This window comes from Nocardioides pollutisoli (assembly GCF_040045055.1).
Lineage (GTDB): Bacteria > Actinomycetota > Actinomycetes > Propionibacteriales > Nocardioidaceae > Nocardioides > Nocardioides tweenelious.
In genome coordinates, this window is record NZ_JBDZDU010000001.1 from 903,440 (window position 1) to 957,891 (window position 54,452).

Annotated in this window: 62 protein-coding genes and 2 tRNA genes (2 of these 64 running past the window's edge); 39 read left to right on the forward strand and 25 right to left on the reverse strand. The window is 68.7% G+C overall.

The genetic code is table 11. From position 1 onward, the window contains the following. The 6 genes from ABLE68_RS04335 to ABLE68_RS04360 form a co-directional block, all read left to right on the forward strand. Positions 1-361: the end of a type II secretion system F family protein gene (locus ABLE68_RS04335; protein ID WP_348870020.1), read on the forward strand. 539 nt of this gene lie to the left of the window's left edge; 361 of the gene's 900 nt are visible here — the last part of the coding sequence; its start codon lies off the left edge, out of view; its stop codon occupies positions 359-361. Between the two features lie 31 nt (positions 362-392). After that, positions 393-587 (forward strand): hypothetical protein, encoded by a 195-nt coding sequence (locus ABLE68_RS04340; RefSeq protein ID WP_136562053.1) that lies wholly within the window; start codon positions 393-395, stop codon positions 585-587. Further along, complete coding sequence (locus ABLE68_RS04345) at positions 556-972, forward strand: TadE family protein (RefSeq protein ID WP_348870021.1); 417 nt, start codon at positions 556-558, stop codon at positions 970-972. The genes ABLE68_RS04340 and ABLE68_RS04345 overlap by 32 nt, the downstream gene beginning before the upstream one ends. Beyond that, on the forward strand, positions 969-1,391 hold the full coding sequence (locus tag ABLE68_RS04350; protein WP_348870023.1) for a TadE/TadG family type IV pilus assembly protein: 423 nt from the start codon (positions 969-971) through the stop codon (positions 1,389-1,391). The genes ABLE68_RS04345 and ABLE68_RS04350 overlap by 4 nt, the downstream gene beginning before the upstream one ends. Continuing rightward, complete coding sequence (locus ABLE68_RS04355) at positions 1,388-1,807, forward strand: TadE/TadG family type IV pilus assembly protein (RefSeq protein ID WP_348870024.1); 420 nt, start codon at positions 1,388-1,390, stop codon at positions 1,805-1,807. The genes ABLE68_RS04350 and ABLE68_RS04355 overlap by 4 nt, the downstream gene beginning before the upstream one ends. 74 nt (positions 1,808-1,881) lie before the next feature. Beyond that, positions 1,882-4,818: a LysM peptidoglycan-binding domain-containing protein gene (locus ABLE68_RS04360; RefSeq protein WP_348870026.1), complete on the forward strand. Its 2,937-nt coding sequence runs from the start codon at positions 1,882-1,884 to the stop codon at positions 4,816-4,818. A gap of 72 nt (positions 4,819-4,890) precedes the next feature. Here the strand turns inward: ABLE68_RS04360 and ABLE68_RS04365 are convergent, their stop codons facing one another. Further along, a complete protein-coding gene (locus tag ABLE68_RS04365; RefSeq protein ID WP_348870028.1) occupies positions 4,891-5,547 on the reverse strand; it encodes a hypothetical protein in 657 nt (218 codons plus the stop codon). Positions 5,548-5,751: 204 nt separating this feature from the next. Between ABLE68_RS04365 and ABLE68_RS04370 the strand changes: the two genes are divergently transcribed. Genes ABLE68_RS04370 through ABLE68_RS04395 form a run of 6 tightly spaced genes read left to right on the forward strand, consistent with a single transcriptional unit; the run spans position 5,752 to position 10,653 of the window. After that, positions 5,752-6,660 (forward strand): bifunctional DNA primase/polymerase, encoded by a 909-nt coding sequence (locus ABLE68_RS04370; RefSeq protein ID WP_348870029.1) that lies wholly within the window; start codon positions 5,752-5,754, stop codon positions 6,658-6,660. Continuing rightward, complete coding sequence (locus ABLE68_RS04375; RefSeq protein WP_348870030.1) at positions 6,657-7,001, forward strand: hypothetical protein; 345 nt, start codon at positions 6,657-6,659, stop codon at positions 6,999-7,001. The genes ABLE68_RS04370 and ABLE68_RS04375 overlap by 4 nt, the downstream gene beginning before the upstream one ends. After that, positions 6,998-7,846 carry a serine/arginine repetitive matrix protein 2 gene (locus ABLE68_RS04380; RefSeq protein ID WP_348870031.1) on the forward strand — a complete coding sequence of 283 codons (849 nt, stop codon included), beginning with the start codon at positions 6,998-7,000 and terminating at the stop codon, positions 7,844-7,846. The genes ABLE68_RS04375 and ABLE68_RS04380 overlap by 4 nt, the downstream gene beginning before the upstream one ends. Then, positions 7,839-8,816, forward strand: coding sequence for a ParB N-terminal domain-containing protein (locus ABLE68_RS04385; protein ID WP_348870033.1), 978 nt, complete (start codon positions 7,839-7,841; stop codon positions 8,814-8,816). The genes ABLE68_RS04380 and ABLE68_RS04385 overlap by 8 nt, the downstream gene beginning before the upstream one ends. Before the next feature lie 45 nt (positions 8,817-8,861). After that, positions 8,862-9,527: a hypothetical protein gene (locus tag ABLE68_RS04390; protein ID WP_348870034.1), complete on the forward strand. Its 666-nt coding sequence runs from the start codon at positions 8,862-8,864 to the stop codon at positions 9,525-9,527. A gap of 7 nt (positions 9,528-9,534) precedes the next feature. Then, the gene (locus ABLE68_RS04395; protein ID WP_348870036.1) at positions 9,535-10,653 is read left to right on the forward strand and encodes a C40 family peptidase; all 1,119 of its coding nucleotides are present in this window, start codon (positions 9,535-9,537) and stop codon (positions 10,651-10,653) included. Between the two features lie 93 nt (positions 10,654-10,746). Here the strand turns inward: ABLE68_RS04395 and ABLE68_RS04400 are convergent, their stop codons facing one another. Further along, positions 10,747-13,899 (reverse strand): DEAD/DEAH box helicase, encoded by a 3,153-nt coding sequence (locus ABLE68_RS04400; protein WP_348870037.1) that lies wholly within the window; start codon positions 13,897-13,899, stop codon positions 10,747-10,749. A 474-nt stretch (positions 13,900-14,373) separates the two neighbouring features. Between ABLE68_RS04400 and ABLE68_RS04405 the strand changes: the two genes are divergently transcribed. The 4 genes from ABLE68_RS04405 to ABLE68_RS04420 are packed head-to-tail and all read left to right on the forward strand — an operon-like array spanning position 14,374 to position 17,756. After that, positions 14,374-14,664 (forward strand): DUF6112 family protein, encoded by a 291-nt coding sequence (locus tag ABLE68_RS04405; protein ID WP_348870039.1) that lies wholly within the window; start codon positions 14,374-14,376, stop codon positions 14,662-14,664. Between the two features lie 32 nt (positions 14,665-14,696). Continuing rightward, positions 14,697-15,002 carry a DUF6112 family protein gene (locus tag ABLE68_RS04410; protein ID WP_348870040.1) on the forward strand — a complete coding sequence of 102 codons (306 nt, stop codon included), beginning with the start codon at positions 14,697-14,699 and terminating at the stop codon, positions 15,000-15,002. A gap of 12 nt (positions 15,003-15,014) precedes the next feature. Further along, a complete protein-coding gene (locus tag ABLE68_RS04415) occupies positions 15,015-16,301 on the forward strand; it encodes a TrbL/VirB6 family protein (protein WP_348870042.1) in 1,287 nt (428 codons plus the stop codon). A gap of 6 nt (positions 16,302-16,307) precedes the next feature. Then, positions 16,308-17,756: an SCO6880 family protein gene (locus tag ABLE68_RS04420; protein WP_348870043.1), complete on the forward strand. Its 1,449-nt coding sequence runs from the start codon at positions 16,308-16,310 to the stop codon at positions 17,754-17,756. 11 nt (positions 17,757-17,767) lie between these two features. On the opposite strand, the gene ABLE68_RS04425 is transcribed toward ABLE68_RS04420, so the two are convergent. Continuing rightward, positions 17,768-19,165, reverse strand: coding sequence for a DUF6884 domain-containing protein (locus tag ABLE68_RS04425; RefSeq protein ID WP_348870044.1), 1,398 nt, complete (start codon positions 19,163-19,165; stop codon positions 17,768-17,770). Between the two features lie 309 nt (positions 19,166-19,474). Between ABLE68_RS04425 and ABLE68_RS04430 the strand changes: the two genes are divergently transcribed. The 5 genes from ABLE68_RS04430 to ABLE68_RS04450 all read left to right on the forward strand — a co-directional run bounded on the left by ABLE68_RS04430 (position 19,475) and on the right by ABLE68_RS04450 (position 24,627). Beyond that, complete coding sequence (locus tag ABLE68_RS04430; protein ID WP_348870045.1) at positions 19,475-19,882, forward strand: hypothetical protein; 408 nt, start codon at positions 19,475-19,477, stop codon at positions 19,880-19,882. Between the two features lie 32 nt (positions 19,883-19,914). Beyond that, positions 19,915-21,375, forward strand: coding sequence for an ATP-binding protein (locus tag ABLE68_RS04435; protein WP_425475607.1), 1,461 nt, complete (start codon positions 19,915-19,917; stop codon positions 21,373-21,375). A gap of 83 nt (positions 21,376-21,458) precedes the next feature. Next, positions 21,459-22,451, forward strand: coding sequence for an ArdC-like ssDNA-binding domain-containing protein (locus tag ABLE68_RS04440; RefSeq protein WP_348870046.1), 993 nt, complete (start codon positions 21,459-21,461; stop codon positions 22,449-22,451). Further along, complete coding sequence (locus ABLE68_RS04445) at positions 22,448-22,912, forward strand: hypothetical protein (protein ID WP_348870047.1); 465 nt, start codon at positions 22,448-22,450, stop codon at positions 22,910-22,912. Before ABLE68_RS04440 ends, ABLE68_RS04445 begins: the two co-directional genes overlap by 4 nt. Further along, positions 22,909-24,627, forward strand: a complete 1,719-nt coding sequence (locus tag ABLE68_RS04450) for a type IV secretory system conjugative DNA transfer family protein (protein WP_348870048.1) — start codon at positions 22,909-22,911, stop codon at positions 24,625-24,627. The genes ABLE68_RS04445 and ABLE68_RS04450 overlap by 4 nt, the downstream gene beginning before the upstream one ends. Before the next feature lie 73 nt (positions 24,628-24,700). Here the strand turns inward: ABLE68_RS04450 and ABLE68_RS04455 are convergent, their stop codons facing one another. The 4 genes from ABLE68_RS04455 to ABLE68_RS04470 form a co-directional block, all read right to left on the reverse strand. Beyond that, a complete protein-coding gene (locus ABLE68_RS04455; RefSeq protein ID WP_348870050.1) occupies positions 24,701-25,420 on the reverse strand; it encodes a hypothetical protein in 720 nt (239 codons plus the stop codon). Between the two features lie 133 nt (positions 25,421-25,553). Beyond that, complete coding sequence (locus ABLE68_RS04460; protein ID WP_348870051.1) at positions 25,554-26,066, reverse strand: hypothetical protein; 513 nt, start codon at positions 26,064-26,066, stop codon at positions 25,554-25,556. 86 nt (positions 26,067-26,152) lie between these two features. Beyond that, complete coding sequence (locus tag ABLE68_RS04465; RefSeq protein WP_348870052.1) at positions 26,153-26,734, reverse strand: ImmA/IrrE family metallo-endopeptidase; 582 nt, start codon at positions 26,732-26,734, stop codon at positions 26,153-26,155. After that, entirely contained in the window at positions 26,731-27,108 is a 378-nt protein-coding gene (locus tag ABLE68_RS04470) for a helix-turn-helix domain-containing protein (protein ID WP_348870053.1), read from the reverse strand. The genes ABLE68_RS04465 and ABLE68_RS04470 overlap by 4 nt, the downstream gene beginning before the upstream one ends. 148 nt (positions 27,109-27,256) lie before the next feature. Between ABLE68_RS04470 and ABLE68_RS04475 the strand changes: the two genes are divergently transcribed. The 7 genes from ABLE68_RS04475 (at position 27,257) to ABLE68_RS04500 (ending at position 31,999) form a co-directional block, all read left to right on the forward strand. Beyond that, on the forward strand, positions 27,257-27,517 hold the full coding sequence (locus ABLE68_RS04475; protein ID WP_348870054.1) for a multiubiquitin domain-containing protein: 261 nt from the start codon (positions 27,257-27,259) through the stop codon (positions 27,515-27,517). Beyond that, positions 27,492-28,658 carry a ThiF family adenylyltransferase gene (locus ABLE68_RS04480; RefSeq protein ID WP_348870056.1) on the forward strand — a complete coding sequence of 389 codons (1,167 nt, stop codon included), beginning with the start codon at positions 27,492-27,494 and terminating at the stop codon, positions 28,656-28,658. Before ABLE68_RS04475 ends, ABLE68_RS04480 begins: the two co-directional genes overlap by 26 nt. 20 nt (positions 28,659-28,678) lie before the next feature. Next, entirely contained in the window at positions 28,679-29,053 is a 375-nt protein-coding gene (locus ABLE68_RS22275) for a ubiquitination-like system serine protease family protein (RefSeq protein WP_425475645.1), read from the forward strand. 257 nt (positions 29,054-29,310) lie between these two features. Further along, positions 29,311-29,724, forward strand: coding sequence for a single-stranded DNA-binding protein (locus tag ABLE68_RS04485; RefSeq protein WP_348870057.1), 414 nt, complete (start codon positions 29,311-29,313; stop codon positions 29,722-29,724). Positions 29,725-29,736: 12 nt separating this feature from the next. Continuing rightward, positions 29,737-30,273 (forward strand): hypothetical protein, encoded by a 537-nt coding sequence (locus tag ABLE68_RS04490; protein ID WP_348870058.1) that lies wholly within the window; start codon positions 29,737-29,739, stop codon positions 30,271-30,273. A 119-nt stretch (positions 30,274-30,392) separates the two neighbouring features. Further along, a complete protein-coding gene (locus ABLE68_RS04495; RefSeq protein ID WP_348870060.1) occupies positions 30,393-30,692 on the forward strand; it encodes a hypothetical protein in 300 nt (99 codons plus the stop codon). After that, positions 30,692-31,999, forward strand: coding sequence for a hypothetical protein (locus ABLE68_RS04500; RefSeq protein WP_348870061.1), 1,308 nt, complete (start codon positions 30,692-30,694; stop codon positions 31,997-31,999). The genes ABLE68_RS04495 and ABLE68_RS04500 overlap by 1 nt, the downstream gene beginning before the upstream one ends. A gap of 42 nt (positions 32,000-32,041) precedes the next feature. Here ABLE68_RS04500 and ABLE68_RS04505 read toward each other — a convergent pair whose 3' ends face one another. Then, the gene (locus tag ABLE68_RS04505) at positions 32,042-33,235 is read right to left on the reverse strand and encodes a tyrosine-type recombinase/integrase (RefSeq protein ID WP_348870062.1); all 1,194 of its coding nucleotides are present in this window, start codon (positions 33,233-33,235) and stop codon (positions 32,042-32,044) included. A 6-nt stretch (positions 33,236-33,241) separates the two neighbouring features. Next, positions 33,242-33,472 (reverse strand): helix-turn-helix transcriptional regulator, encoded by a 231-nt coding sequence (locus ABLE68_RS04510; protein WP_348870064.1) that lies wholly within the window; start codon positions 33,470-33,472, stop codon positions 33,242-33,244. 327 nt (positions 33,473-33,799) lie between these two features. Between ABLE68_RS04510 and ABLE68_RS04515 the strand changes: the two genes are divergently transcribed. Next, positions 33,800-34,642: a tyrosine-type recombinase/integrase gene (locus ABLE68_RS04515; protein WP_348870065.1), complete on the forward strand. Its 843-nt coding sequence runs from the start codon at positions 33,800-33,802 to the stop codon at positions 34,640-34,642. Here ABLE68_RS04515 and ABLE68_RS04520 read toward each other — a convergent pair. The 10 genes from ABLE68_RS04520 to ABLE68_RS04565 form a co-directional block, all read right to left on the reverse strand. Further along, positions 34,639-35,751 (reverse strand): site-specific integrase, encoded by a 1,113-nt coding sequence (locus tag ABLE68_RS04520; RefSeq protein WP_348870066.1) that lies wholly within the window; start codon positions 35,749-35,751, stop codon positions 34,639-34,641. The genes ABLE68_RS04515 and ABLE68_RS04520 overlap by 4 nt on opposite strands. A gap of 164 nt (positions 35,752-35,915) precedes the next feature. Continuing rightward, a complete protein-coding gene (locus ABLE68_RS04525) occupies positions 35,916-36,149 on the reverse strand; it encodes a helix-turn-helix transcriptional regulator (protein WP_348870067.1) in 234 nt (77 codons plus the stop codon). Positions 36,150-36,305: 156 nt separating this feature from the next. Beyond that, positions 36,306-36,381: transfer RNA gene (locus ABLE68_RS04530), tRNA-Ala, on the reverse strand. Between the two features lie 77 nt (positions 36,382-36,458). Next, a complete protein-coding gene (locus ABLE68_RS04535) occupies positions 36,459-36,926 on the reverse strand; it encodes an SRPBCC family protein (protein WP_348870068.1) in 468 nt (155 codons plus the stop codon). A 33-nt stretch (positions 36,927-36,959) separates the two neighbouring features. Next, positions 36,960-37,814, reverse strand: a complete 855-nt coding sequence (gene sepX, locus ABLE68_RS04540; protein ID WP_348870070.1) for a divisome protein SepX/GlpR — start codon at positions 37,812-37,814, stop codon at positions 36,960-36,962. Positions 37,815-37,875: 61 nt separating this feature from the next. After that, the gene (locus tag ABLE68_RS04545; protein WP_348870071.1) at positions 37,876-38,487 is read right to left on the reverse strand and encodes a GNAT family N-acetyltransferase; all 612 of its coding nucleotides are present in this window, start codon (positions 38,485-38,487) and stop codon (positions 37,876-37,878) included. Next, positions 38,484-38,954 (reverse strand): MogA/MoaB family molybdenum cofactor biosynthesis protein, encoded by a 471-nt coding sequence (locus tag ABLE68_RS04550; protein WP_348873228.1) that lies wholly within the window; start codon positions 38,952-38,954, stop codon positions 38,484-38,486. Before ABLE68_RS04550 ends, ABLE68_RS04545 begins: the two co-directional genes overlap by 4 nt. Next, on the reverse strand, positions 38,954-39,433 hold the full coding sequence (moaC, locus tag ABLE68_RS04555) for a cyclic pyranopterin monophosphate synthase MoaC (protein ID WP_348870073.1): 480 nt from the start codon (positions 39,431-39,433) through the stop codon (positions 38,954-38,956). Before moaC ends, ABLE68_RS04550 begins: the two co-directional genes overlap by 1 nt. Next, positions 39,433-40,677, reverse strand: a complete 1,245-nt coding sequence (gene glp, locus ABLE68_RS04560; protein WP_348870074.1) for a molybdotransferase-like divisome protein Glp — start codon at positions 40,675-40,677, stop codon at positions 39,433-39,435. Before glp ends, moaC begins: the two co-directional genes overlap by 1 nt. Continuing rightward, complete coding sequence (locus ABLE68_RS04565; RefSeq protein ID WP_348870075.1) at positions 40,670-42,052, reverse strand: UTP--glucose-1-phosphate uridylyltransferase; 1,383 nt, start codon at positions 42,050-42,052, stop codon at positions 40,670-40,672. Before ABLE68_RS04565 ends, glp begins: the two co-directional genes overlap by 8 nt. A gap of 23 nt (positions 42,053-42,075) precedes the next feature. Between ABLE68_RS04565 and ABLE68_RS04570 the strand changes: the two genes are divergently transcribed. Beyond that, a complete protein-coding gene (locus ABLE68_RS04570; RefSeq protein WP_348870077.1) occupies positions 42,076-42,663 on the forward strand; it encodes a 5-formyltetrahydrofolate cyclo-ligase in 588 nt (195 codons plus the stop codon). A gap of 91 nt (positions 42,664-42,754) precedes the next feature. Here the strand turns inward: ABLE68_RS04570 and ABLE68_RS04575 are convergent, their stop codons facing one another. Continuing rightward, positions 42,755-45,346 carry a penicillin acylase family protein gene (locus ABLE68_RS04575; RefSeq protein ID WP_348870078.1) on the reverse strand — a complete coding sequence of 864 codons (2,592 nt, stop codon included), beginning with the start codon at positions 45,344-45,346 and terminating at the stop codon, positions 42,755-42,757. An 85-nt stretch (positions 45,347-45,431) separates the two neighbouring features. Between ABLE68_RS04575 and ABLE68_RS04580 the strand changes: the two genes are divergently transcribed. Genes ABLE68_RS04580 through ABLE68_RS04590 form a run of 3 tightly spaced genes read left to right on the forward strand, consistent with a single transcriptional unit; the run spans position 45,432 to position 46,811 of the window. After that, a complete protein-coding gene (locus tag ABLE68_RS04580) occupies positions 45,432-45,740 on the forward strand; it encodes an FmdB family zinc ribbon protein (protein ID WP_348870079.1) in 309 nt (102 codons plus the stop codon). A 51-nt stretch (positions 45,741-45,791) separates the two neighbouring features. Beyond that, entirely contained in the window at positions 45,792-46,412 is a 621-nt protein-coding gene (locus ABLE68_RS04585; RefSeq protein WP_348870081.1) for an SAF domain-containing protein, read from the forward strand. 9 nt (positions 46,413-46,421) lie between these two features. Next, positions 46,422-46,811 carry an MscL family protein gene (locus tag ABLE68_RS04590; RefSeq protein ID WP_348870082.1) on the forward strand — a complete coding sequence of 130 codons (390 nt, stop codon included), beginning with the start codon at positions 46,422-46,424 and terminating at the stop codon, positions 46,809-46,811. Here the strand turns inward: ABLE68_RS04590 and ABLE68_RS04595 are convergent. Both ABLE68_RS04595 and ABLE68_RS04600 read right to left on the reverse strand, forming a co-directional pair. Further along, a complete protein-coding gene (locus tag ABLE68_RS04595) occupies positions 46,808-46,975 on the reverse strand; it encodes a hypothetical protein (protein WP_348870083.1) in 168 nt (55 codons plus the stop codon). The genes ABLE68_RS04590 and ABLE68_RS04595 overlap by 4 nt on opposite strands. Beyond that, positions 46,972-48,192 carry an LCP family protein gene (locus tag ABLE68_RS04600; protein WP_348870085.1) on the reverse strand — a complete coding sequence of 407 codons (1,221 nt, stop codon included), beginning with the start codon at positions 48,190-48,192 and terminating at the stop codon, positions 46,972-46,974. The genes ABLE68_RS04595 and ABLE68_RS04600 overlap by 4 nt, the downstream gene beginning before the upstream one ends. 162 nt (positions 48,193-48,354) lie before the next feature. Between ABLE68_RS04600 and ABLE68_RS04605 the strand changes: the two genes are divergently transcribed. Beyond that, positions 48,355-48,427, forward strand: a tRNA-Arg gene (locus ABLE68_RS04605). Between the two features lie 87 nt (positions 48,428-48,514). On the opposite strand, the gene ABLE68_RS04610 is transcribed toward ABLE68_RS04605, so the two are convergent. After that, positions 48,515-49,687, reverse strand: a complete 1,173-nt coding sequence (locus ABLE68_RS04610; RefSeq protein WP_348870086.1) for a saccharopine dehydrogenase family protein — start codon at positions 49,685-49,687, stop codon at positions 48,515-48,517. Between the two features lie 54 nt (positions 49,688-49,741). Between ABLE68_RS04610 and ABLE68_RS04615 the strand changes: the two genes are divergently transcribed. Both ABLE68_RS04615 and ABLE68_RS04620 read left to right on the forward strand, forming a co-directional pair. Beyond that, the gene (locus ABLE68_RS04615) at positions 49,742-50,011 is read left to right on the forward strand and encodes a DUF2277 domain-containing protein (protein ID WP_348870088.1); all 270 of its coding nucleotides are present in this window, start codon (positions 49,742-49,744) and stop codon (positions 50,009-50,011) included. Then, entirely contained in the window at positions 50,008-50,802 is a 795-nt protein-coding gene (locus ABLE68_RS04620; RefSeq protein WP_348870089.1) for a Sir2 family NAD-dependent protein deacetylase, read from the forward strand. The genes ABLE68_RS04615 and ABLE68_RS04620 overlap by 4 nt, the downstream gene beginning before the upstream one ends. Before the next feature lie 15 nt (positions 50,803-50,817). On the opposite strand, the gene ABLE68_RS04625 is transcribed toward ABLE68_RS04620, so the two are convergent. Then, positions 50,818-51,147, reverse strand: a complete 330-nt coding sequence (locus tag ABLE68_RS04625) for a hypothetical protein (RefSeq protein ID WP_348870090.1) — start codon at positions 51,145-51,147, stop codon at positions 50,818-50,820. Positions 51,148-51,304: 157 nt separating this feature from the next. After that, complete coding sequence (locus ABLE68_RS04630; protein WP_348870091.1) at positions 51,305-51,991, reverse strand: iron-dependent transcriptional repressor DtxR; 687 nt, start codon at positions 51,989-51,991, stop codon at positions 51,305-51,307. A gap of 47 nt (positions 51,992-52,038) precedes the next feature. Between ABLE68_RS04630 and ABLE68_RS04635 the strand changes: the two genes are divergently transcribed. The 3 genes in view from ABLE68_RS04635 to ABLE68_RS04645 are tightly spaced (at most 5 nt apart) and all read left to right on the forward strand, a layout consistent with a single transcriptional unit that may run on beyond the window. After that, positions 52,039-53,367, forward strand: coding sequence for a cryptochrome/photolyase family protein (locus ABLE68_RS04635; protein WP_348870092.1), 1,329 nt, complete (start codon positions 52,039-52,041; stop codon positions 53,365-53,367). After that, positions 53,364-54,353: a hypothetical protein gene (locus ABLE68_RS04640; RefSeq protein ID WP_348870093.1), complete on the forward strand. Its 990-nt coding sequence runs from the start codon at positions 53,364-53,366 to the stop codon at positions 54,351-54,353. Before ABLE68_RS04635 ends, ABLE68_RS04640 begins: the two co-directional genes overlap by 4 nt. A 5-nt stretch (positions 54,354-54,358) precedes the next feature. Further along, positions 54,359-54,452 carry the start of a hypothetical protein gene (locus tag ABLE68_RS04645; protein WP_348870094.1) on the forward strand. Its footprint extends 620 nt past the window's final position, so the window shows 94 of its 714 coding nt (coding positions 1-94); its start codon is at positions 54,359-54,361; the stop codon falls past the right edge of the window.

Below are 54,452 nucleotides of genomic sequence, written 5' to 3' on the forward strand. Positions count from 1 at the left end.
GGAGGCTGCGGCTGAAGTCGGCGACTCGTGGGTGTTCACGCGGCTGTCCGAGGAGCTCACCCGGTCGCGGTGGTCGGGACTGCCGCCCTGGGACGCGCTGCACACCTTGGCAGAGGAGCTCGGACTGCCCGAGCTCGACGACTTCGCCGACATCATGCGCCTCTCGGGCGAGGAAGGAGCCGGCGTGTACGCCACCCTGCGCGCCCGCTCCGCCGCCATGCGCACGGCGATGCTCAACGACGAACTCGCCCAGGCCAACGCCGTCGGCGAGCGCATGTCGATGCCCGGCTCACTGCTGGGCGTGATCTTCATGGCCCTGCTCGTCGCGCCCTCATTGCTTCGCATGTTCACGAACTCGTGACACGGAAGGACACATTCACAGGAGGAAACCCATGTTGAAGGTTCTGGTCCTGCTGCAGATCGCAGCACTCAGCAAGTACGACGACCTGCGAGCATCCCGCCGCAGTGAACGCGGATCGGTGACAATGGAGCACGTCCTCTGGGCCGTCGCAGTCATCGGCATCGTCGGGATCGTGGTCCTCGCGGTCACGAACTATGTCACCTCAGAAGCGGGCAAGATCAAGTAACCGCCGCCAGCGACGCGGCGAACGGGGCTCGGTCTCGATCGAGCTCGTCGTTCTGCTGCCCGCACTCTTCGCGGTCATGTTCCTGGGCATGCAGGCAGCGCTCTACTACCACGCGAAGACCGTCGCCATCGCTGCTGCGCAACAGGGAGCCCGAGCCGCTGGGGCCGAGCAGGGCCGAGAGTCCGACGGCGTCGGCGCCGCCAACGACTTCCTCGCCGAAGCCGGCGGCGATGACGTCCTCACCTCGACCTCGACGAGCGCGAACCGGACCGCCACCACTGCCACCGTGACAGTCAGCGGCTTCTCCCTGAGCGTCATTCCGGGGTGGAAGGTCCGCATCACACAGAGCGCGAGCGTGCCGGTCGAGAGGGTGTCGGCACCGTGATCCGCCGGGACGAACGCGGTTCAGCAGCACTCGAGGCGGCGCTCGGCGTACCCGCCTTCGCGCTCTTTGTCGGCCTGGTCATCTTCGGAGGCCGTACGGCGAGCACCCATCAGGCGCTTCAGTCCGCCGCCGCTGATGCCGCCCGATCAGCCTCACTCGCACGCAACGCGGATGTCGCTCGAGCCGATGCTCGCGAGGCAGCGACATCGAGCATCGCCAACCAGAAGATCGGCTGCTCGGCCATCGACGTCGCCGTCGACACGAGCGACTTCGGCAAGCAACCGGGCGTTCCTGGCTCGGTGAATGTCACCGTTTCATGCCGACTCGACCTGTCGGATCTCGCTGTTCCGGGAGTCCCTGGATCCCGCGTGATGCGGGCAACCATGTCCAGTCCGCTTGATACGTGGAGGGAACGATGAGCCGCCGGGACGAGCGCGGCTCCGTCACCGTATGGCTGGCTCTGTCCAGCTTCGTGATGATCTTCCTCGTCGGCCTGGCGGTCGACCTCGGAGGTCAGGTTCACGCCCACGAGCGAGCCCACGACGTCGCCACGCAGGCCGCACGGGCCGGTGGCGAGGAGGTCGAAGGAAGCTCCGCAATCCAAGGTCACGACCTCGCGATCTCTCCTGCCGCCGCGCGTGCTGCCGCACAGCGCTACCTCGAAGCGGCCGGAGTCAGCGGAACGGTCGCGATCACCGACGGCACCACGATCACCGTGACCGTGACGGACTCCTACGACCCCCAGTTCCTCGGCCTCATCGGCATCAATCGTCTCGACGTCACCGGCACCGCGACCGCGCGACTCGTCCGCACCCTCGGAGGTAGCGAGCAATGAACAGGACCAACTCCTGGCTGCGCGGCCTGCTGGCCACTCTCACACTCGTCGGCTTCATGGTCGGCGTTCCGGTCGTGCTCATCGTCATCGATGCTCTTCCCGACCCGAGCGCGTTCACGTGGTCCAGGCTGACGGCTCAGGACGACGGCACGCTCGCCCTGCAAGTCATCACCGCTGTCTGCTGGATCGCGTGGGCCGTCTTCACGTGCCAGCTCCTTGCGTCGATCGTGTCGCAGGCTCGCGGAATCCGTACGCCGCGCCTCCCATGTCTCACCGTTCCCCAGGTCGCCGCCGACCGCCTGGTAGCGGCCGCAGCGCTGCTGTTCGTCGCAGTCCCGACCGTGAGCGCCGCGCTCCCCCAACCGCGCGCACAAGCAGCGGTCGCAGCACCCATGCCGCAGGAACCGCAGGCAGCAGTCGACGTCGAGGCGCCCGTGGAGACTCAAGCAGAAGTCCAGGTGCAGGCTGTGCAGCCGGAGACCGAGCGCTACACAGTCAAGCGCGGCGACAGCCTCTGGAAGATTGCCGAGGAACGCCTCGGTGACGGCTCGCGGTACGTCGAGCTCGTCGCCCTCAACGAAGCTGTCCTCGACGGGCGTCCCGACTTCCTCCGGCCCGGAACCGTGCTCAAGGTCCCCCTCGCCTACGATTCTTCCGACGGTTCGTACGTCGTCCGGCCGGGCGACACCCTCTCCGAGATCTCCCAGGACCAACTCGGCGACGCCGACGCGTACCCGTTGATCTTCCGAGCATCGCGCGACACTGTTCAGCCGAACGGCGCCCACCTCTCCGACCCGGACCTCATCCTGCCCGGCTGGGAGCTCACCATCCCGGGAGAGTCCGCTCCGGCGGAGCCGCAGAAGCCGAAGCACGCTCAGGACCCACCGCTCGACCAGACGACTCCTCCGGTCGACGGTGCGACTCCCCCTGCCCCCGACGTGGCTGATCCGGCCCCGGAGCAGGCTGCCCACGAATCTGCCGAGGACGAGACCACTCCGACCTGGCTTCTCCCTGGACTGGCCGGCGCCGGGGCACTCCTGGCTGGGTCGCTCTGGCTCGTGCTCCGGCAGCACCGGCGTACACAGCTGCGCTATCGCCGGCCCGGCAGGATTATCGCGCCGCCGCCAGACGAGTTGCTCGCGGTCGAGAAGTCGGTGCAGGTGTCGGGATCCGTCACCGCCCACCCGATCGAAGAACTCGATGAAGCCCTCCGGGGCCTCGACCCTGCACCTCGCCTGCTCTCCGTCCATCTCTCGACGAGCCGGATCGTCCTGACGCTCGCGGAGCCGGCCGAACTCCCCAAGCCATGGACCGGAGAAGGCGCTGCGTGGCAGCTCTCCGTCGAAGTGGGGAGGCCTCCATCGTCGGATGCACTGTCGCCGTACCCGATGCTGGTCAGCGTCGGCCAGGCAGACGACGGAGCGCTCGTCCTGCTCAACCTCGAAGAGCTTCGTGCACTGGCGATGGGCGGCGACGGCGATCGCAGCGCGGCACTGGCTCGCCATCTCATGGCCGAACTGGTCGCCAATCCGTGGGCCTCACCGGTGCACATCGAAGCGCTGGGAATCGGCGGAGAGCTCGCCGCGATCAACCGCGACTTCGTCCACGTCCACGGCCCCGGAGACGACACGTTCCTCGGGGCCATGGCCGACGACCTCGCGACCGCCAGCCCGGCTGCCGAGCCGGACGAGTTCCGCGCGGCGATCATCGCGGGCGGCGACAGCGGTCCGGATCTGGTGCGTCTGGCTCGCGCTCTCGCCGGCTTCCCGGGACGCGCCGGCGTGGCTCTGGTGACTCTTGGAGGAGAACCGTCCCCGGCGTACGTCGACTTCCACCTGAGCGCCGAAGGCCGTCTGCGGATCCCCTCCCTCAACCTCGACCTCACTGCCTCGGGACTCACGGCCGCCGAGGCACAGGCGTGCGCTGCGCTCATCGACCTCACGACCGAAGCCCAGGTGCTGCCCGTTCCTCGTTCCGTCGGCGAAGGGACAGTGGCGGATTGCGCTGGTGCGCTCGTCGACGAGCTGACCGAACCGAGGCCGACGGAGGAGCCGGCGGGCACCTCATCGCTCCTGCCGTTCGATGCCCACGTGTACGCCGACCGTGCCGCCACGACCGTCGATGACGTCGAGACTCTCGCCCCCAACGCAACCCCGGCAGCCGCGTCAGCCGTGAATGCCGCCGACCCGGACCTGGACGAGGACCTCGCCCGATGGGATTCCCCGGTTCCCGTCGCACCGAAGGTCACCTTGCTAGGTCCGGTCACGGTCAGGACTCTCGGCGACGCGAAAGCGACCGCCCACCGACGGCCCTACTACGTCGAGTTCCTCGCCTACCTCACACTCCACCCGAACGGAGTCACCGCCGAGAAGCTCGCCGAGGACCTCTGCATCCGTCCGCAGAAGGCGCGCTCCGACCTGAGCATCATCCGGAAGTGGCTCGGTCAGAGCCGGGCGGGCAAGCCGTACCTCCCGCGGGCGCAGCAGACCCACCAGGACGGCATCCCGGCGACCTATGCCCTCGACGGCGTCCTCTGCGATCTGGACCTGTTCCGGCGCCTGCGGGCTCGCGGCCAGAGCCGCGGCGCCGAGGGGATGGCCGATCTCGTCTCCGCGTTGCACCTCGTCACCGGCGAACCGTTCACCGACCTGCGCAAGGAGGGCTGGGGATGGCTGCTCGAAGGCGACCGGGTCGACCACATCATGACGGCCGCGATCATCGACGTCGGTCACATCGTCACCACCCATGCTCTGGCCACCGGCGACCTCGGGTTGGCCGACTTCGCGTCGAACGTCGCACTCGCCGCCTCCCCCTACGACGAGGTCGCGAACCTCGACCGCGTCGCCGTCGACCGAGCGATGGGAGACCCGGAAGGAGCCGACGCGCGGATGCGGGACGGCATCTCAAATCGCAGTGATGACGACTACGGCCCGGTCCAGCTGCCTCCTCGGACCGTGGAGGTCGTGGAGGGCACGCGCGCTCCCGCCAGCGGCCGGCGGCGCACGGGCTAAGGGCGAGGCTGAAAGCCGAGCGTCACGTCAGCCCGAACCGAGCACCCGTAGCTGTAAGTGGCCCTTGAGTCGCTAGTCGGCCGGGCGAAGCATATACGTCGAGTCTGCGAGGTCGACATCAGCGTCGCGATGGGCGTGCTGCGACGCGAACGCGACGATGTCGTCGAGGCTGACGGCGTCGAAGACTGAGGTGAGTGGACGCCTCCCAAGGCCCATGATCAAGTGGCCTTCAGGGAGCTTCTTGATGTCCCATGCCTTCTCCTTGCCGTTTTCGTCTACGGCGGTGCTGGCGATGATGTGGGTGTTGTCGAAGTCCGCTTCGACAAGGTGCTCGACACTGTTGCGGGCACGTCGTAGCCCGGCGACTTCGTCAACGGCGGGATCCGCTCGTCGGACCCACTGCTGAGCGAGGTGGGCGCTGATGAGGAGTTGGCAGCCCGCGATCCACATGGCCTGGACCGCGCGCTGGAAGTCGTCCTCAGTGGGGGACCAGTCCTCCATGCGCTCGATGGCCCAGTTCGCCCATGCGGCGTGGCGGGCCGACTGGTAGTAGGCGTGGGCGTCGTCAAGGGTGGTGCGGCACCACATTGCTGCCATGACGTCGGGTTGTCCAAGCCCGCCGATCCCCATCGCGGCGGGGAATCCCTTCGCTGCCGCGCTCGGCAGGACGGGATGCCACCGCTTCCGGCCGTCGAACGGTTCGGTGGGTGGCCAGGGGCGTGTCGGCATAGCGCCATGCTGTCAGGATGCGGTCAGTTCCAGAGGGCCACGGTGCCCGCGTGAGTCGCCCACGAGTGACCGTGGGGCCTGTGTGACGGGTTGGTCGCAACGACTTAGGGATACCTCCTGACCTGCGCAAACGCAGGTATCCCCCTCTCGGTTCCGGCCAGGTATCCCGAAATGGTGGATACCTGACGGCGCATCGTCGAGGGCATGTTCGACCCCACCAACCCAATCCCGACGTGGTCGGTCTCGACGATGCAGCGAGTGGCCCAGGAACCCACGCTCGCGGCCGCGGCTCTTCGCTACGCCAATCTCGGCATCCCGGTGTTCCCATGCGCGCCCGGCGGGAAGCAGCCGTTGACGCCGAACGGTTTCCACGACGCGACCTCTGTCGCCCGTGTTGTCCATGGTTGGTGGCAGCGGACGCCGGACGCGAACATCGGACTCCCCACCGGGGGGTCCACCGGAGTGCTCGTCGTCGACGTCGACGTCCACTCCTCGGCCAACGGCTTCCCGGCCTTCGAGCGAGCACGCAGCGAAGGCTTCGGCGACGCGTGGGCATGGCTCGTGCGTACGCCGTCGGGCGGTCTCCACGCCTACTACCCGAACGTCCGCGGCCAGGAGCAGCGAAGCTGGCAGGTGCCCGCCGCGCACGTCGACTTCCGCGGCGACGGCGGCTACGTCATCGCTCCCCCCTCGCGGATCGCGGTCGATGGAGCAACGCGGTCGTACGAGGTCATCGCGGTCGCCACTCATGCCCCGAAGCTCCTCGATGCGGTCGAGCTCCGTCGATTCCTGGAGCCACCCCGACCAGCGCCGCAGCGGCCGCCCGCCGGCATGTCCGCGACCGGGTGCCGACCCGAGGCCCTGGCCAGAACCGTCGCACTGACCCCGGAGGGCGGCCGCAACCACGCCCTGTTCTGGGCGTCGTGCCGAATGGCCGAGAACGGGCTCAGCCAGGCCGACGCCATGAGTTGGCTCATGCCGGCCGCGCAGTACGCCGGGCTCCCGGACCGCGAGATCGAGACCACCGTCAACTCCGCGTTCCGCATCGCCTCTCGGCTGGGCCCCGGGAGCCGCCCGGGCCCTACCCCAGCGAGTGAAGGGATCCACCTGTGAACACGCACGCCGAGTACCGCCGCCACAGCTACCGCCCGCCGGAGCAGCCCGCCGTCCCGGAGGGCGGCGCGTCCGGCAGCGACGAGCTCGCACGGCATCGCGACCCCTCACTCCAGCCGACCCAGCCGTCACAGGCGCAGACGCAGAAGCGAGTCGCGTGGGTCCGCCCCACCGAGCTGGGTTCGTACCTCGGCCCGATGGTCGGCCGCGGGATCGACCTCCAAGCCGAGCTCGTACGACGAGCACGCCGTACGCCGGCTACGACGACCCGAACGCTTCGCCACCCCGGACCGGAGCGGTCGACGACGCCGCACGTCAGCCAGGAAGGACTGGGACTGTGAGCACCTCGTTCGCCACCCCCGAAGGACTGCGCGCACTCCTCCAACGCCTCCACGACCGAGACAGCGTCGGCTACTGGGCATGGCGCCACGACCCTGAAGCGGAGCGGTTGATGCAGTTCACGATCCGCAAGTACCGATCACTCGCCCGCACTCACAACTGCGAACCGGAGGACTCGGCGTACGCCGCGTTCGAGGCCATGCGCACACGCGCGGTGAGGTGCGCGGACGACCCGTGGGCGGTCATCACTCGTGCCGTCCAGGTCAGCCTCATCGCCGAGGAGCGCGCTGCCGGACTGCTCTGCTCAACCGCTCAGGCGCGCCGCCGCGAGGTCATGCGACACCACGACGCTCGTCGCTTCGGCGAGGACGAGACAGGCTTCCTCGAACTCCTGGCTGAGGGTCGAGGCCCGTCGACGGTGGACCCCGTCCCGCCTGCGCCGCGGGTGAAGCCCGGGCAGACGGCGCCGACGACAGCGTTCGAGGCGCTGAATCTGGTGATCAGCATGTTCGTCGCCCTCGGCTGGCCGAGCAGCAGCGCGACCTGCACCCTCGACTACATCGCCACGCGGCTGATGGAGGCCGGCGACCGCCACGTCGCTCACGCCTACCTCCGGCGTGACCTGGCCGGTCGCGTGGCGCTCGACCTGGACCGCGACTCCTGGGCCACGGTGCTTCGGATCGTGCTCGGCAACCCCGACAAGGCTGCCGCCGCGACCCGAGCCGGCGTCGGCGTACTCGCCATGCTCGTCTGCGACTGGAAGGTCGTCGACCTGCTTGCCGACGACGGGCTCGTCGTGGAGATCCGAGACTCGGCGCCGAAAGTCGCGAGGAGGATCGATGTCTGACAAGGGCCACGTCGAGCTCGAGCGGCGGATCGATTCGATCACGGTCGGCGTACGCCACCGCAAGGACCCTGGCGACCTGAACGCGATGATGAAGTCGATCGAGGAGGTCGGCCTGCTCCAGCCCGTCACCATCACGCCCGACGGCGTCTTGATCTGCGGTTGGCGCCGGCTCGAAGCGCTGCGTCGGCTCGGGCGGCGCACCTTGAACGTGTGGGTCCGCTCTGGCATCTCCGATCAACTGTCGCATCTGCTCGCCCAGCAGGACGAGAACGAGCAGCGCAAGCCACTCTCGCCGGTGGAGACCGCCCGGCTGTACGCCGAGATCAAGATGCTCGAGCAGGAGGATGCGCAGCGCCGCATGGCCGCCACGCAGTTCGGCGGGGCCGGGCGCGATGGCGAAGCCTCCGGCTCCGGCGAATCGCCGGGGCCGTGCGGAGACTCTCGGGCACGCGCTGCGCAACTGGCGACCGGCGGGAACTCTTACCACCGACTGGAGCAGATCAACTGGATCGAGTCGGTCACTGAGGACGAGACACTGAGCGAGTCGGTGCGCGAGTTCGCCTCCAACATGCTCAGTGAGATCGAAGGCGGCGCGCCGGTCTCTCCGGCGTACAAGCGAGTGAAGGCCGCCGTCAAACTGGTCAGCAGCCCGCCTCCCCCATCCCAGGATGAGCAGGACGAGGTCGCCCGGCTCGCTGCCGAGGCGCTGAAGCGCGTCCAGGAGGAGGAGAACGCCAAGCGCCTCCGCGCTCTGCGGAGCAAGGCCAAGCGAGCACCGAAGCACCACAGCCCCCGGTCTTTCGTGCTGATGTGGTCCGAGCTCGACGGATGGACCGAGTTGTACGACGTCAGCGAGCTCGCAGGTGCACTCAAGGACGAGGAGTGGGCGCGCTTCGAGCGGGTCGTCGCCGAGACAACCGAGCTGCGTGACCAGCTCCGCGAAGCACGTACGGCGGCCGCATCGGCCTGATCGGCGTACCTCCCGAGTGTCCGCCACCTCGACCTCGGAGCCTCGATGCGCAACCTCACCCGGCGCCAGATCGCCGTCATCCTCGGCGGTGTCCTCGCCGTCGCGACCTTTGCCGTCGGCATCTACGGACTCGTCCGTGGCCCGGACTCCGCGGCGCCGACACCGGCGCCTCAATCGGGCGGAGCGGCCGAAACGATCCCGGAAGCGGCGGCACCTGTAGTCACGCTCGAGGACCGTGCCCTCCGCCACACCAACGATCCGGTCACCTACGCCCGAGCGGTCGCGACCGCCCTGTTCGACTGGGACACCAGCCTCGGCTTCCTGCCGACCGACTACACCGCCGCGGTGCTGGCCGACGCGGATCCCTCCGGCGAGGAGACGCCCGGCCTGATCTCCGACGTCGCGACCTACCTCCCGACCGTCGAGCAGTGGCTCGACCTCGGAGCCATGGAAGTGCGACAGACCATCGCGATCGAGGACGCCTACGTTCCCGAGACCTGGACGGCCGCCGTCGACCAGGCCCACGGCCATCTGCGTCCGGGCACGACGGCCGTGACCGTCACCGGCACCCGACACCGGACTGGCGTGTGGAACGGCGAGACCGCCGAGTCGTCGTACCCGGTCTCCTTCACCGTCTTCGTCGCCTGCGAGCCGTCATTCGACCGCTGCCACGTCCTGCGGCTGTCACAGCTCGACAAGCCGCTCAGGTGACGCGGCCATGGGCGTCAAGATGCTCGCCGTCGGGGCGGCCACCGCGATCCTCCTCGCACCCGGTGCGGCTGTCCTCGGCGTAGCGACGCTGATCAGCCCGGCCGCCGCAGGTTCCGGCAGCTGCATGTGGGACGGCGAGGCGACCGAGAGCCTCGGCATCAACGGCCCGGTCCCCGAGAGCCTCAGCGCCACCAACACCAACGGCGAGACCGTCACACTCAATCACCGGCAGCTCACCCGCGCCGCCAGCATCATCGCCACCGGCAAGAGCGAGAACATCCCCGCCCGCGGCCAGATGATCGCGATCATGACCGCGCTGACCGAGTCGACTCTGCGCGTGCTTTCCAACACCGGTGCCTACCCGGAGTCAGGCAACCTCCCGAACGACGGCGACGGCAGCGACCACGACTCGGTCGGCCTCTTCCAGCAACGCCCCGCCGCTGGATGGGGCAGCGTCGAGAACCTGATGGACCCGGTCTGGTCATCCCGAGCCTTCTACGGTGGACCCAGCGGCCCGAACCACGGCTCGCCGCGCGGCCTGCTCGACATCGACGGATGGGCATCGATGGATCCCGACGCCGCGGCCCAAGCCGTGCAGGTTTCGGCCTATCCCGACCGGTACGCCGTCAACCAGCCGATCGCAGAGAAGGTCCTCGCGACGCTAAGCGGCGTATCGCTCTCGAGCGAGCTCGCGTGTGCGCAGCCGGAGGGCAAGGTGCCGATGAACCTGCCCCCGGGGTTCGCTGGCGACTTCATCAAGGCCGCCGCATCGCAGCTCGGCAAGCCCTACGTCTGGGGCGGCGGCAGCTTCGAGGGGCCCACCGGCGGCGGCTTCGACTGCTCCGGCCTCGTCCTGTACGCCGCGTACCAAGCCTCCGGCGGACGCTTCCGACTCCCCCACTACTCCGGCGACCAGATCCACGCCGGCACAGGTATCCCCTTCGGCTCGAAGATGCCTGGCGACTTGATCTTCTTCAGTTACCCAGGAGCCGGCGGGCCGCATCACGTCGCGATCTACGTCGGCGGCGATCGAATCCTCCACGCGCCGCGGACTGGTGACGTTGTCCGCTACGGGACGATCGGCGAGTTCTCAGGCGAGGTCATGACGGTCCGCCGGCTCGGATGACGCGACCGGCATAATGCCGAGATCCGGGTTGCCCACGGTGCATATCGGACCACGCAGCAGCGAGTTTCACCTCAGACGTCGGCAAGAGACCAATTAGGCACTGGCCCAGACCCGGAGCGAGCTCTGAAGCGTGTCGCCTAGGAAACGTTCAGTGGCGCCTAGCAGGGCCAGCATGTCGTCGCTGACCTTGGCCTTCGACAATCCGGGCTGGACAACGAGGACTGTGACGCTCAGGTCGCGGTATCGCGCTTCGTTCACGAGAGTCGCCACTGTCGCAAGGTCGCCCTTGACGATGCCATTCTTGCCGTCGGCCTGCCGAGCGCGTTCTCGTCGCAGCAGTCGCTTGACCAGCTGTTCGGGGATCGACTTCGCACGGTTCATCTTCATCGCTTGTCCGCAGACGTCATACAGGTCGTCGATTCGTCCGCCCGGCTTCTCCTCCGAGGAGTACTTGCAGTGCGCGAAGGCCACGTGGAGCTTGTCGTCGCTGCGGCGGATGCAGACCACGTCGGCGAGCTCGCCGTTACCGTCGTCGTCGATGATGAGGTCCCACGCGGCTTCCTTTTCGAGCAATTCGATCGTGCGGAACTGAATGGTCGCTGGGTCGCGTTCTTGCCCCTGCGATTCCCTCTTGAGGTCGATGCCTTGCCAGTCGACGGGCTCGATGTCGTCGTGTGCGTACAGGAGCTTCGCCCGGTCAGGCTTCAGCAGGAAACCTTGTTCGACGAGGACGAGCTCGTCCTCGAAGGTGACCAGGAGACCGTTCGCCGTCATGAAAGCGGCGAGGCTGACCGCGTCGGAGTTCATGAGGATCTGACCGTCATCGCCGACCGGAACGATGGTCGGTGGCTCCTCGGGATGGAAACGGAACTCGTACTCGAGCGACCAGGCCGGGCACACGACTTTGAATTGAAGCGGACCCGAGGAGCTGTGGTCGGACAACTGGAGTTCGGTCTCCAGCAGCGCGAAGCTCTGGCCTTGATGGCTCACCTTGCGCGCCTCGCTCATGGCCGCGATGACTTGGTACGGCCATTCGATGGAGAGCGGTACCGCGTTGGGGCGATCTGTTGCAGGTTGCGGGAGTAGGAACCCGGCCATCACGGACTCCAGTGAGACGCTCAGGTCGGTCACTGCCGGACCTACTTCGCGTACCCACTCGACCCAGTCATGGATGTCACGTGCCTGTTCATGGCTCCAAACCCGTCCTTTGCGTGACGCACCGAAGCTCACCGGGCGGCCGTCGGTGAATCCGTGCGCAAAGATGTTGGTCTTCATCTTGGTCGCGCCTTCGCCTTTCCAGGCTGTCAGGACGTCTTGGCCGACGTGCATTGAGAAGCGCCGGTTGCGGTTGACTGAGTCGAGCAACCCGACGTTGGTTGGGACGCGCCGATGCACCTTGGCGAGAATGCGATACAAGGTGTCGTCCTTGACCAACGTGACGCTCTTGCCGCCGACGGCCTTGGCGATGTCCTCGTGCAGGGATGCGTTGTTGGTGCTGTTGACGTAGACGAAGCCATTGTCTTCGTCGACGTGCACGACGTAGAGGTCGTGCTTGAGCTCGTTGAAGCTGGAGAAGTCCCCCCAGCGCACCGGGACGGCTTCTCGGGAGACCCACCAGGCCACCCTGTCCTTGTTGTTGATGCCGATGCGCGTGGTGAGAAGCCGGTCCTCGAACAGGTCGTAGATCTTCTCGGGCGTCCAGCCAAGGTTCCCGTTCGCCTGGTAGGTGACGGTGCTCATCTTGGGGTGCACGCTGCGCATAGCTACTTCTGAAGGCAGGGATCCAAAGGCCTTCTCGAAGTCGGTGCGTGCCTTCTCCCGGGAAACCCCGTGCTCGGTCAGGTCACGGATGACCTGGTTCCAGTCCGCGTCCTCCCCGTACAGCTTGCGCAGCCGCTCGTCGATGCCGGCTACCTGCAGCGGCACGAAGGCCGATGCGTCGCCGAGTGTCTCGTTTCCCGTCCGGGTGAACCGGCCGATGAACTGCAGCGTCACCGCAAGGCTCTTCTGGGGGTCGTGGACCGCCGCGACCTTGAGCGCGGGCAGGTCGAAGCCTTCACCGAGCATGTTGACGCATACGACGATCTTGCTGTCCCGGCTGAACAGCGCGTCACGTCGCTTCTGACGCGAAGACGGAACTAACCCCGTGTCGATGCGAACCGGATTGAGGTCTGGTGCCTGCTCTTCGTAGATCTTGATGACTTCCTTGGCCCGTTCGACACTCCTAACCCGGGCCATCATGAGGTGGTCGCGGCCAGCGGCGAGGTCTGCCCGCAACTGTTTGATGGCTGCGGTCGCGACGGCTCGGTCTGGGTCCACGAAGTCGACGACTGAGTGGTACTGGATGGGCGCGAAGTACTGGTGCTGCTGGGCGAGGCGGAGCGGGTAGGCGTAAGCAATCCGGCCGCCCATGTGCCGCCCGTCCTCGCGATATGGGGTGGCTGTGAACTGGACAACTTCCTTGCCCGCGAAGGCCTCCACGACGTTTCGCCAGGTGGGCGCCGCTCCGTGGTGCGCCTCATCGACGAACAGCCGGTCGCCGGCGTCGGTGATCACCTTGCGGACAGACGCTGTGCAGGTGGCCAGGACCTGCGCAGTGGCGATCACCACCCCGACGCCGGCGAGGAGCTTTCGTGCCGCGTCAGTCGTCGCCGGCGCGCTCTTGAGGACCAGCACGACAGGACACAGGAAGTCGCCGACGAGTGCCCCAACCTCGGGGAGGATTCCGAGCGTTGCGAACTTCTTCGCTGTTTGCGTACGGAGCGCGTCGGTCGGGACGATGACGAGTGTGCGGGCTGGCGAATGGGCGTAAGTGGCGAGCATGGTCTCGGTCTTGCCGGTACCGGTCGGCATGACGACGGTGATGGGCTCAGGGTCTTCGGTGGAGCGGTAGGCAAGGATCGCGTGGAGCGCTCCGAGCTGCGGTGTCCGCAGACCCTTTGCCGTCTCGGACTCGGCAGCGAAGACGAATGAGCCCGCGAGTGCTTCGTGGGCAAGGTCGGCCTTTTCTGGTCTGGCGCGGTGGGCTCCCGGTCCCCTTTGGCGCCACCAGAGCTCGTTTCCGTCGACCTCGTCGATCGCGATGTCCGGTCCGCCGGCGTCTTGGAGACCGGGGACGGCGGGCGCCCCGCAATCCGTGTCTCCGGGCTCGGGCGCGACGGCGGCGGCGTCCGGTTCTCCCGCGGGAATCAAAGGTTCGATGGCCTCGACCTCGTCGTCGCCACTACCTTCTGCCTGAGGTGTCATCGCGTTTCCGTTCAGCGCACGTGGGGAGTCTTCGCAGCGTACTTAGGTCCTCCGACGTTTCGGATTGAACGAAGCACGTCTCGGCGGACGTGTCTCTGCGTCCTAAATGCACGTCGGCGTGCCAGGTGAAGCGGTCGTGGTCCAACCGCGCGTGCACCGCGCTCGCCGTGCTGTGCCTGATCGCCGTGGCGTCTGTGTAGTCGCGGTTGTCGTAGGCCTTTCGCCAGCCGGTCCTCGTGGCGAGGCCCTTGGGCGCATTGGCCGACTCTGTCGAAAGCCACGACCCACGCCGTGGACACGAGGGTGCTGCGCACGACGATGCGTTCGGTCGGGTCACGGAAGCGTTTGCGCCGTCGTAGTCGAGACGCTCGGCGCCGCGATGGCCGCTTGAGGGCTCATCTCGTGACTTTCTTGACGTCTTCAAACGCTCGGATCTGCCGCTGCCAGGGGGCGTAGCACGAGTACCTAAGAGTCATGGCCCCTCTGTACAGCCCCCACGCCAATGTCGGCCCGGACTTCGGCGCCGTCGGCGGCTCAGGTGAGCTTCGCCTGATCGTCGGCGCGCTTCTGACCTACAGCCTGATCGTCGCCGTGCTCATGCTCGTCGTCTCGGCCACGACCTGGGCGGTCGCGTCGGGCTCGGGCAGTTGGCACACCGCTCAGAAGGCGAAGCTCGGCTGCTTCGTCGCGATCGGCGGAGCGGCGCTCACGGGCGCCGCCCTGACGTGGGCTAACTGGCTCCTGGACATCGGCCCGCACCTCTAAGGCGTCCGCCCGTCCGACGTCAGGAGCCTCCGATGGACCTTCTCACAGCTGTGCTGCTGCTTCCCCTCGACATCGAGATAGATCCCAACTCCAACGGCCTGCCCGGCATCGGTCAGCTCAAGAAGATCGTCGGCGCCTCGATGACGGTTGGCCTGGTGCTCGCCGTACTGGCCCTGATCATCTCGGCCATCGTCTGGGCGCTCGGAGCGAACTCGTCGAATCCGCACCTCGCGGGCCGGGGCAAGCTCGGCGTACTCGTCGCCCTCGGCGCTGCCATTGTCTGCGGCGCCTCGGTGACGCTGGTGAACTTCTTCTGGGACGTCGGCCAGCAGGTCTGAGGCGGGTCCGTCATGGGTGTCTGCGATGTACCGGTGATCCACGAGGTCTGCAACGCTGCGGGCGACGCCGCGGGGGCCGTCGTGACCGCGCCGTTCGACTGGCTCGCTCAGGGCATGGGCGGCGCGGCGGAGTGGATGTTCACCTCCGTCTGGAAGGTCATCGACACCACGACCTTCGTCGACGTGACCAGCGGGGAGTACACGAGGGTCTACAACATCATGTTCGGCGTCGGCGTCTTCGTGATGCTCGGCTTCTTCATGCTCCAGGTCATCGGCGGCATGATCCGCCGCGAGCCCGCGGCGCTATCCAGGGCCGCGCTGGGGCTCGCCAAGTCAATCCTCGGATCTTTCGTCGCCCTCGCGCTCTTGGCGACCGCGCTCGAGATCACCGACCAGCTCTGCATCGGCATCGTCAACGCCGCCGGCACCAACATGAACGAGATGGGCGACAAGGTCGCCGTACTCGCAGCCGGCCTTGGCGCCATCAACCTGAGCGCTCCCGGCGCGGGCGCGATCCTGACAATCTTCCTGGCCAGCCTCGCCATCATCGGCGCGATGGTCGTCTGGATCAGCCTGCTGATACGTAAGGCACTGCTCCTGATCGCGATCGTGTTCGCGCCGATCGCGCTCGCAGGCGCCAGTTGGGACCACACCCGGACGTGGGTGAGCCGCTGGGCGACCCTCGTGATCGCGATGATCCTGTCCAAGGTCGTCCTGGTCGTGATCTTCCTGCTCGCCACCGCCCAGGTGTCCGCCCCCATCGACGCCGACCTGGAGTCCGTCAGCCAGCCGATGGCCGGCGTCGTACTCATGCTCATGGCCGGGTTCGCGCCGTACCTGACCTACAAGGCGATCGCCTTCATGGGCTTCGACATGTACCACGCGATGTCGGCCGAGCAGGAGGCCAAGGCCTCCCTCAACCGGCCGATGCCGATCCCGCTCTCGCGCCGCACTGGGAGCGAGCCGGCCAAGGTCCTGAGCGACGTTGGCGGTGGGAGCGGCGGTACGACGTCCGGCGGCTCGCCCGCAGCGGCGGGACCGTCCACCGGCGGAGCGTCGAGCGGAGCTGGCGGCGGAGGCGCCGGGTCCGGCGGTTCCGCTGGAGGAGCCTCGGCGGCGGGCGGCGCAGTCGCTGCCGGCGTGGTCGCGAAGGAGGCGGCAGCGGCCGGACCCCGGCTCGGCAACTTCGTCGCCGCCCAGGCGACAGGACAGGCAGAGGCGCATGAGTCTGCCGCTCCTTCGGCCGTCCCACCGCCGGTCGCGGACTCGACGCTGGTCGACACCGCCGGGAAGAAGTGATCGGCGGTGGCCACGACGACCGGCGAACCGGAGCTGACCCCTATCAAGTTCTCGCGCCTGACCCAGCGGGGCGTAATGCTCGGACTTTCCGGCCCCCAACTCGCGATGGCGAGCCTGGCGTCGGGCATCTTGATCATCGGTCTGTACGTCGGTGCCGTGGCGATGACCTTTCCGATCATCCTGCTCCTTGTCGGGCTGGCCTTCGTCGGCGTCGGCGGACGCAAGCTGATTGAGTGGGCGCCAATAGGCGGTCGGTGGCTGTGGCGATCCGCTGGCGGGCAACTGCTGTATCGCCGGCGAATTGTGAAGCCGCGGCCGGCCGGCACGCTGGCGCTGCCCGGCGATGCGGCTCGGCTGCGGCAATGGGTCGACCCCGACACCGACGCCGTCATGGTCCACGACCCGCACGCTGCGACGCTGACCGCAATCATCGGCGTCTCCCACCCCGCGTTCGTGCTGCTCGACCCAGCTGAGCAGGAGCGTCGGGTTGTCTCGTGGGGCCGTGTCCTCGCGACGGCATGCCGCTCTGGGCGAATGGCCTCCGTCCAGGTGATGGAGCGGACGCTGCCCGATTCCGGGAAGGGCCTGGCGGACTGGTGGGAGCAACACGGCGACAGGTCAGGCTCCTGGGCCTCGACGACCTACGGCGAACTCGTCGACCGCGCAGGCCCGGCGGGTGAGCGCCATGCGTCAACCGTTTCCATCTCACTGGACATGAAAGTTGCTGGGCGAGCGATCCGAGCTGCCGGCGGAGGCAAGAGAGGGGCGGGCGCCGTGCTCCGGCAAGAGATGGCGACCATGCTCGCAGCCCTCCGGTCCGCCGACCTCTCCCCCGGCGAGTGGCTCACGCCCGGCGACCTAGCGCTGATCCTGCGGTCGGCCTACGACCCCGCAGTCGCGGGTGCGCTCGAGCGCCAAGGCGACATCGGCCGGGATCTCGCCACCGCGGGGCCCGTCGCGGTCACCGAATCGTGGGGATCGCTGCGCAGTGACTCCGCGCACCACTGCGTCCTCTGGATCAGCGAGTGGCCGCGATCACTCGTGTACCCCGGCTTCCTCGCGCCTCTGCTGCTGTCTTCGGGGATTCGGCGAACCTTCACTCTGCTCTACACACCGATGCGTACCGACCGCGCTGCCCGCGACATCCGCAAGAAGAAGACCGAGTACATCTCGGACGCCGCCCAGCGGCACAAGATCGGCCAGATCGAGGACGCCCAGCAGACCGCGGAGTATCAGGACGTCCTTCAGCAGGAGGCCGACCTGACCGCCGGGCACGGCGTGCTTCGAGCGACGGGGTTCGTCGCCGTCAGCGCAAGTGACCCCGACGAACTTGAGCGCGCTGTCGCGGCGGTCGAGCAGGCAGCCATTCAAGCGTCGTGCGAGACGAGGAGGCTGTGGGGCCAGCAAGCGCAGGGCTTCGCAAGCGCTGCGCTCCCCCTGAGCCGTGGCCTGTGACGGTCGATCGATCAGGCGCCCGTGTACTTCTTCCGAAGCCTCGACAGTTCCAGGCGAAGCGGTGTCTTGGGGACCTTTGCCAGATTGAGAGGCGGATCCAACTCGGTGAGTACCGCGGTCTCGAGCTGGTCGAGGGTGTCGACGTCGGTGACAGGCACGAGTACGACACGTAGGTGGGCGTGCATCCATGCCGTCAGTTGTCCCTCGTCGATGACGTCCTGACGGGATGCCTCGGCCAGTACCGAGCCGAGACTGCGGCGAAGGGTTGAGAACTCGTGCTTCTTGCCCAGATGCATTGTGGCTATGCGGCCCCAAAGCGTGTTGGAGGAGATTGATCCTCCACTCCGTGTCGCCCCGGCGAGACCGGCGTAGATGAGACCGGGCTCGACTGGGTGGGCGAGCCCGCGAGCCAGGTCGGCGGCCCCAGCTTCATCGACCCACCAGCTGTACAAGCCGGGAGCGCGCAGACCTACGCCTTGGCTTGCCATCACGTCGTCGAGCGTTCGCGCCGACTGACGGTCCTGCAGTTCCGCGAGGGCATCCGGCCCGGTCGGGCCGCTTCGGACAGCGTGATCGAGGTACCACGACAGCCGACGCCCAAAGGAGAGGCCCTTGAGCTGGTCGATCACTTGGGCACCGCGGCGGTCGAGTGCTCGTTCAACGGATTCGACGTACGCCGCGCCGGCATGGACGTCGAGCACGAGGCCGGACAACGGGCCTCCTGCGGACTCCAACTGCTCAGCTACCTTTTCGCCCCAGGCGAGCCGGTAGTCCCGCGAGGTGTCGGGGAGATATCGCTCGTACGGCTCAAGCCAGTCTTCCGGACCGACGAGCCCATGCTCAGCCGACAAGATGAACCACGGGCGCCCGCTCGCCTCGGCATAGCCGCGCATCTTGGTGAAGTAGTCGGACACGTAGAGGTCCTTAGCCGCAGCGCCCTGCGCGAGCTTCGTCTTCACGCAGCCAACCAGCACGATGTCTGGAGACGGCGGCACGGGCGCCTGCCCTTCGGCGCCCACCGGCTGACGCGCTGGCCGCGTCCGTGGTGGCGACAGCCGCTCATGGCTGCTTCCGGTGCCGATGGCGAATCCGAGGTTGCGCAACCAGCGACGCGAAGCCTGCGACTGAAAGCGGTGGCGCCCCGCGCCGGTGGCGAGCGAAATGACCTGCTTGACCGGCCAACGCATCCCATCGATCTCGACCCAGTACTCCCGGACGTCCTCAGGTGTGTGTCCTTCGAGGCGAGAACGGACGAGCTCGGGGGTCAGCTCGAACTGCTCACCGTCCAGTGTGAAGCGCATGCCCCATTTGATATCGCGGACCACCGACAGTTCGAGCAGTTCGCCGATGTGCGCTTCGACGGCGCCAAGTTCAGCAAAACGCGGACACCCGCACCGCCCGTCGGGCACGCTCTTCGCTAGATCCCGCAGGAGACCCGAGACTCCTGCGGGATCTTCTATTTGGCTGCTCCGTGTCGGGAGCCGCGCGTCACGGCCTCAGTTGCAGGGGGCGCCCTCGCAGCACGGGCGGATGTAGCCGCAACCGTCACAACGTTCGTGGGACGTCTCCCACCGCATCAGCGTGCTGCAGTTCGGACACGGCTCCGTCAGATCGGCCGTGTCACAAGCGTAGGTCGGTCGCCGCGTCGCGTTCCGTCGACACGACGGGGTCTCACGCGCACCTTCCCGATGAGCACCCCAGTGATCGAGGAGGACCCCATGCCGACCTTCAACGACCCCATCGCGGATGCGGACGAACTTCGCGAGGCGGTGCGCGGCCTCGCGCATGCAACGCGCTCGATCGATGACCCCACCTCGGTCTACCCGGTCTTGGGCGCCGTCAGCTCGGCGCTCGCGTCACTGAGCCAGTCGCTGCATCAGTTGGGCGAGTTCCACGATGGACCGACCCGCAAGCAAGCGTGGATGAACGGCGATCCGACCGCGGGCCGCGCTGCGTCGTACAAGGTCTCGTGGGAGCTTCATCGAGCGGCCGAGATGATCCATCAGGTCGCTGAGTGCGTCGACAGGGCTCACGAGATCGAGGCGACCATCGCCTACGACATCGCGGACTACCCATCCCTCGCCCCCATCCCGCGTCCGACACCTGATCGCGGGCTGTCGCTGTGACCGGCTGGCAGGAAGGCCGCCTCCATTCGGCGGTGCTCGTCTCCCCCAGACGCGAGCGCCGCGGGGACCGGAAGCTGCGCAAGGCCGCCGCGCGCGCCCGGATGTCGGAGGACCGCGAGGCTCGACGTACCGAGGCGAAGCGAAAGGCGGACGTCCTCAACGCGGAGAAGCGGTCGACCGTCACGCTCCCGCGGGCCGGCGAGCCTGGGCCGGCTGCGCTCCGCACGCCCGGCATGTTCAGGCTCCCGCGGCACCAGGACACCTCCGCCACCCTTGCCGGCGCCTATCCGTTCCTCGCGGAAGGCGGCCTCGGCAGCGAAGGCGTCTTCGTCGGCCAGGACCTCTACTCCGGCAGCTCCTTCGTCTACGACCCGTGGATCCTCTACGCGCGCGGCCTCATCACCGCACCGAACCTCGTCCTCGCCGGGATCGTCGGCTCCGGCAAGTCCTGTCTCGCCAAGAGCCTCTACACAAGGTCAATTCCCTTCGGCCGCCGCGTCTACGTCCCCGGCGACCCCAAGGGCGAGCACACCGCCGTGGCCGAGGCGGTTGGCGGACGCGCCATTGCGCTGGGCCACGGCATGCCCAACCGACTCAACCCGCTCGACGAGGGACACCGCCCGTCCGGTTACGACGATGCCCAGTGGGCCAGCCAGCTCGCATCTCGCCGCCGTGACCTGGTCGGCGCGCTCGCAGAGACGGTGCTCGAACGACGCCTCACCCCACTCGAACACACTGCGGTCGACATCGCCATCGACCGCACCGTGCGAGGTGCCGACGTACCCGTCCTCCCGATGGTCGTCGACCGGCTTCTCACCCCCGACCCTGCCGATGACCCCGACCAACGGCTCACCGAGGACGGGCGCGTTGTCGGCCACGCCCTGCGGCGCCTCGTAGCCGGCGACCTCGCCGGCCTCTTCGACGGGCCCTCGACGGTGACATTCGACCCGAGCCTCCCGATGATCTCTCTCGACCTGTCCAGAGTCACCGAGAACGCCACCCTTATCTCGGTGCTGATGACCTGCGCCTCGGCGTGGATGGAATCCGCCCTCCTGGACCCGAACGGTGGCCAGCGCTGGGTCGTGTACGACGAGGCCTGGCGACTCATGTCCCATCCCGCGCTGCTTCGGCGGATGGATGCCCATTGGCGTCTTGCGCGGCACTACGGCATCGCGAACATGTTGATCTTCCACAAGCTGACCGACCTCGACAACGTCGGCGACTCCGGCTCCGCCATGCGAGCCCTTGCCTCATCTCTGCTGGCCAACGCCGAGACCCGGATCGTCTACCGCCAGGAAGCGGACCAGCTCGGCGCGACCTCGACGGCCCTCGGACTCACCGGCACCGAGCAGTCGCTCATTCCTACTCTCGGCACCGGCCAGGGCCTGTGGCGGATCAAGAACCGTTCCTTCGTTGTCCAGCAGCAGATGCATCCCGCCGAGCTCGAGCTCTTCGACACCACCGGCCGCATGACGGGAGGCACGGCGTCATGACCACTCAAGTTCGGGGCCGAGCGGCCCGCGAAGCCAAGTTGGAAGCCCTCCAGGAGCAGCTGTCGGAGTCCGTCGCAGCGCTCGTGACCGGTGAGGACTGGAAGCGCGCCCTGACCTTCGCCGCACAGTTCCGAGGGCGCAGCTTTGGCAATTCCATGCTGATAGCGGCGCAGCATTTCGCGGCGTACAACGAGGGTCGGGTGCCCGAGCCGACGCCGACGTACGTCGCCGGCTTCCACCAATGGCTCTCGCTCGGACGGAGCGTTGCGAAGGGCCAGCACGGGTACGGCATCCTCGCCCCGGTGACCCGGCGATTCGCCTCGTTCACCCCGGACGACCGGAACTCCTGGCGCCGCCTGGCCCGCAACGAGAAGCCGCTCACGGGCGAGTACGCCCGCACCCGCATGATCGGCGTCAAGCCGACCTACGTCTGGGACATCTCCCAGACCACCGGCGACGCTGTGCCCGAACTCCCCCGCCCCACACTGCTCCAGGGTCAGGCACCGCCCGGGCTGTGGGACGGACTCGCCGACCAGATCACTGGGGCCGGCTTCGAGCTCCGCCTTGTCTCATCGGCGGCGGCGATCGGCGGCGCCAACGGCCTGACCGACTTCCTCTCCCGCGAGGTCTCGGTCCGAATGGACATGGACGAAGCAGCCCAGGTGAAGACGCTCGCCCACGAACTCGGCCATGTCCTTCTCCATGCGCCACCTGAGAACGCTTTGTCGACCGAGGCCGCCGCCGACGCGACCCTGCACCGTGGGATCGCCGAGGTGGAAGCCGAATCCGTCGCGCTCATGGTCGGTGCGGCGCACGGGCTCGACACCTCCTCCTACACCGTGCCGTACGTGTCGACCTGGGCAGCAAGTATCCCCGGCAAGAACCCCATCGAGGTCGTCCAGTCGACCGCCGAACGCGTCCGCGCGACCGCGCTCGGCATCCTCGTTAAGCTCGACACCCAGCAGGTCGGCGACGGCAACCCTCCTGGGCTCGACCGCGAAGCCCTCAGCCATCGCACCGGGACGGCTCCGGTCGTCACCAACGCCCGCCGCGACGGATCGGTGCTGGGGCTATGAAGGTCCCCGTCGTCCTGAGCGTCGTTCACGTCGTCATCGATGCCGCCGGCGTGATGACAGTCGATGTCGACGGTGTCCCGCGCGCATCAGAGCAGGGCAGAACACGCGGTGACCTTCGGTCTGTCATCGACGAGATCACCTCCGAGCTCGGCGCACCCGTACGCGTCGAGGTACGCGAGGCCGATGGCTCGACGTACGTCGACGTCGCGACTCCCACCGAATCGTCGGGAGCAGCGGCAGCGGAGCCGGCGCGTGCCCCGTCAACGCCGGCGCTCGCTGGCGCCGGGTTCGAGCCAGGTGAGGAGGTGGCGCTGGCGTACGTTGTCGTACGCCAGCACGCCGATGCCGAAGGCAACGCTTCACTCAATCTCCCACCCGCGCTACTCGCCGCAACCCGCGGCGGACTCGTGCTCCTGGGCATGAGCTCGCGGACAGTCACTCCGTTCGAGGCGCCGGCATGAACCCGGCCGCACGCGGGTCGAACGACGAGCTCGTGAACCTGGCACTCATCGGGCTCGCGGCCGCGTTCGCACTGGCGCTGGTGCTCCGCGCCGCTGCAACAGCCGCCGCCGCTGCAACGGGTGCGACCACCCCCGATGGTGGGATCGCAAGCGGATTGCGTGTCCTCACCGATCCGGGCCGACCGGCGCAAGCGTTCGGGGCACCCGGGCTGTCAGCGGTCGCGTACTGGAGCGTGGTGACGCTGTTCCTAGGCGTCCTCGCGACATTCGCGTGGAGCATCTGGAGGCTCGTCGCACGCCTCTGGCACCGGACAGCTCGAGATCCCCACCGCATCAAAGGAACCGCAACCGCGCGAGACATCGACACGACCGCATCGAAGAAGGCCCTCGTAAGCCGCGGCGCGACCCTCCGCCCCTCGCTGCGGCACCCGAGGGCGACCGACGTCGGGTACCTGATCGGGCGCAGCTGTGGCCGGGAGATCTGGGCGTCGGTCGAGGACTCGATCCTCGTCATCGGCCCACCACGCTCGGGCAAGGGACTCCACCTGGTCATCAACGCCATCCTCGACGCGCCTGGTGCCGTCGTCACGACCTCGACACGGCCGGACAACATCGCCGCCACGATCGCCGGCCGGAAGGCCCGTGGGCCGGTCGCTGTCTTCGACCCGCAGCACCTCACCGCGGGGCTGCGCGACGTCGACGGGTGCGGCGTCCGCTGGTCTCCGATCCGCGGCTGCGAACAGCCCCTGACCGCGATGATTCGCGCTTCAGGGCTGGCATCGTCGACCGGACTCTCCTCCGGCGGCACGGAGTCCGGCAGCTTCTGGGAAGGCAAGGCCCGCTCCGCCCTTCAGGCGCTCCTCCACGCGGCCGCCCTCGAGAAGCTTCCGACTCGGGCTCTCCTCGAGTGGTCGTTGTCTGCGTCTGCCGCGACGGACGCTGTCGGAATCCTCGCCAGCCATCCCCAGGCCGCCGCCGGCTGGTCGGACTCCCTCGGCGGGATGATCGACTCCGATCCGCGCACCCGCGATTCGATCTGGATGGCCGTCGCTCAAGCACTCTCGTGCCTCGCCGACCCCGCCGTGCTGGATGCCGTCAGCCCCGAGCCCGGCGAGGAGTTCGAGCCGGGCAACTTCCTCACCCAGAACGGCACGCTCTACCTGCTCGCCACCGGTGCAGGCGCAGGTGCCTCGTGGCCGCTCGTCGCGGCCTTCATGGAAGACCTCACGGAGGTCGCCCGCCACCTCGCCGCCACATCACCGGGCGCGCGCTTGGACCCTCCCGTACTCATGGCGCTCGACGAGATCGGCAACCTCGCGCCACTCCCCTCGCTTCCGGTGCTGATGGCGGAGGGAGGTGGGACTGGGATCACGACGATGCCCGTTCTGCAGTCGCTGGCCCAGGCGCGCAGCAAGTGGGGCGACCATGCGGCCAGCACGATTTGGGACGCGAGCATCGTCAAGGTCATCCTTGGCGGCGCGTCGACCTCGAAAGACCTTCAGGAGCTCTCGGTCCTCATCGGCGAACGCGACGAGCGGACCGACACCGTGAGCATCGGCGACTACGGGCAACGCTCGCTCCAGCGGTCGAGCCGGCGGGTTGCGGTCATGCCACCAGAGCGGATCCGCACCCTTCCGTTCGGCACCGGTCTCGTCCTTCTCCGCAGCGCTCCACCGATCGTGACCACGCTCCGCCAGTGGACGAGTCGGCATTGAGTGCACATCCCCGCACCGACCAGCCGATTTTGACGCGGCGGCGCGGCCTCCAGTTTCTCACTCAGTGGTCCGCTCAGGTGAACCCCTCGGTGCGCGGAGGAGCCGGCTTTGCAGCGTCGAGCGGCAGGCTCGCCGCGAGAAGTCGCCCCACGAGGTCCTGCTGCCATGCGAGGGTCGCCGCGTCGCCGTCTTCGATGTGCGCACTAGCGATCGCCTGCCAAAGCATCTGCTGGGCATCTTCGCGGACGAGCCACGTCATGAAGAGTTCCTGGAACTGCTCGTTGGTCACGGTGATCGTCGGCTGGCTCGGGACGAGGGCCACTTTCTGGGGGATTGCAGCGTCCTGCTCTCCCGACTCGGATGCGTCGGCTCGCAGCGCCTGCGTGGCCTTGCGCTCTTGCCGCTTCTGCCGGAGCGCTTCACGCTTGGCCTTCAGCGCAGGGACGACACGAACCCTGACCCAGTCGGCGACTACGGGCTTCAGGACCTCGTACAGGTCCTCGATGACCCGGTTCAGGAGGTCCGCCGTGGCCTGTTCAGATGGGGTGAGTTCGCGTCGCGGTGACTCTGCATACTCAGTGACGTAGACGACTTCCGGCTCCTGATCAAGGTCCGCGGCGGCAGTGTCCTTCAGGCGGATTTCGACGTGGCCAGGGCCCTTGTCGGCGGACTTGGGCGTGAAGCCACGGCTCCAACCCTCCGTCTTTCGAGAGTCTGCGAGTCGCTCGCCCTTCGGGATGCGAACCAGGGCGTCGACCTCGTCGTACTCCTCGTCAGCCACGTATCCCTCCACCGGCGTCGGCTCCTCCCATGCGCACGATCGGCCAGGAGGTCTCCTCTGAGAGGAGACTCGCTGTAACCGTAGCTGCGTCGTCCGACGGCTGCGGCGGTTTGGATGAGCAGCGCCACCTTATGGCTCGGCTACGTCAGAACAACGGGTCGTTACCCTGAGCGGCGCGGATCTCGTTGCACGTCGCTCGAACCGAGTCGGAAACCTCGGATTTGAGCATGAGGTAGGCATCCCCGCTGGCACCCAGCGTGCCTGAGCCCTTCTCGCGGTAGTGCTCACCGCAGAGGCTTGCCCCGCCGCGTCGATCGCCGATCGTGATCACAGCGTCGTAGCGGGCCGGCTCGTGGCAGAAGTCGCACTCGGGAAGTTCGGAGACCACTCCCACGGTGCCGAGACGCGGATTGACCAGGAGGTCATCCTCGTCGGCGAGATCATTCGCGTGCGCGAGCTCGTGCAGGACGTGCGCGTCCGGAGGCGGCATCAGATTGCCGTCCGCATCGGCGGCAGGCCATGCCATCGCATGAAAGTTCACGTGGTCTAGAGCCTGAGTCAGGACCGCCTCCAGCCGCTCCTCTTCACTTAGGCCGGGCGGAACAGCGACCTGCTCGTCAGGGAGTCGTAGTAGCGGATCAGGGACGTCGGCAGGCATGAGGCCAGTAGGCCACGGCAACGGGTCGGTGTCTACGAGGTGGAGCTATCGGCGCGATTTTGCCGCCCGCCTGGACCGTCTCCAGCTCAGGTACCCGACGCCCGGCGAAGGTTGGCAGCCCGCTCGGCGATGATGCGCGCACCCGTGGCGTTCATGCGCCAGCGGGCCAGCTCCGGGCTGACACCGAAGCGCAGTGCCACCTCGTCGTCCGTTGCCTTCCGGCGAGCGAGCCGCTTGGCAGCCTCGAAGGGAATAAGCAGCTCCCCCGAAATCTCCGCGGCCTCGTCCTCCTGCAGCTTGTCGGCCGTACGGCAGCCACGCTCATTCACCAGGCTCGTGTGGAACTTGTGCTCGCTCACGACATGCGCCATCTCGTGGCCCATGGTCGAGCGCCGCCTCGCCATCGGGTGCGCGTCGTTCTCGATGATGACCGCGCCCGTGCGATGCGGCAGCAGCGCGCCGGAGAACACCTCGGGACGGACATTGTGGAAGTGGTCCCGGACAGCGTGATCGAGAGGCAGCTGACCGAGCGCCAGCACTCGCACGCCGTAGAGCTCAGCCAGCTGCCACGGGTCCAGCGCCTCCATGGGCTCGAGTCCGAGTTCAGCGCGCACCTCACCGGCCAGCCTCTTGCAGGCGGCCTTATTGATGGTGCGCTTCCCGGTCATGCCATGTCCTCCCGGGTGGCATGCATGTGCTTGACGGTCGCTCGTATGACCTCTTCAAGGTAGGCGACGTCCTTGTCCTCCAGGTCCTGCCGCGCTCTAAGCAGCGGAGCCAGCTGGGTAACCAGATCCGGCTCTGACTGACTCACCGATGTGGCGTCGGCGTCGATCATGAATGTCTCCGCCGGCATCTTCAGCCAGCGCACCAGCGTGGCGAAGCCGTCAGCATCAGGCCGCTGGTCGTTGCCCAGTCGCGAGAGCAAGGACGGGCTGGTGCCGATCTCCTTCGCCATTTGTCGCCACGACCATCCCCGCGCGGTCCGCTCAGCATCGAGCGCGGCGTAGAGCCCCGCGGTGTCGATCTTCGTCTTGGCCATCCCGGCCTCTCATAAGAAGTGTCGGTGGTGCCTGCCAGTGTTGCACTGTCGACGCACTGCTTGTAAGTCGACGCGCACTGTTTTAGACTCAGGGCAGTGTTTCAGATGCGAGACAGTGGGCCGGTTCGCCGGAGAACGGAGTAGCACCATGAGTGCAACAGATGCAGCCGACGCCAAGACGAGGGTCGTCACGATCACCGTCAACACCAGGCAGCACGAGTGGACCGAGAAGAAGATCAGCTTCGAGCAGGTCGTCGAGCTCGCCTTCCCCGGCCAGCCCTACGATCCGGCGGGCACCCTCGTCGAGTACAGCCGCGGCCACGGGCCGGACCACGCATTGCGTCCCGGCAAGGACGTCCAGGTGAAGGACGGGATGGTCTTCGATGTCGAGCCTGCCAATCGCTCCTGACGAGCAGATCTCCCGGCTCGTAGATGACGGCTACGAAATGGTGCTCGAAGCTGGGCACCTCGTCGTACGCCGGCTGCCCTACGTCGGGCCGTCGGGGCTGCGGACTGACGGACGACTGGTCCTCCCTGTGACCTACACGGACGGCGTGGTCACCGATTCCACCGACCACCGGATTTGGTTCGCCGGCGAGGAGCCGCGAGGCGAAAGCGGAGCAGCTCTTGGAAGCGGTGGCCAGGCTCACGGATTCGGGACCAACGAGACGGCCGACTACATGCTGTCGTTCAAGCCTCCGAGCGGCGCCTACGGCAGTTTGTCCGACAAGATCCGCCAGTACGCCCGCATCCTGCTCAGCGCTGCGCGGCACATCGACCCCTCCGCGACGGATACGCCGGGCGGGTCCTTTCAGGTCGTGCCCGATGACCTGCCGCTCGTCTATCCCGACACGAACACGACTCGAGCTGGGTTGACGACGCTCAACAACCTCTTTCGAGGTCACACCGTCGCCATCGTTGGCGTCGGCGGTACTGGCAGCTTCATCCTCGACCACGTCGCCAAGACCTGGGTCGACCGCATCATCCTCATCGACGGTGACCACTTCGACACTCACAATGCCTACCGCGCGCCTGGCGCGGCAGCGGACGAGACCGTCCGCTCCAAGCCCAAAAAGGCCGAATACTTCGCCCGCGAGTACTCACGGATGCACACGGGAATCACCGCCCACCCTGTCTCGCTCACCGCCGAGAACCTGCATCTGCTCGAAGGCGCCACCTTCGTCTTTCTCGCGGCCGCTGACGCCGAGTCCAGGCCTGAGATCATGCGCTGGTTGCAAGACCAGGGCGTGCCGTTCATCGACGTGGGCATGAGCTTTCGCGAAGGCCAGGGCGGTGGACTCACCGGTATGGCCAAGGTGACGGCCTTCCGACCGGGCGACGAGATCGCGTTGCCGACAGCGCCTGCCGTCCCGCCAGGCCAGGACGACTACAGCAGCAACGTCCAGGTCGCCGAGCTGAACGCGCTCAACGCCGCGCTCGCCGTCATCCGGTGGAAGCGCTACCTCGGCTTCTACGCCACTCACACGGCGTCGAACCAGACTGTCTACAAGCTGTACCTCAACGAGTTGCGCAACGGGGATGCCGAGTGAGCCAGATTGACCACTACACCATGCGGCCCGTCGAGTCCTTTCCGACACCGATAGAGCCAGGCGTTCTCTACGTCTCCCTCCCCTACTCGACCGCCGGGCACATCTGCCCCTGTGGGTGCGGCCGAGAGGTTGTCACCAAGCTGTCGCCGGCCCGCTACAAGATCATCTTTGACGGTGAAGTGTCGCTGAGACCATCCGTGGCCGCGACCGGATTGCCCTGCAACTCCCACTACTTCATTACCCGAGGCGAGGTGGACTGGCACACCGAACTCGACCCCACGCAGAAGGCACGGGCACAAGCTTCAGATCGCCGCGCCGTTGAAACTCATCGCACACCGGCTCAGCAGGCGGGGCCCAAGTGGTGGGCGCGTCTCTGGAGGCGGCTGAGGGGCTGACGGAGTCCGAATTCCCGCTGCACGAACGCAGTGGGCGCTCGTACGCAGTCTCGATGACCCCATCACAGGGCTGAGCAGCAGCCGAGCAGCGCGAGGGCCATGGGCAAGCACCATCCTTTTCATTCTGGACTTACGAAGTCCGCGACTGCTGCGGCGAGTGCGCGCTAGCGAAGGACGCGACGGGAGCCTGGTGTCGCCGCCAGCGCACCTATCTCCTGATCGCGGCGCACCCGGCGTCGCCGGAATCGGGAGTCAGAATGTCCATCCCAACCCAGATGAGCCTGGTGGGCTTCATCGCCGCAGCACCTGAGCTTCACTTCACCAAGGCGGGCGCCGAGTGCTGCCGCATGCGCGTCGGCGTCGAGCAGTGGCGCAAGGAAGTCGACGGCAACTTCACGAAGCTCGACCCCACCTTCCACGACATGGTCGCCTTCGAAAGCACGGCCCGCGAGACCTACGCCCGTTTCCGCAGGGGCGACTCCTTCGTGGCCAGCGGCTACGTCCACGAGTACGAGGTCGACGGCCGCGAGGGCACCGTGATCAAGGAGGAGTTCGTCGCCCGCAAGATCGGCCACAACGCCAACAAGACCGACTACGTCGTCCAGCGCGGACGTCACGCCGCCGAGAGGCCCCTCACCGCTGTTCCGCAGCCACCCGCCGTCGGTCTCTAATCGGGGCCTGCGATGCGACCGTTCCCGGACGAGCCCGACGACGGTGACGCCTACCGCAGCGTGACCGACCTGCTCGAACGCCCACCGGCCCCGATCAACTGGAACCTCCTCGACGCCGAGCAGGCCGAGGTCGAGTGGCATGACCTCGACCACTGGGTGAAGTGGCTCAAGAGCACCTTCGGTCTCCCGCCCAACATCGTGCCGCCGTACTGGCACCGCCACGACGAGCTCGTCTGGGAGCTCTCCGCGCTCCACTGCCACTGGTTGAGCTGCTACCACGAGTCAGCGTCACCGTCGGCTCCGATCGCATGGATGCGCGATTTCTCCGATGCTCGCTACCGCCTGCGGGACTGGGTCTCGATCTGCGGCACGCGCCTTGATCGCGACCGGCCCACGCGGCAGACGACGTGGCCTGGCGAGTCAGCCCCCCAGGCAGGCACCGAGATCGAGATCCGGGATCGGGACGAGGACTTCGCAGAGTTCGTCCGAGAGGACGTTCTGCGCCGACGAAGGATCGCGGCGATCGCCGGTCAGCAGCTCATCGGCTGATCCCAGGAAGACGCCATGGCCAGCCCGCGTGCGCGGGCTTCCACAGAAGTAAGTGCAGCGACGGCCAGACGACGACTTCCGGATCACGGTCGACATCCGAGCCACAGAAGGAGGCGAAGATGCTTCTCCCCCATGCGCAGACGCTCGCTCAGGCGAGGTCCTACGTCGCGGCACTCGCCGACCGAGCGCTGACACTCGATGCATCCTCCGCGTACGAGCGCGTCCTGCTCGAACTCGACCGCGTGCACGACGACGAATGCCCGGCCCTCGACGCTGAGGACCTCACCGACGACCGCGACATCCTGCTCGCCGCCGCGAGCAGCGCGATCGAGGAACTCCAGACCCACGGCATCGACCCCCTCTCGGTCGAGCTGATCCTCGCGATGATCGTCGACGCACACGACCTGGACATCGGCTGATGTACGGCGAGAACGGCGCGCAGATGCGCACGGAGCTGGCTGCGCTGCTTCGCCAGCATCGGATCATGCACAGGCTCGCTTCAGGATCCGCTGAGCGCGCCGCCGCCGGCCAACAGATCCTGAGATTCCGACAGACCGTTCTCGTCTGGTGCGCGCAAGCCATAGGAGTGGCCAGACCTCTCACGTTCCCGAACGTTCCGCCGAAGCCGGCCGACCCGTTCCGAGCGGCGAGCGACCACGGCGCCGCAGTGGCTGAACTCGCTCGAGCCTTGGAGGCGGCTCGCGATCAGGCGACGACACGAGCGGCGTCGAGCCAGGAGTTCACGACCCCGAGCACGAACAGCGTCGTCGAGCACTGGCGTCTCGCTGCCCGCGCTGCCGCGCTCGCCGAGCACGACACCGCGCCCGACCAGTCGATCCACCTCACCGCGGCGCAGGCACGAACTATCGCGGGTGACGTCGCGGCCATCAGCCAGGCGCTGGTCGTGCTCGACCGTCGGTACCGCAACACACCCGACTGGGAGTCCATCGCCGGCTGCGATCGAATCGGCTGGGCAGCGCTGGCCACGGCCCTGGACGTCAGCCTTGGGCAACCCGACTACAGCGTCGACCAGACCGGCTGGCGCCCGCGGACCAAGGCCATCGGAGGCCCAGCAAAGCCAGGCGTGCTCGGAGTCCTTCAAGCCGTGCACAACCTCCTCGTGAGGCTGGAGTCCTTCCCGGACGCGATGAACCTGCGCTTGGTCGTCGACTCTCAGCGACTGCTCAGCGCTGGCCTCGTGCCGTATGCAGAGCGGATCGACCCGCACCTTGCTCGTCAGTGGGGTGCCCGTGCAGAGACCTACTCGCGCATCCAACGCGAACTCCGCAACATCGGAGGGCAACTCGGCAACGGCAGTGGTGCCGCCGGCGAGGCCGCGAACGCCGTTGGTCGACTAAAGGCGCTGCATCCCGAGACGGTGATCGAGCCGAGGATGCTCGGGGGCTTCCATGCCCTGTTTCGTCGGATCGATTCGCGCATCATCGACATCCTCGAATCCGGCGTCGAGCGTGGAGCCTTCGTCCAGCGCGTAACCGTCCCGCGGCTGGTCAGCGGCGACGGACGGTTGGTCCACCGGGTCCGCGAACGGTTCGTTCCCGTGGTCCGCGCAGCTGATCTCGAGGTTATCCGGACCGCACGCGAGCAGCTGCGCCCTCCGGAGCAGCCCCCCACGTCGTCGACAGGCAGGAGCCGGTCAGACCTCCACGCCGCCCTCGTTCACCGTCCCCCCGCCAAGGAGCCCCGACGCGACACCCCACGTCTATGAGCGGGCCGTGGCTGGTCGGGCCAGCAGACGACCGCAGCGCGGCTATGTCACGTCGTCATGCCGCTGAGGAGCGAGCGATTCGAGTATCTCGGCCGTCACCGGATCAACTGCCTCGTCGGGCTGGATGTAGTGCTCCTTGGTGATCTTCGACGAGCTGTGACCAAGCAGTTCAGCGGCAAGGTCGGCGCCGCCAGCTCGGTCGATGACGGTGGCGACTGTTCGCCTGAACGAGTGCGGGGTGACGCCCTCGATGCCCGCCTGGTCCATGACGGCGCGCAGCCGCCGACGGACGTTGTTGGTAGTCAGCGGGGTCTTGTTCCTGGTGAAGAAGATGAGGTGATCCGGTCCCTCATCGGCGATCTTGACCAGCCGGGCGCGCAGGACCTCGGCGGTGAACGACGGAACCGAGACCGTTCTCGTCGACTTCACTGTCTTCGGGTGAGGCTGGCGCCGTGTCGGCTTACCGGCCGGCGAAACGATCGTCCCTGAGATCCGCACGGTAGCCGGCGAGCTGGTCACATCGACATCGCATTTGCGGATCGCGAGCACCTCGCCGATGCGAGCCGACGTCCCCAGCATTACCTCGATGATCTGCTCCAACTGACCGTCCGGGGGCGGGCCGGACAGCCCTGGGCCTCGACGCCAGGTACGTACCGCGAGTCGAATCGCCTCAACCTGTGCAGCCGAGAGCGCCATCGTCTGCGACGGCGGCTTCCGGAGCCGCGATGTCTCCCGCACAGGGTTCTTCGGGATCGCGTCATAGCGAACGGCGAGTGCGAAGGCGAGGCTCAGTACGGTCCTCGCCTGCTTCGCCATGCTGTAGCTCTTGTTTGCAGCCAAGACCTTCAAGAATCGGTCCACCTTGCTCACGGTGATCTCGCGCAGCGCGTATCCCTCGAAGACGGGCATCACAAGCTGGCGCATGTTCCGCTCGTAGAGCGCGCGCGTGCTCTCTGCGAGCCTTCCCTCGAGGTCCAGGTCGGCTAGCCAGACGTCGACGAGGTTCGTGAAGGAGCTGTTGGGCGTCAGCTCACCCATCGAGCGGAAGGACGAGCGCTCGGCCAGGACCTTCTTCAGATTGCGCTCGGCCTCGCGCTTGGTAAGGCCCGTCGCCGAGACGCGACGGACCTTCCCGTCGTTGTCCCTGAACCGCGTGCGGGCGCGAAACTGACCACCGGTCGCGTTTATGAACGAGATGTCGCCGAAGGTTCCGATGGGCGTGCGTGGCCTAGCCATGAGCCATCACGCCCCTTCGGGCACATGGCCGGGCTCCCTCTCGCGCTGACTGGCGAGCCAGTCGTGCACGTCGCTGACGAAGTAGCGCAATTGACGGCCGACGTGGATGGCGCATGGCCCCTTGCCAGCGAGGCGCCAGTCGTACAGCGTCCTGACCGGCACGTGGAGGTACTCCGAGAGTTCCTCGATGCTCATCAGCGGCTCGAGTCCGCTCAGCGTGGGCGTGGTGGTCTCCATGCACCCTAGGTGCGCGGCCGGGTCCGCACAGGACGGCACCTACCGTTTCGACTCCAAAGCGCCTTCGTTGACGAGGCTCCGGGGAGGTTCGTGGACCGGGTTCTTGGACCGTAAGTGGTACCTGGATCAAATCTCTAAATGCTTTCAGGCTCGGAATCCGTAGATTCCGAGCCTGAAACTTTGTAGCGGGGGCAGGATTTGAACCTGCGACCTCTGGATTTGAGGTCGCGACCCCGACCGGCGATGGGGCGACGCAAGGTCGCGAGGTAACAACTGCACACCTACAGGACGAGGGCAAACCCGGCCCGAGTCGTGAAGGAGCAGTCCGTGCAATCCCCCATCACTCCACAGACCGCAGTTGCGACCCTGGTCGACTTCTGGCTAGAGCAACTTCGAGCTGAACAACGGCTCGACGGCACCACCGTCAACGAGTACGAGCGCGTTCTGCACAAGCTCGTCATCCCCGCAACTGGCGCCGTGCGCCTCTGCGACCTCACGACAATCAAGATCGACAAGATGCTCACCGTGCTGGGTAGCCAGAGTCTGAACCGCCAGCGCAAGGCCAAGGTCGTCTTGGGCGCGATGCTCGACACCGCGGTCCAGGTCGGCGCCGTCCCTGTCAATCCAGTCCGAGGCGCGCTGAGCATCAGCCGCCCCGCGCCTGACCATCGGTCGCTCACGATGGATGAAGTCGAATGCGTCCGTGCAGCAGTTCGGGCCTGGCTCAACAAGGAACGCTCGGGACCCAAGTCGTCTGGCGACATCGCCGACATCATCGAGGTGATGCTCGGGACCGGGGCTCGGATCGGCGAGGTCCTCGCCCTCCGTTGGGCTGACATCGATCTGAAGGCGAGGGTCGTCGAGGTCAATGCCACGATCAAGACCGAGACAGGCATCGGGACCTATCGGAAGGCTCTGGTGCGCCCCAGACTGGTCTCCGTGCCCGAGGGGGCGGCGCTGATCCTCCAGGCGCGGCGCCGCACCTCCCGCGACAACTTTCTCGACGCGCTGTTTCCTACCCGCAACATCACGTGGCAGCAGGTCAACAACGTCGAACGGCGGTGGCGGCAGATTCGCCGCGAGGCGGGTCTGGAGTGGGTCACACTCGAGGCGTTCCGCCGGAGCTCTCGAGAACAGGAGCCTAGTCGGCCCAAGTTGCCTGAATGCTAGGCGACGGCGTCGTCGTCCCTTTCGCGGTCGACCACGGCGAGCAGTTCCTCCTCCCTGTCAGCCGGGCGGTTTGCCAGCAGCGAGCCGTCCGGCTCGGCCGGCCGCAAGGTCCGTTCCAGGTGCGCGGCGGGCGTCGGATCCACCGCACGGTCCGGCTCGATGTAGTGACCCTCGGTGATCACCGTCGAAGAGTGACCGAGGAAAGCGGCTGCCGCGTCGGTCCCGATTCCACGCGCGATGACCGTCGCCCCGGTCCGCCGGTACCAACGCAGGCTGATGCCGCTGCCTCCGAGTCCAGCGAGCCGGAGGAACTCTCGGAAGGTACGTCGGACGTTGTACGGGCTAAGTGGACCTCCGTTGCGGCTGGCGAAGATGGTCCGGGTGGGCGCATCGCTCGGCGTGTCAGCGATCCGGCGCCGCAGTACGACGGCGGCGAACTCAGGGACAGGGATGCGCCGGATCGACGCGTCGGTCTTGGGGCGAGGCTGACGCTCGGCTCCACGCCCCTTGCGTTGGACCACGGTGCCGTTGACGCTGGCGATCATCCCGGTGGGCAGGTCTTCGATGTCGCAGGGGCGGAGTGCGAGCACTTCGCCTGGACGCATGGCTGTGCCGAGCAGGACCTCGATGATGTCGCTCACCTGGCCGTCAGGCTTGGGGCCGGGCAGCCCTGGTTCGCTTCGCCACCCTGCGGCTGCCTTACGGATCGCGGCGATCTGTCCGAGCGTGAGCGCCTGAGGTGTCGCCTTGGCCCGGCGGAGCTGGGACGTACCTTCGACCGGGTTGCGGGCGATGGCGTCGTGGCGCAGCGCGAAGGCGAAGAGCATGTTGAGCATCGTGCGGGTCTGCTTGGCCTGCGACGGCGACACCGTCGCCTGCTCCGCCAAGAACCACTCGACGCGGCCGGTGGTCACCTCGGCCAGCGTGTAGTGCTCGAACGCTGGCCGGACATGGAGCCGCAGGCAGGTCCGGTAGTTCTCCTTGGTGTTCCCGGCGAGGTCACGCAGGTCGAGGTCGGCCAGCCACAGGTTCGCGAGATCGGCGAACGAGCTCGTGGGCCGCAGGACTCCAGAACTTGGAAGAGACGGTCGCTCGCGGATGCGTTCCATCAGTCGGCTACGCGCGGCCGCCGCGGTGGGTCCGGAGGCCCTGACCTGGCGAAGTCGACCATCGAGGTCACGGACGCGGGTCTCGGCCACCACTCGGCCGCGCTCCCGGCGTGTGTTGACCGCCCCGTGGGTCCCGATGGGCGTACGCGGTCTGCCGGTACGCATCAGCCGGCCTGGCGAGGGTGGCGCTCGGCGTCGTCGGCTTCCAGTTGCGCGAGCCAGGCATCGACCTCGCTGACCCGGAATCGCAGTTCACGGCCGACGCGGAACCCGCGCGGGCCGCGGCCCTGGCTGCGCAGGTCGTACAGGGTCTGCACAGTGACGCCGAGCTGAGCGGCGAGCTGGGACAGGGTGAGGACGGGGCCAAGCGTCGTCTCGGTGGTTGTTGTGGTGGTCATGCAGACCAGGTGTGCGAGCCGCTCCGTGGCGGACCGAGACCCGTCCAGAACGGCCGAGCGACCTGGGTACTCGATGGACTTTCTGCTGACTAAATGGTGAGGGGCCATGCTCGTCTCCTGTTTCAGGATCCGGGCAGTGCCTCTGACCAGCGGGTTTGGTGGAGCTGAGGGGATTCGAACCCCTGACCTTCTCATTGCGAACGAGACGCGCTACCAACTGCGCCACAGCCCCAGCTTGCGTCCCGGGGGACGCGGTGGGAAACGTTAGCACCAGCCCCAGGCGCCCGCCGAATCGACTCCAGCAGTGGCTCAGGTGACCAGGAGCTGCTCGATCTGCTCGAACGCCTGGCGGGCGTAGCCCTGCCACATCCGGCCGAACACCGGCATCAGCAGACCGGTCGCCGACGACGACGGGTGGACGCTCCACGACCAGGTGATCCGGACCCCGGTGCCGGCCTTCTCGAAGGTCCACAGTCCGTCGACGCGGGAGACGAGCGGCTTCATGGCGCCGCGGATCTCGCCGATCTCGTAGCCGAAGGAGTCCGGGCGGTCCAGGCTGACCAGCGTCTCGCGCATGGTGCCGCGGTCGGCGAGCACGATGGTCCGGGTCTGGCCGACGGTGCCCCACTCACCGGCCTGGTCGCGGACCTCGCGGATCGCCGGGAGCGCGGCGTACCGCCTCGAGAACAGCGCCGGCAGGGGCGTCGGGAGGATCGTGTCGAAGGCGCGGGCGACGCCCACGGGATAGGTGCGGGCGTAGGCGAGCTCGACGGCCATGGGCCCAGGCTAGAGCCCGCGTGTTACGCGGTGTTACGAGCCGACGGCGCGGTCGTCGTCGTTGCGGGCCTTGCGGGCCGCCTTGTCGGCCGCGTCGGCCTCGCGCGCGATCTGGGCGTCGGCGTCGGTGCGACCCGACGACCAGACGCCGCTGTCGTCGATGGAGATCGTGCGGACGGTCCGCCGAGCAGCGGGCGGCTTGGAGACGTACGTCGGGAGGGTGACCGGCACCGGGTCCCAGAGCTCCGGGTTGACCGGAGCCATCCCGGTCGAGGTGTCGGCCATCGGATCAGCCATCTCGTCGGCAGCAGCCTCGACGTCGTCCTCGACGACCCGGTCCTCGGGCGCCTCGACCTCGTCCTCGCCGGGCTTCTCCATCGGCATCCGGACGGTGGGCGTGGCGATCGAGCGGCGCTCGCCCTTGACCATCACCCGGCAGGCGACCAGCCAGGCGGCCAGCAGGCCGACCGGGGCCGCGACGTACCACCAGTCGACGACGCCGAAGGCGGCGACACCGACGACGACGAGGTTGACGACCAGGATCATGGCGAGCACGTTGCGGCGGCGCTTGGTCGCCCGCTTGCTGGCGGCGCGGCGCGCGGCCGGCGACATCTCGCGCTGCCGGACCGGCTGCTGGACCGGCTGCTCGGGCTGGGACGTCGGCTTGGTGACGACGGTGGCCTCGGCGGCCGGTCGGCCCGGCGTGACGACCAGGCGGGCGCTGCGACGGTTGACCGGCTCGCGACGGGCGAGCACGCGCATCGTGTGCGAGAACCGGTCGACGGAGCGGCTGTTGGACGCCTCGTCGTGGCGCTTGAGCGCCAGAGGCACCAGGTAGGCAGCCCACGCCACGGCTAGGGCGACGAAGATCAGTGCGCTCGGGTCCACGTGTCAGAGGTTATGAGCGATATCGCACCCCACCTCGGATGTCCACAGGTGTGTCGCAAAATCACTCGTGTGACTCGTGGTGCTCAGGAGGGTGCAGCAGCCGTGCCTGGAGACCCTCCGGGCACTCCTCGACCGTGACCGCGTAGATCCGGTGGTCGCGCCAGGCGCCGTCGATGTGCAGGAACCGCGGCGCGTAGCCGACCTCGCGCAGGCCGAGCTTCTCGACCACGCGGAGGGAGTTGGAGTTCTCGGGCCGGATGGCGATCTCGATGCGGTGCAGCCCGGCCTGGGTGAAGCAGTGGTCGATCACCATGGCGACCGCGGTCGGCATCACGCCACGACCGGCCTGCTCACGGTCCAGCCAGTAGCCGACGGAGGCGAACTGCGCCGACCCGCGCACGATGTTGTTGACGGTGATCTGGCCGGCGAAGCGGCCGCCCACCTCGACCACGAAGGGGTACGTCGTCCCCGCGCGCGCCTGGCCGTGCAGGCGCCACACCAGGGACCGGAACGTCGAGGGCCGGGCGTCGGAGCCGGGCGGCACCGTCGCGTCCCACGGTCCCAGCCACGCGGCGTTGCGGCGCCGGGTCTCCCGCCAGGCACGGGCGTCGGAGTAGGTGATCGGGCGGACCAGGATGTCCCCCGATCGCAGCCGGACCGGCCACCCGCTCAATGGTCGCTCCCCACGATCTGCTCGACGGCGTGGACCAGGACCGGCCGCAGCACGGCCAGCGCGTCCTTCACTCCCCCGCGCGAGCCGGGCAGGTTGACCACGAGGCAGCTGCCGATCACCCCGGCCAGGCCGCGCGACAGGACCGCGGACGGCACACCCTGCGCCACGCCGTACGCCCGGATCGCCTCGGCGATGCCGGGCACCTCGCGGTCGAGCAGCGCTCGGGTGACCTCGGGAGTGCGGTCGGTGGGGGTGAGGCCGGTGCCGCCGGTGGTGAGCACGACCCGCGCGCCGCCCGCGGCCGCGGCGGCGATCGCGGCGCCGACGGGGTCGCCGTCAGGCACAACGACCGGCGCGTCGACGGTGAAACCGAGCTCCTGCAGGAAGGTGACGATGACCGGGCCGGTGGCGTCCTCGTAGACGCCGGCCGCGGCGCGGTTGGAGGCGACGACCACCTCGGCGCGCATCATCCGCGGGCCCAGTCGCCGGACTTGCCCCCGGACTTGGCCTCGACCCGGACGTCGCTGATCACGGCGCCCTTGTCGACCGCCTTGACCATGTCGACGACCGTCAGCGCGGCGACCGAGACAGCGGTCAGCGCCTCCATCTCGACCCCGGTGCGGTCCGTCGTGCGCACGGTCGCGCTGATCTCGACGGCGTCGTCGGTGACGGCGAGGTCGACGGTGACGCCGGAGATCGCGAGCGGGTGGCAGAGCGGGATCAGCGACGGCGTCTGCTTGGCGCCCATGATCCCGGCGATCCGGGCCACCGCGAGAGCGTCACCCTTGGGCACTCCCTCGCCGCGCAGCAGCGCGACGACCTCGGCAGAGACGAGCACGCGGCCGGACGCCGTGGCGACCCGCGCCGTCACGTCCTTGCCCGACACGTCGACCATCCGGGCTGCACCCGACTCGTCGACGTGCGTGAGCCGCGGCGACTCCCCCATCAGAACTCCTCGTCGAGCCTCAGCACCGTCACCTGCTCGCCGGCCGCGACCGAGGTGACGTCCTCGGGGACCACGACCAGCGCGTTGGACGATGCCAGATCGCCGATCAGGTGGGAACCGTGTCCACCGACCGGCGTCACGACCGGGCCGACCGCGTCGACGGCGTACTCCCCTCGCACGAACTGTCGACGACCCGCGGGCGAGCTGATCGGGTGGGTGAGCCGGGCGCGGGCCGCGGGCCGGGAGTACGGCGCCTTGCCCATCATCTTGCGGATGGCGGGGAGCACGAACTGCTCGAAGGAGACGTACGACGAGACCGGGTTGCCCGGCAGCGTGAAGATCGGGGTGCCGTCCTCGCCGACGCGGCCGAAGCCCTGCGGCTTGCCGGGCTGCATGGCGACGCCGCCGAACCACACGGTGCCGAGGGGCCGCAGCGCCTCCTTGACCACGTCGAAGTCGCCCTGGGAGACGCCGCCGCTGGTGACCACGAGGTCGGCGCGGACGAGCTGGTCCTCCAGGGCGTCGAGGAACTGCCGCGGCTCGTCGGGGACGATGCCGACCCGGTAGGCGACCGCCCCGGCGCGGCGCGCAGCAGCGGCCAGGAGGAAGGAGTTGCCATCGTAGATGGAGTCGTGGCCGAGCGGGGTGCCCGGCTCGCGGAGCTCGGAGCCGGTCGAGATCACCACGACGCGCGGTCGCGGACGGGAACGCACGGACGCCCGACCCACGGCAGCGAGCAGCCCGAGGTGGCGCGGCCCGAGCACGGTCCCGTGCGCGACGAGCATGTCGCCGACCTGCACGTCCTGACCGGCCGGGCGGACGTGCTGGGCGAAGGTGGGAGCCCGGTCGATCCGGACGCGGGCGACGCCACGGTCGGTCCACTCGTAGGGCACGACGGTGTCCGCGCCGGCGGGCACCGGGGCGCCGGTCATGATCTTGGCGGAGGTGCCGGGCGACAGTGCGAGCAGCTGCGCCTGACCCGCACCGATCTCGCCGACCACCGGCAGGTGCACCGGAGTCCCGTCGCTCGCGGACAGCACGTCCTCGTGGCGGACGGCGTAGCCGTCCATCGCCGAGTTGTCGAAGGACGGCAGGTCGATCGTCGCCACGACGTCCTCGGCCGCGGCGAGACCGAGGGTCTCCATCAGCGGCTGCGGGTAGTCGGCGAGCGGCTCGATGTCCGCGAGGATGCGCGCCAGGTGGTCGTCGACCGAGATGACGTCGCTGGTGCCGGGATCAGCCATCAGTGGAGAGGACGGTGTCGGCGGCGACCCGCTGCGCCGAGCCGGACTCGAGCGCGACGTCGCCGACCACCTGCACGCCGTGGCCGAAGGTCCAGTCGCCCTCGATCCGGAGCGAGCTGGCCTTGCGCATCGACGGAGCACCGTCGGGGAAGCGCTTGTCGAAGTCACCGACCAGCTTGTAGTAGTCGCCGTCGAGGTCGACGAACGGCACGTCGACGGCGACCTGGTCGAGCACGAAATCCTTGCCGATGTCGTAGACGTCCGAGCGCAGCACCAGCAGGTCGTTGGTGGTCTTCACCGGCACGAACCGGTCGCGCCCGACCTCGATCAGTCGGGATCCCTCGAACACCTCGACGGCCGCGCCCATCGCCGTCTCGATCTGGATCACCTTCGGCGTCGACGGGTCGCCGGGGTCGAGCGTCTTGACGTTGCGGATCAGCGGCAGCCCCAGGATGCCCTCGCGTACGTCGAGCGCGTCCTTCATGGCAGTCAGGTCGAACCACAGGTTGTTGGTCGAGCAGAACTTGTGGCGGTCGAGGTCGGCCAGCGCGGCCTGGTCCTCGGGCAGCGTCTGCGCGCTCTCGCGGAGCACGATCCGGCCGTCGGACTTGCGGCGTGCGAAGTGGCCGCCCTTGCGGTCCGACGGCGTACGCCGGACCGCCTCGATCGCGAACGATGCCCCGGTGGTGGCGAACCAGCCCGCGACGCGGGCGTCGGGGACGGCACCGAGGTTGTCGGAGTTGGAGACGAAGACCCGCTCGTAGCCGGCCTCGATCAGCCGGTCCAGCAGGCCGGTACCGCGCAGGGCCGTGTAGAGGTCACCGTGGCCGGGCGGGCACCACTCGAGGTCGGGGTCCTTCGGGAAGCTCGCCGGCGAGAGGTCCTTCTCGAGCAGCTTGGGCTCCTTGTTCTGCAGGAACTCCAGCGGCAGCCCGTCGACGGCGAGGTCGTCGTAGCGCGCCAGCGCCGCCATCGTGTCGGCGGAGGTGCGGAAGCTGTTCATGAAGATCATCGGCAGCGTCGCGTCGTACTGCTTGCGCAGGTGCAGGACCTGGCGGGCGATGATGTCGAGGAAGGAGAGCCCCCGGCGCACGCAGAGCAGCGACTTGGCGCGGTCCATGCCCATCGAGGTGCCGAGCCCGCCGTTGAGCTTGATCACCGCGGTCTTGCGGATCGCCTCGGCGCAGTCCTCGTCGGAGACGTCGACGGTCGCGAGCGACTCCATCTCGACCGGCTCGATCGACGCCTCCGGGATCATCCCGGTCTCGCCGTGCTCGAGGAGCCGGAAGTAGTGGGCGAAGGTCTCGATCGCGACCTCGTCCACCCCGGCGGCGGCCATCTTGTCGCGTGCCTTCTTCAGGCCTGCACTTCCCATGTTCACGATCGTAGGCTTCCCGCGTGGCCGCATCGCAATCACCCAGCAAACTGGCACTGCGCGACCGGCTGCTGACGACCCGCAACCGGCGACCGATCTCCGAGGTGGGCGCCGCGGCGCGCGAGCTCGCCGAGCACCTGCTGGCGGTGACGGAGGTACGCCGGGCGGCCACCGTCGCGGCGTACGTCTCGATGAACGGCGAGCCCGGCACCGGCCCGCTCCTCGACGCCCTGAGCGCCGCCGGCAAGCGGGTGATCCTCCCCCTGCTGCTCCCGGACGGCGACCTCGACTGGGCGGCGTACGCCGGTCCCGGCGAGCTGGTGCCGGCGCGCCGCGGGCTGCTCGAGCCCACCGGCGAGCCGCTCGGTGTCGACGCCGTCGCGACGGCCGACGTCGTGCTGGTGCCCGGTCTGGCCGTCGCCCGCGACGGGATGCGCCTGGGCCGCGGCGGCGGCTCCTACGACCGCGCCCTCGGCCGGGTCCCGGTCGGCACCTTCACCTGCGTGCTGCTGTACGACGACGAGGTCGGCCTCGAGGTCCCCGTCGAGCCCCACGACCGCCCGGTCACCCACGCAGCCACCCCGTCCGGGGTCATCGCGCTCGGAGGTTGAGGAGGTTGCGCTGCAACCGTCTCGAAACCCCGGAAAGCCGACGTCGGCGCCTTGGCTCCGGGGGTTTCGAGACAGGCGCAGAGCGCCTTCCTCAACCGCCGGATTCGGGCGCCGGCTCGAGGGTCAGCACGTCCTCGCCCGCGTCGGAGACGGCGTCGGGGCTGAAGACCCACGGCAGCGTCTTGCCGTCGACCCACAGGTCGGTCTGGTCGGTGTAGTGGCTGTCGAAGGGGTGGCCGGAGACGCCGGTCAGGTTGATCCAGCGCGAGTCGTCGAAGTCGGCGAGCGACACGACCATCCGCATCGACGGGGCGCTGGTCACGCCGTACCCCTCGGTCGCGTCCCACGACGTGGCGTCGACGGTCGAGGCACCGCCACCGACCTGCCAGCCGTCGCGGTTGACCAGCCACTCGACCGGGCCGATGCCGGACTCGCCGAGCGTGGGGCTGTGCAGGTCGAGCCGGTGCAGGTGACCCCACGACCACTCCGCCGGGTCGAGCGCCTGCCGGCTGGTCAGCTCGTCGCGGGCGTCGCGCATCGCGGCGCGCAGGATGTCGTCGCGGGTCTCGACCTGGTCGTCGGTGGTGGAGTCGTCCCACCACGGGTCGTCCGGTCGCTCGAGCAGCTGCGTGACGACGGCGTACCAGCGGTCTCCGCCGTCCGGCCAGGCCGACTCCGGCAGGTCGTCGTGGAAGGTCAGCGCGAGCAGGTTGCGCCAGACGACGTTGTAGTACGCCGCCGCGCCGCTGTCGGCGCCCTGGTGGAAGTTCCAGGTCCGCAGCAGCCGCTGGCCGGACTGGAAGTAGCCGCGCGGCAGGTCGATGTCGAGGAGGTACGGCGTGAGCACCGGCGCCATCGGGTTCACGTCGTCGAGCTGCAGCTCGGACATGTCGCCGACGGAGAGCTTGCCGCCCATGTCGATCCGGTCCTCGATGAGGTCGCGGATGCGCTGCGAGCGGTAGCCCTGGTCCCAGTCGTCGGTCAGGTAGTAGGGGTAGTCCGTCCCGGTCACGGCCTGGTTGGCCGTGACCACGAAGCCGTCCTCGGGGTCGAGCACGCTCGGCAACCCGTCGAAGGGGACGTAGTCGCCGGTCCAGTCGTTCTCGGGCTTCCAGCCGTCGACCGGCAGCAGGCCGTCGTTGCCGGACTTGCGGATCGGGATCCGGCCGGGTGCCTGGTAGCCGATGTGGCCGGCCCGGTCGGCGTAGACGAGGTTCTGGGCCGGCACCTCGAAGGACGATGCCGCGGCCCGGAAGGAGTCCCAGTCGGTCGCGGTGTCGAGGGCCAGGATCGCGTCGGCGGTCCGGCTCGGCTTCAGCGCGGTCCACTGCAGCGCGACGGCGTACTTCCCGCCCACCTCGCGCAGGTCGTCGGACACGTCGGAGAGCAGCGGCCCGTGCTTGGTCGACCGGACGGAGAGGGTGACGTCGTCCCCGCCGTGGACCTTGATCTTCTCGGTGCGGGTGCGGACCGGCAGCCAGCGCCCGTCGTAGCGCCACCGGTCCCCGTCGACGCGCTCGAGGTAGAGGTCGCTGACGTCGGGACCGAGGTTGGTGAAGCCCCATGCGATGTCGGCGTTGTGGCCGATGACCACGCCCGGGACGCCCGAGAACGTGAAGCCCGCGACGTCCAGCGGGCACGTGTCGGAGATCGTGCGGCAGTGCAGACCCATCTGCATCCACACACCCGGCAGGCTCACCCCGAGGTGGGGGTCGTTCGCCAGGATCGGCGCACCGGTCGTGGTGTGCGAGCCGTCGACGACCCAGCTGTTGCTGCCGATGCCGTCCCCCTTGCCCAGCAGCGCCGGCATCGCCTCGATGCCGTCGCGCAGCCGCGAGAGCACCCCGCGCTGGTCGGCGGTGTACGCCGGACGCTGGGGGTTGCGGGTCCCCGGGCCGGTCGCGTCCTGCTCGAAGACGCCGTCGACCACCGCACCCTGTCCGACGATCGGCGCGTGGGTGGCGTAGGGGTAGGACGGCCACAGCTCGGCGACCTCGGCGGGCGTGTGGTCGGTCAGCGCCAGCGCCCGCTGGATCTCCTCGGTCATGTTGCCGCGCAGGTCCCACGCCATCGCGAGCAGCCACGAGGTCGAGTCGGCGGGAGTCCATTTCTCGGGGTGGTAGTCGTGGCCGCCCGCGTTCATGACGGTGTACTCCACCGCGATCTGGCTCGGTGAGTGGGTGTCGAGGTAGGCGTTGACCCCGTCGGCGTACGCCTGGAGCGCGGAGCGCGTCTCCGGCGACACCAGCGCGAGCTCTCGTTCGGCGACGCGCCGCCACCCCATCGTGCGGACGTACTCGTCGCTCTCCAGGGCGTCCTCGCCGAACATCTCGGCGAGCCGTCCGGCGGTGGCGTGCCGACGCACGTCCATCTCGAAGAACCGGTCCTGGGCGTGCACGTAGCCCTGGGCGCGCATCAGGTCGTCCATCGAGTCGCCGTAGAGCTGCGGGATCCCGTGGGCGTCGCGGACCACCTCGACCGTGCCGACCAGCCCGGGGACGTCGATGGTGCCGGTCGTCTGCGGGAACGGCCGACGCACCAGCACCACGGCCGTGACCAGGCAGGCGATCAGGAGGAGGACGAGCGCGACCGCGACGTACGCCGAGATCCGGACCAGCCGCGGCCAGGCCAGGAACCTGCGCCACCAGCTCGTGCGGGTCGTGCTGGGAGTGGCGGCGCTCATGGTGTGCCTCATTGTGCCGTGACGTAGGATTGGCACTCGTCACGGCTGAGTGCCAGCGCCTGACTGTCGACCTGTAAGGAGAACCGTGCCCACCTATCAGTACGCCTGCACCGAGTGCGGCCATGGCTTCGAGCAGGTCCAGAGCTTCTCCGACGACGCCCTCACGGTGTGCCCGGAGTGCCAGGGCAAGCTGCGCAAGGTCTTCAACGCGGTCGGCGTCGTCTTCAAGGGCTCGGGTTTCTACCGCACCGACAGCCGCTCCTCGACCACGGCGTCCGAGGCCGGGTCGACGAAGACCGAGACCAAGACGGAGACCAAGTCCGACAGCTCGACCACGAAGAGCGAGTCGAAGCCGGCGCCCGCCGCCAGCTCCTCGACCACCTCCTCGGACTGACCCTGTGGAGAGGCCGCACGCGGTCGCTCCGATTCTCCTAGCGTCGCGGCCATGCGCCGCCTCGTCTCGTTCTTCCGTCCCGTACGCCGTGCGGTCCTCGCCCGGCGACGGCTGCTCGCCGCGCTGCTGACCGCCGTCGCGGTGGCGACCGGCCTCCAGGCGGCCACCGCGTCGCCGCCGACCCGGGTCGACGTGGCCGTCGCCGCCCGCGACCTGCCGTCCGGCACGGTCCTCGGACCGGGCGACCTGCGGACCGTGGGCTTCGCCCCGGACTCGGTCCCGGCGGGCGTCCGGGTGGACGCCGTCGGTCACACGCTCGCCTCGCCGGTGCGTGCCGGCGAGCCCGTGACCGACGTACGACTGGTCGGCCCCGCGCTCACCGACGGCTACCCCGGCCTGACGGCGGTCCCGGTCCGGCTCCCCGACCCCGGCATGGTGGACCTGCTCAGCGTCGGCGACCGGATCGACCTGGTCTCCGCCGATCCGCAGGGCGGGGGCGCGAGCGTGGTCGCGCACGACGTACCCGTGCTCGCGGTCCCGGACGGGCCGGCGGAGGCCTCGGCGACCGGTCTGACCGGGCGACTGGTGGTGGTCGGCGCCGACCCGAGCGAGGTCGCTCGGATCGCCGACGCCTCGGTGCGGACCTTCGTCACGGTCGCGTTCGCCGACTAACGTCGTCGCATGAGTGGATTCAAGAACTTCATCCTTCGCGGCAACCTCGTCGAGCTCGCCGTCGCGTTCATCATGGCCGGCGCCTTCGCCGCCGTGGTCACCGCGACCGTCGACCTGATCCTCGGGCTGGTCGGCAAGATCGGCGGCCAGCCGGACTTCAGCGCCTGGACGCCCTATGGCCTGCTGTTCGGCGCGTGGATCACGGCGATCATCACCTTCGTGATCATGGCCGCAGTGGTCTACTTCGTGATCGTGATGCCGTACACCGAGGCCAAGGAGCGGTTCTTCCCGAGCCCGGCGCCGGGCACGCCGGCCGACGTCCAGCTGCTGCAGGAGATCCGCGACCTGCTGGCCACCCAGCAGGGCCGTCCGACCTCCGGCGAGTCCGACATCTCCTAGACGTTCCCGTGGTGCGGGGGCACCTGCTCCCGCAACCACTGGTCCGAGCCCGAGTCCTTCGCGGGCTGCTCGTCGCGCTCGTCGCTCGTCGTGTCGGGCAGCGTGTCGCCGAAGACCTCGGCGAGCCGCTTGCGACGCTCCCAGTCGGACTCGGGCTTGCTCACGTGCACAGACCCGCGTCGCTCAGTGCCTGCTGGTCGGCCTCGTTGGAGGACGAGCCGCTCGACGGCGACCCCGACGAGCTGCTGGAGCCCGGCGAGCCGGACGACGAGCTCGAGCCCGGGACGTCGCCGGCGCTGATGACGTCCTCGCTGAGCCGCTTGGTGAGCGGCTCGTCGTTCGCGATCTTCTCCCAGACCTGGCGCGCCTGCGGCTGCTTGAACACCAGCCGGTTGGGGTCCGCGGGGTCGGGGATCTGCGGGATGGTGATGAACTGGATGTTGTCCAGGCCGATGCCCTTGAACTGGCTGCCGAGCTCAGCGAGCTTCACCACGTTGCCGAGGCCGTTGTCGACGGTGAGCGACTTCGTGGCGGCGTTGAGGAAGCGGATCAGGTGGTCCGGGCGGGCCAGCGTGCCGGCGGACACGACCTGGTGGGCCATGGAGGCGATGAACGCCTGCTGCCGCTTCATCCGGCCGACGTCCGAGCCGTTGCCGACGACGTACCGCTCGCGCACGTAGTTGAGCGCCTCGTAGCCCTTGATCTTGCGGGTGCCGGCCGCGATGTTGATGCCGTGGGCCGGGTCGACGATCGGCTCGGGGATGCAGACCTGGACGCCGCCGATCGCGTCGACCATCCCGCGGAAGCCCTCGAAGTCGACGACGACGTAGTGGTCGAGGCGGATGCCGGTGAGCTGCTCGACCTGCTGGATGGTGCAGGCCGGCCCACCGACCGAGAACGCCTCGTTCCACATCACGTGGGTGGCACCGGGGATCGTCTTGCCGTCCTCGTCCTTGCAGTCGGGACGGTCGACGATCAGGTCACGCGGGATGCTGATGCCGTAGGCACGCTGCCGGTCCGCCGAGAGGTGGAAGAGGATCGTCGTGTCGGAGCGCTGGCCGCCACCGGTGAGGTTGTCGATGTTGCAGCCGTCGCAGTCGCGGTTGTCGGAACCCATGACCAGGACGTTGAGCGGTTCCTGCGGCCCGCTCACCGCGACCTTGTCGGGCCGGTTGGTGAGCTGCTTGGTCACGTCGACGACGTTGAGGTTGCCGTTGAGGTGACGGTAGAGGAAGACGACCGAGAGACCCGTGGCGATCGCGAGGACCAGGACGCTCGCCAGGACCACCTTGCCGATGGTGTGCCGCTTGCGGACCTTGCCGCGGCGTTTGGGGACGGTCGGGTCGGACGGGGCGTCATTCGTCGGCGCAGCGTCAGACATCGACATCCTCGGGATCGGGGGTGGAACGGCTCGGCCACCGTACGGGCCGATCCTGGATTTTCCCTGTGAGGCGCCTGATCAACCAAAATGGCGCGGAATTTAGCATTGCCCCCCACCTCGCCGTCGAGGCAGGTCGCTGCGGCATACTGAGCGCCCGGATCGGCCCCAGTAGCTCAGTGGATAGAGCAGCCGCCTCCTAAGCGAAAGGTCGCAAGTTCGACTCTTGCCTGGGGCACCTGTCGTTGCCGACGCACCTGACGTAGGTGTCGTGATTTCCGCCGATGCACGACACCTACGTCAGGTGCGTGGCCCCACCCTGCGTTCAGTCGACGACCTCGAACCGGATCCCGGCCGCCTGGAGGCGGGCGAGCAGGTTCACGCCCATCGCCTGGGCGGTGGTGACCTGGCCGGCCGTCGTCGGGTTGTCGTCGAAGGCCAGGCACAGCGCCGACTCGGCGAGCATCTTGGCCGTCTCGTCGTAGCCCGGGTCGCCGCCGGAGACGCGGGTGTGCAGGGTGCGACCCTCGGCCTCGGCGACGAAGTCGACGGTGAACCACGACTTCGCCCGGCGGCTCGCGTCCGGTCCGTCGCCCTGCTTGATCCGGCCCAGCGCCAGGCGACGCAGCGGCGGGATCTGGGCAGTGACGAAGACCCCGGCCACCAGGCCGGCCGCACCGACGGCGGAGCGCAGCTTCTTCATGCCGGCGAAGTGGGAGTAGCGGAAGTCCGGGCCGTACGACGCGAGCGCGGCACCACTCCGCGCCACCACCACCGGGTCGATGGTCGGGAGCGGCAGCAACCAGTAGCCGAGCAGCGGGTCGCGGTGCGGCTTGCCGCCGACCGCCCGGGAGCGGCGACCCTCGGGACGCGGCTCGGCCTGGCGACGTTCCTTGTAGACGGCGCTGGCCCGGCGGGCACCGGAGAAGGCACCCATCGCGGAGTGGAAGGTCCCGCCGGAGGCCATCGCCGACGCCCGGACCACGCCACGGACCGTCATCGGCCCCGATGCCGCCAGCTCCTGCAGCGTGTAGAGGACGCCGAGGTCGTGCGGGATCGAGTCGAAGCCGCACGCGTGCACGATCCGGGCACCGGTCCGCTCGGCGGTCGCGTGGTGCTGGAGGTACATCCGGTCCACGAACTCCGGCTCACCGGTGAGGTCGACGTAGTCGGTCCCGGCCGCCGCGCAGGCGGCGACCAGCGGTTCGCCGTAGGCGAGGTAGGGCCCGACCGTGGTGATCACGACGTGTGCGCGTCCTGCGATGTCTGCCAGGGAGCCCGGGTCGCTGACGTCGGCCCGCAGCAGCGGGAGGTCGGCGAGGGCCGGGTCGATCGCCGCGAGCCGGTGCCGCACCGTCTCGAGCTTCTCGGGACTGCGCCCGGCCAGTGCCCACCGGAGCCCGGCCGGCGCGTGCCGGGCGAGGTACTCCGCCGTCAGCTCACCGGTGAAGCCGGTGGCGCCGAAGATGACCAGGTCGAGCTCACGAGCAGCAGGCATGCGGCCATGCTGACAGGTCGGGAAACCGCGCCGTTCGCGACGTACGCTCGGAGCATGTGCCGCAACATCCGCCCGCTGAACAACTTCGAGCCCCCGGCGACCAGCGACGAGGTCTCCGCCGCCGCGCTGCAGTACGTGCGCAAGGTGAGCGGGACGACGAAGCCGTCGCAGGCCAACGAGGAGGCGTTCTACCGCGCCGTGCGCGAGATCGCCCACCTCACCGAGCACCTGCTCGACGACCTGGTCACCACCGCGCCGCCGAAGAACCGTGAGGTCGAGGCCGCCAAGGCCAAGGCGCGCGCCGAGCTCCGCTACGCCCGTTGATCGACGCCCTCGACCTCCTGCGCGACCGCCCGCTCGTCGTCCTCACCGGGGCGGGGCTCTCCACCGACTCCGGCATCCCGGACTACCGCGGGCCGAACTCGCCGGCCCGGATGCCGATGACCTACCAGGAGTTCGTCTCCGGGCCCGAGGCCCGGCAGCGCTACTGGGCGCGCAGCCACATCGGCTGGGGCCGGATGCGCCGGGCCGACCCCAACGACGGGCACCGCGCGCTCGCCCGCCTCGCGCCGGAGCTGCTGATCACCCAGAACGTCGACGGGCTCCACGAACGGGTCGGCACGCCGCGGCTGGTCGCGCTGCACGGCCGGATCGCCGACGTCGTGTGCCTCAGCTGCCGCACCACCTCGACCCGGGCGAGCCTCCACGAGCGGCTCGGCGAGCTCAACCCCGGTTTCGCCGAGCGGTACGCCGACGTGGCGGTGCGCCCCGACGGCGACGTCGACCTCGAGGAGACCGCCGGGTTCGTGGTCCCCGGCTGCCCGGACTGCGACGGTGTGCTGAAGCCCGACGTGGTGTTCTTCGGGGAGAACGTGCCGGCACCCCGGGTGGCCCGCTGCTACGCCGCCGTGGAGGCGCTCGCGGACAGCGACGGCGCACTGCTCGTCGCGGGCTCCAGCCTGACGGTGATGTCCGGGCTCCGCTTCGTACGGCGCGCTGCGCAGCACGACATCCCGGTCGTGATCGTCAACCGGGGCGTGACCCGGGGTGACCCGCTGGCGACCTGCAAGGTCGAGGACGGGTGCAGCGAGTTCCTCAGCGCACTCGCGGGCTGAGGAGAAGGACGAGGCTCAGCAGGCGCGGTGCTCGCGGGAGAGCTCGCCGAGCAGGTCGACGACCTCGTGGAGCGCCAGGTCGTGGACGGCCGGGTCGAGACCAGCCACCCGCTCCAGGGCGAGGTCCTCGGTCAGCCGGGAGCTGACCTCGAAGGTGTAGACGGTGTCCTCGGGCTCGAACTCGATGCCCTCGACCCGGGCGGCGTAGAAGTCGCCACCGGCGGTGCGCAGGACCACGGTCTCGCGGTGCTCGAGCCCCCGATCGAGCTGCGTCTGACCGTGATTGATCACCACCACGCGCTCACGGCGGACCTGAACGGTCTCGTCGAGTTCGATGATCACCATCACTACCTTTCCACTGCCGTAGCGGCAGGCCCCCGAGCGCGGCCGCGCGGCCACGATCAGGGCGAACCTACCCCCGGTCCATCCACGTCAAACCCACAAGATATGCACGAGAAATCCACAAAACTCGGTGCTGCCTGCCACGCGGCCCGTCGGCGGGTCATAGCCGCCGGACGAAGATGTGGTCGGCAGCCTCCGGGACGATCTCCGCGGTCTCCCCGCCGGAGCCCACCAGGACGCCGGCCTCGGTCGCCACGACCGTGATCGTCTTGTCCGGCAGCGCACCCACGCGACGCATCGCGCTCATCAGGATCTCGTCCTTCTGCATCTCCTCGGAGATGCGGCGGACCAGCACCCGGCCCTCGTCGGCTCCGGCCGCGGACGACAGCGTCTCGACGCCCTCCATGAAGACCTCGCCGACCGAGCTCTCGCCCAGCTCGTCGAGGCCCGGGATCGGGTTGCCGTACGGCGACTCCGTGGGGTGGTCGAGCAGCTTGAGCAGGCGGCGTTCGACGGTCTCGGACATCACGTGCTCCCAGCGGCACGCCTCCTCGTGGACGAGCTCCCAGTCGAGGCCGATCACGTCGGTGAGGAGCCGCTCCGCGAGGCGGTGCTTGCGCATCACCCGGGTCGCGAGCCGCATGCCCTCGTCGGTCAGCTCGAGGTGCCGGTCGCCCTGGACGGTGACCAGGCCGTCACGCTCCATCCGGGCGACGGTCTGCGACACCGTGGGGCCGCTCTGGTGCAGTCGTTCCGCGATCCGGGCACGCAGCGGGACGATGTCCTCCTCGACCAGCTCGTAGATGGTCCGGAGGTACATCTCGGTGGTGTCGATCAGATCGCTCACCTGCACATTCTGTCCTATCGGCCCATGCGCTGGCAGGCTGGTCCGCGATGCCCTCCGCAACGAACACCGTCATGTGGTTCCGCCGCGACCTGCGAGTCGGTGACAACCCGGCCCTGCTCGAAGCCGTCGCCGACGGCCCGGTCCTCCCGCTCTTCGTCGTCGACCCGGCGCTCTGGGAGCCGGCCGGGCCGAGTCGCCGCAGCTACCTCTCGGCCTCCCTCCGGGCGCTCGACCTGCCGCTCGTCGTGGTCGAGGGCGACCCGGTGCGCCGCGTGGTCGCCGCAGCCCGTGAGGTCGGTGCCGAGCGGGTGCACGTCGCGGCCGACTTCGGTCCGTACGGCGCCCGTCGCGACGCCGAGGTCGAGAAGGCGCTGGCCGAGCACGGGATCGAGCTGGTGCGCACCGGCTCGCCGTACGCCGTCTCCCCGGGCCGCGTGACCAGCGGCGCCGGTGAGCCCTACAAGGTCTTCACGCCGTTCCACCGCGCCTGGGGCGAGCACGGCTGGCGGGGGCCGGTCGACGCCCCGGTCGACGTCGAGTGGCTCACCCTGGCGGACTCGATCGACCCGCCGGACGCCCCGCTCCCCGACGGCCTGACGCTGCCCGAGGCAGGAGAGACGGCCGCACGACAGCGCTGGGCCGACTTCCTCGAGCACGTGGGGTCGTACGCCGAGGAGCGCGACCGACCCGCGGTCGCGGGCACCTCCTTCATGTCGCCGCACCTGAAGTGGGGCGAGATCCACCCCCGCACGATGCTGGCCGACCTGGCCCGGCTGCGCAGCGACGGCGCGGCGACCTACCGCAAGGAGCTGGCCTGGCGGGAGTTCTACGCCGACGTGCTCGCCGCCCGGCCGGAGACCGCGCGCGACTACCTCCGGCCCGAGTTCGCCCGGATGCGCTACGACCAGCCGGGCGACCAGCTCGCGGCCTGGCAGGAGGGCCGGACCGGCTTCCCGGTCGTCGACGCCGGGATGCGCCAGCTCCGGGCGACCGGCTGGATGCACAACCGGGTGCGCATGATCGTGGCCAGCTTCCTGGTCAAGGACCTCCACCTCGAGTGGCAGCACGGCGCACGCCACTTCATGACCTGGCTGGTGGACGGCGACCTCGCCTCCAACCAGCACGGCTGGCAGTGGACCGCCGGCAGCGGCACCGACGCCGCGCCGTACTTCCGGGTCTTCAACCCGACCAGCCAGGGGAAGAAGTTCGACCCCCAGGGCGACTACGTGCGCCGCTGGGTGCCCGAGCTCGCCGACGCCGCGGACCCCCACGACCCGGCCCCCGAGGACCGGCTCGCGCTCGACTACCCCGACCCGATCGTCGACCACGCCGCCGAGCGCCGCGAGGCGCTGGACCGGTGGGAGGAGATCCGGTGAGCCGGACCGCGTGGCTCCCCGCGCTCGGACTGTTCGTCCTGGCGCCGATCTGCGCGGAGTACCTCTGGGGCTACGACGACAGCACCGGCCACCCCGGCACGCTGATCGGCAACCTGATCGTCTTCTCCCCCTTGTACGGCGCCCCCGCGCTGCTGATCCGCGACGTGGCCCGACGACGGGGGCTCGGCTGGACCGGCATCCTGCTGCTGGCCGCCGCCTTCGGGGTGATCGAGGCCGGGATCGTCGACCAGTCGATGTGGAGCACGGACTACCGCGACATCCCCTACTGGCAGGACATGTCCGCCCCGACCTACCTCGCACCGATCGGGCTCAGCATCTATCTCGCCGTGTCCTTCGTCGGCGGGCACGTCATCCTCAGCATCGGCTCGCCCATCGCGCTCGTCGAGACGCTGACGCCCGGCCGCCGGGACGCTCCGTGGCTCGGACCGGCCATGACCGTCGTCGTCGCTCTTCTCTACCTGGGCGCCTCCGCACTCGTGCTGAAGGACGCCTACGACACCGACGAGGCCAGCGCGACCTGGGGCCAGCTGGTCGGCTGCACCGTCGTCACCCTCGCCCTGGTCGTCGCGGCGGTCGTCGTCGGCCGGCGCCAGAGGGTCGCCGAGGCCGGGTCGGTGCCGCATCCCTTGCTGGTCGGATCGGGCGCGTTCGCGGCGATGATCGGATGGGTGGCGATCCCGCCGACCCGGATCGGCACGGCGCTCGTGATCGCGCTCGCGCTCGCCACCGTGGTCGTCGTACGACGTCTCGCGCGGCGCGACGGGTGGGGGCAGGCGCACGTGCTCGCCCTGGCCGGCGGCGCCGTGATCGCGGCCGGGTGCTTCGCCTTCTGGACCACTCCGATCGGACACGTGACGCAGCAGGAGAAGTACGGCCACAACGTCGTGCTCCTCCTCCTGATGCTCGGGCTCGCCTGCTGGGCCGCGAGCAGGGTTGGCGCGGAGCCCCGTCGCATGCCAGCGTGACTCCGATGACTGACCTGCTGGTGCCCCACCGCTTCTGCGGCCCGCCGTCCTCGGGCAACGGTGGCTGGACGGCCGGCGCCCTGGCGGCGCTGACCACCG

Bases quoted from the DNA above. Each gene is read 5' to 3' on its own strand.
- ABLE68_RS04340 (WP_136562053.1), top strand. From the start codon at position 393: ATGTTGAAGGTTCTGGTCCTGCTGCAGATCGCAGCACTCAGCAAGTAC.
- ABLE68_RS04345 (WP_348870021.1), top strand. From the start codon at position 556: ATGTCACCTCAGAAGCGGGCAAGATCAAGTAACCGCCGCCAGCGACGC.
- ABLE68_RS04355 (WP_348870024.1), top strand. From the start codon at position 1,388: ATGAGCCGCCGGGACGAGCGCGGCTCCGTCACCGTATGGCTGGCTCTG.
- ABLE68_RS04365 (WP_348870028.1), bottom strand. From the start codon at position 5,547: ATGCCGACACGCCCCTGGCCACCCACCGAACCGTTCGACGGCCGGAAG.
- ABLE68_RS04370 (WP_348870029.1), top strand. From the start codon at position 5,752: ATGTTCGACCCCACCAACCCAATCCCGACGTGGTCGGTCTCGACGATG.
- ABLE68_RS04385 (WP_348870033.1), top strand. From the start codon at position 7,839: ATGTCTGACAAGGGCCACGTCGAGCTCGAGCGGCGGATCGATTCGATC.
- ABLE68_RS04390 (WP_348870034.1), top strand. From the start codon at position 8,862: ATGCGCAACCTCACCCGGCGCCAGATCGCCGTCATCCTCGGCGGTGTC.
- ABLE68_RS04395 (WP_348870036.1), top strand. From the start codon at position 9,535: ATGGGCGTCAAGATGCTCGCCGTCGGGGCGGCCACCGCGATCCTCCTC.
- ABLE68_RS04400 (WP_348870037.1), bottom strand. From the start codon at position 13,899: ATGACACCTCAGGCAGAAGGTAGTGGCGACGACGAGGTCGAGGCCATC.
- ABLE68_RS04405 (WP_348870039.1), top strand. From the start codon at position 14,374: ATGGCCCCTCTGTACAGCCCCCACGCCAATGTCGGCCCGGACTTCGGC.
- ABLE68_RS04410 (WP_348870040.1), top strand. From the start codon at position 14,697: ATGGACCTTCTCACAGCTGTGCTGCTGCTTCCCCTCGACATCGAGATA.
- ABLE68_RS04415 (WP_348870042.1), top strand. From the start codon at position 15,015: ATGGGTGTCTGCGATGTACCGGTGATCCACGAGGTCTGCAACGCTGCG.
- ABLE68_RS04430 (WP_348870045.1), top strand. From the start codon at position 19,475: ATGCCGACCTTCAACGACCCCATCGCGGATGCGGACGAACTTCGCGAG.
- ABLE68_RS04445 (WP_348870047.1), top strand. From the start codon at position 22,448: ATGAAGGTCCCCGTCGTCCTGAGCGTCGTTCACGTCGTCATCGATGCC.
- ABLE68_RS04450 (WP_348870048.1), top strand. From the start codon at position 22,909: ATGAACCCGGCCGCACGCGGGTCGAACGACGAGCTCGTGAACCTGGCA.
- ABLE68_RS04460 (WP_348870051.1), bottom strand. From the start codon at position 26,066: ATGCCTGCCGACGTCCCTGATCCGCTACTACGACTCCCTGACGAGCAG.
- ABLE68_RS04465 (WP_348870052.1), bottom strand. From the start codon at position 26,734: ATGACCGGGAAGCGCACCATCAATAAGGCCGCCTGCAAGAGGCTGGCC.
- ABLE68_RS04470 (WP_348870053.1), bottom strand. From the start codon at position 27,108: ATGGCCAAGACGAAGATCGACACCGCGGGGCTCTACGCCGCGCTCGAT.
- ABLE68_RS04475 (WP_348870054.1), top strand. From the start codon at position 27,257: ATGAGTGCAACAGATGCAGCCGACGCCAAGACGAGGGTCGTCACGATC.
- ABLE68_RS04480 (WP_348870056.1), top strand. From the start codon at position 27,492: ATGTCGAGCCTGCCAATCGCTCCTGACGAGCAGATCTCCCGGCTCGTA.
- ABLE68_RS22275 (WP_425475645.1), top strand. From the start codon at position 28,679: ATGCGGCCCGTCGAGTCCTTTCCGACACCGATAGAGCCAGGCGTTCTC.
- ABLE68_RS04485 (WP_348870057.1), top strand. From the start codon at position 29,311: ATGTCCATCCCAACCCAGATGAGCCTGGTGGGCTTCATCGCCGCAGCA.
- ABLE68_RS04490 (WP_348870058.1), top strand. From the start codon at position 29,737: ATGCGACCGTTCCCGGACGAGCCCGACGACGGTGACGCCTACCGCAGC.
- ABLE68_RS04495 (WP_348870060.1), top strand. From the start codon at position 30,393: ATGCTTCTCCCCCATGCGCAGACGCTCGCTCAGGCGAGGTCCTACGTC.
- ABLE68_RS04500 (WP_348870061.1), top strand. From the start codon at position 30,692: ATGTACGGCGAGAACGGCGCGCAGATGCGCACGGAGCTGGCTGCGCTG.
- ABLE68_RS04505 (WP_348870062.1), bottom strand. From the start codon at position 33,235: ATGGCTAGGCCACGCACGCCCATCGGAACCTTCGGCGACATCTCGTTC.
- ABLE68_RS04510 (WP_348870064.1), bottom strand. From the start codon at position 33,472: ATGGAGACCACCACGCCCACGCTGAGCGGACTCGAGCCGCTGATGAGC.
- ABLE68_RS04520 (WP_348870066.1), bottom strand. From the start codon at position 35,751: ATGGAACGCATCCGCGAGCGACCGTCTCTTCCAAGTTCTGGAGTCCTG.
- ABLE68_RS04525 (WP_348870067.1), bottom strand. From the start codon at position 36,149: ATGACCACCACAACAACCACCGAGACGACGCTTGGCCCCGTCCTCACC.
- ABLE68_RS04535 (WP_348870068.1), bottom strand. From the start codon at position 36,926: ATGGCCGTCGAGCTCGCCTACGCCCGCACCTATCCCGTGGGCGTCGCC.
- ABLE68_RS04550 (WP_348873228.1), bottom strand. From the start codon at position 38,954: ATGCGCGCCGAGGTGGTCGTCGCCTCCAACCGCGCCGCGGCCGGCGTC.
- moaC (WP_348870073.1), bottom strand. From the start codon at position 39,433: ATGGGGGAGTCGCCGCGGCTCACGCACGTCGACGAGTCGGGTGCAGCC.
- glp (WP_348870074.1), bottom strand. From the start codon at position 40,677: ATGGCTGATCCCGGCACCAGCGACGTCATCTCGGTCGACGACCACCTG.
- ABLE68_RS04565 (WP_348870075.1), bottom strand. From the start codon at position 42,052: ATGGGAAGTGCAGGCCTGAAGAAGGCACGCGACAAGATGGCCGCCGCC.
- ABLE68_RS04575 (WP_348870078.1), bottom strand. From the start codon at position 45,346: ATGAGCGCCGCCACTCCCAGCACGACCCGCACGAGCTGGTGGCGCAGG.
- ABLE68_RS04585 (WP_348870081.1), top strand. From the start codon at position 45,792: ATGCGCCGCCTCGTCTCGTTCTTCCGTCCCGTACGCCGTGCGGTCCTC.
- ABLE68_RS04590 (WP_348870082.1), top strand. From the start codon at position 46,422: ATGAGTGGATTCAAGAACTTCATCCTTCGCGGCAACCTCGTCGAGCTC.
- ABLE68_RS04600 (WP_348870085.1), bottom strand. From the start codon at position 48,192: ATGTCTGACGCTGCGCCGACGAATGACGCCCCGTCCGACCCGACCGTC.
- ABLE68_RS04610 (WP_348870086.1), bottom strand. From the start codon at position 49,687: ATGCCTGCTGCTCGTGAGCTCGACCTGGTCATCTTCGGCGCCACCGGC.
- ABLE68_RS04615 (WP_348870088.1), top strand. From the start codon at position 49,742: ATGTGCCGCAACATCCGCCCGCTGAACAACTTCGAGCCCCCGGCGACC.
- ABLE68_RS04625 (WP_348870090.1), bottom strand. From the start codon at position 51,147: ATGGTGATCATCGAACTCGACGAGACCGTTCAGGTCCGCCGTGAGCGC.
- ABLE68_RS04635 (WP_348870092.1), top strand. From the start codon at position 52,039: ATGCCCTCCGCAACGAACACCGTCATGTGGTTCCGCCGCGACCTGCGA.